This window comes from Bradyrhizobium sp. G127 (genome assembly GCF_021502575.1).
Lineage (GTDB): Bacteria > Pseudomonadota > Alphaproteobacteria > Rhizobiales > Xanthobacteraceae > Afipia.
Genome location: NZ_JAKFGN010000002.1, coordinates 1 through 56587, shown reverse-complemented (window position 1 = coordinate 56587; position 56587 = coordinate 1). Strand labels below are relative to the sequence as shown.

Here is a 56587-nt window from a genome sequence, read left to right as displayed (position 1 = left end):
CCACCGCAATAGCCGCGTTCCCTGTTCCGGCTGTGATAGTATTCACTTTCCGGATGACGCATATCGCATGCAGCACCTGAGCCCTTGAGGGATCAGCCGTCCGGAAGCCGCATGACCCACTCGCATTCCCACTCGCACGACCATGCTCCGGATCATCAGCACGGTGACCATGAGCACGGTGACCGCGCTGATTCCCATGGACCGGGCGGGCACGTTCATACGCCGGCGAACTTCGGCCCGGCCTTTGCGGTCGGTATCGCGCTCAATATGGGATTCGTCATCATCGAGGCGATCTACGGCTACACCAGCAACTCCACGGCCCTGATCGCCGATGCCGGACACAACCTGTCCGACGTGCTGGGACTGGTGGTGGCGTGGATTGCCGTCATCCTGTCGAAGCGTCCGGCCTCGCCGCGCTACACTTACGGCCTGCGCGGCTCATCGATCCTGGCGGCGCTGTTCAATGCGGTGTTCCTGCTGATCGCCGTCGGCGCCATCGGCTGGGAAGCGATCCTGCGATTGCTGAATCCAGAGCCGGTCGCCGAGACGACTGTAATGGTCGTCGCCGCCATCGGCATCGCCGTCAACGGATTTACCGCGTGGCTGTTCGCATCTGGCAGCAAGGACGATCTCAACATCCGCGGCGCCTACCTGCACATGGCGGCCGACGCCGCGGTGTCGGCCGGTGTCGTCATCGCAGCACTCGTCATCATGTTCACAGGCTGGCTGTGGCTCGATCCGGCCACCAGTCTCGTGATCGTGGCCGTCATCGTCTGGGGCACATGGGGACTGCTGCGCGACAGCACCGCCATGTCGCTGGATGCGGTGCCGGCAAATATCGATCCGGTTGCGGTCCGCCAGTATCTCGAAACCCAGCCGGGCGTCACCCAGGTTTGTGACCTGCACATTTGGCCGATGAGCACGACGGAAGCAGCGCTGACCTGTCATCTGGTGATGCCCGCCGGCCATCCGGGCGATGCATTCCTGCTTCAGGCCACGCATCACCTGGATGAGAAGTTCAACATCCATCATACCACCATCCAGATCGTAACCAGCCCGGTATCGGGATGTGAACTGGCGAAGAGACACGCGGTTTGACCGGCCTTGAAAAGGGCGCACGGAAAATCTACTGATACGATATGACCAACGGTGCGAACATCAGTGCTGTGATCGGCGCGGGAACGGGCGGCCGCCGCCTGTCGCTCGTGCTGGCGCTGATGCTCGGCCTGCTGGCATCGCTGATCCATTGCGCCAACTGTGAACCGGCCCTTGCCGGGTCGAACGCTACGGTCGTAGCGATGGACTTCGACGGGACAACGCCGCCCGACGCGCCGGATCACAAGATGCCGATGCATTGCGGGCATTGCCTGAGCCACGTCACCGGACAAACGACCTTTGTGGTGCAGATTCCAGCGGACGTGAGCCATCACGCGCCTCCCCTCGGCCGTGAGCAGACGCTGGCGTCTCTCGCCGGCCTGCCGCTTTTCAAACCACCCCGCGCCTGAGCTGACACGGCCTTAACGGCCCGTCGGCACGTCCAGAGCCATGAGGCTGCGCGACGCGCCTGCCTGCATCCATTTTAAATCGCAGACACCGGGATTCACAGGCCCGGCAATGGTACGAGCCTGAGCGCTCGCGGGATTTCAACGATGACCGAACTTCGACTGCTTGTTGCGGCGGGCGCTCTCGGCGTGATCGCGGCACATTTCCTCACCCTGACCTTCGCGCATGACGCGCCTGCGCCGCAGAAACAGGGCGCGCATCCGGATGAAGCCGTTGTTAAGCTCAACGAGCGCCAGATTGCAGCGGGCAATTTCGCGATTCAGGACGTTCGCGGCGGCCTCATCAGCAAACACATCGTCGTGCCGGGTACGATCGTGCCGAGCGGCGAACGCATCGCCAAGGTTTCCGTCAGGTTGCTCGGCACCGTCGCCGAACTACGCAAGCGGCTGGGCGACGACGTCCGCGAAGGCGACGTTCTCGCGATCATCGAAAGCCGGGAAGTCGCCGACGCCAAGAGCCAGTATCTCGCCGCCAAGGTCGCCCTCGACCTTCAGGACACGTTGTTCAGCCGGTCGAAAAGCCTGTTCGAGTCCAAGGTGAGCAGCGAGAACGATTACCTGCGTGCGAAAACCGCGTTCGAAGACGTGCGGATCAAGTTCGACGTCGCGCGCCAGAAACTTTTCGCGCTTGGCCTGACCGGCGACCAGATCGCCGTGCTCCCGCAGCAACCAGTCGAAAGCCTGCGGTTGCAGGAACTGCGCGCGCCCATGAGCGGGCGCATCGCGGAGCGCCGCGTCGATCTCGGATCGCTGGTCGGACGCGAGGGGCAGGAAAGCGAACTGTTCGTGATCGTCGATTCCAGCGTGGTGTGGGCCGAACTGTCACTACAGGCCGCGGACCTCGCCGCCGTCAGCCAGGGCCAGCAGATCACTGTCTCAACCGGCGCCGGTTCTGCTCCCTTGCCCGCGATCATCATGTTCGTGAGTCCCTTGCTCGACAAGGACACCCGCTCGGCGCGTGTGGTGGCCTCGGTCGACAATCCGTCGCACATCCTGCGGCCCGGAACATTCGTCACCGCGGAAATTCCATTCGGGCAAATTCAGGCCGGCGTGGTGGTGCCGAAAACCGCCGTGCAGAGCATCGATGGTCAAAGCGTGGTTTTCATGCGCACGTCGGACGGCTTCACGCTACGCATCATCGTCACCGGCCGCGAGGACAGCAACTCATTTGAAGTGACGTCCGGGCTTTCCGCGGGCGAACCGATCGCGACTGCCAACACGTTCGTTCTGAAGGCCGATCTCGGCAAGTACGCTGCCGAGCATCAGCATTAAGGCCGCCAGATATGATCAGCCACGTTCTCGATCTCTCCATCCGGCATCGCTGGACCGTTGTTCTGCTCAGCCTCGGTGTCGCCGCGCTGGGCCTGTGGTCGCTGCTGCGATTGCCGATCGACGCCGTGCCCGACATCACCAACAAGCAGGTGCAGATCAATACCACGGCCCCGGCACTCTCCCCGGTGGAGATCGAAAAGCAGGTGACGTTTCGCATCGAGACGGCGCTGGCGGGCATCGCGGGACTGGAAAGCACCCGCTCATTGTCCCGCAACGGCTTTTCGCAGGTGACGGCAGTCTTCGCTGAAAAGACCGACATCTATTTCGCGCGGCAGCAGATCAACGAACGGCTGATCGAGTTACGGTCCAGCCTGCCGCCCGGCGCCGATCCAAAGATGGGGCCGGTGTCGACCGGCCTCGGTGAAATCTACATGTGGACGGTCTCGCTGCGGCCGCAAGGCGAAAGCAGTAACAGCAAGTCCGGCTGGCAGAACGACGGCACGTTCGTGACGGCAGAAGGTGAACGGCTCAGGACGGACATCGAGCGCGGCGCATATCTGCGCACCGTGCAGGACTGGATCATCCGGCCTCAGATCCGGAGCGTCCCGGGCGTGGCAGGCGTCGATGCCATCGGCGGATACGTCAAGCAGTATCAGGTGAAGCCCGATCCGGCGAAGCTGATCTCGCTCGGGCTGTCGTTTGGCGATGTCGTAACCGCCATCGAGGCCAACAACATCAGCCGGGGCGCCAGCACCATTGACCGCAATGGCGAGGGGATCGCCGTGCGCGCCGGCGGGCGGCTGGAGAACCTCGCCGACATCGGCGACGTCACCATCATTACACGCGGCGCGGTGCCGGTGCGCGTTCGCGATATTGCGGACGTTGCGATCGGCGGCGAAATCCGGACCGGCAGCGCCAGCCGCAACGGACGCGAAGTCGTGGTCGGAACGGCGCTGATGCTGATCGGCAGCAACAGCCGCTCCGTCGCCGTCGCGGTCGACGCCAGAATGCAGGACATCCGCCGCAACCTCCCGGTGGGCGTTCAGGTTGATACCGTTCTCAACCGCACGCAACTGGTGGACGCGACCATCGCGACCGTCGCCAAAAATCTCGGCGAAGGCGCCCTGCTCGTCATCGCCGTGCTGTTCCTGCTGCTCGGCAACTTCCGCGCGGCGCTGATTACCGCGCTGGTGATCCCGCTCGCCATGCTGATGACGGCGGCGGGGATGTTGCAGGGCCGGATCAGCGCCAACCTGATGAGTCTTGGCGCACTGGACTTCGGCCTCATCGTCGACGGCGCGGTCATCATCACAGAGAACACACTTCGCCATCTCGCCGAGCGGCAGACGGCAACCGACCGCACGCTGTCGCTGTCCGAACGCCTTGAAACCGTGAAGGCGGCGGCCAGGGAGATGATCGGCCCCAGCGTCTACGGCCAGGCGATCATCATTCTGGTCTATGTGCCGCTGCTGACTTTCAGCGGTGTCGAGGGGAAAATGTTCGAGCCGATGGCCCTGACGGTCATTCTCGCGCTCGCCGCGGCCTTCGTGCTGTCACTGACATTCGTGCCCGCGTTGATCGCCATCGCCGTGACCGGCCGGGTCAAGGAAGCCGACAACGGCACGGTGCATCGCCTCAAAACATCGTATGCTCCTCTTCTCCGGCGCACCATCGAGCGTCCGATGGGCGCCATTGCCGCTGGCGTCGTCCTGTTTCTCGGAGCGTTACTGCTGTTCTTCCGGCTGGGTCAGGAGTTCATCCCGACGCTGGATGAAAAGAACCTGGCCATGCACGCGCTGCGCATTCCCAGCACCAGCCTCGCGCAATCGCAGGCGATGCAGTTCGACGTCGAGAAAGCCATCAGCCGGTTTCCGCAGGTGGCTTATGTTTTCTCGAAAACCGGAACCGCCGAGATTGCCGCCGATCCGATGCCGCCCAACGCATCGGACACCTTCATTATCTTCAAGCCGCAGGATGAATGGCCCGATCCCAAGCTGGGCAAGGCCGCGTTGCTGGACCAGATCGCGGACGCGGTGCGCGAATTGCCCGGCAATGCTTATGAGTTCACACAGCCGATCCAGATGCGCTTCAACGAACTGCTGGCCGGTGTGCGCGGCGATCTGGCGGTGAAGGTGTTCGGCGACGACTTTGCGCCGCTGCTGCGCAGTGCGGAGCAGATCGCCGGCACTTTGCGAAAGACAAAGGGTGCGACCGACGTCAGGATCGAGCAGGCCGGCGGCCTGTCGGTGCTGGATATCAGCGTCAACAAGGCGGAGATCGCGCGCCGCGGCCTGAGCCTCGCCTCGGTTCAGGACGTGATCGGCACCGCCATCGGTGGACGGAGCGCAGGCGCGATCTTCGAAGGCGACCGCAGCTACGAGATCGTCGTTCGGCTGCCGGAAACCATCCGCGGCGATCTCAACGCCCTCAAGAACCTGCCGGTCTTGCTGCCGCAGGCCGGACCGACGCCGGCGACCGTGCCACTCGGACAACTGGCGACATTCCGGATCAGCGAAGGTCCCAACCAGATCAGCCGCGAGAACGGCAAGCGGCGCGTCGTCGTCACGGCCAATGTTCGGGACCGCGACATTGCCGCCGTGGTGAACGAAGCCCGCGCGCAGATCGACGCCCGCGTGACGCTGCCGGCCGGTTACTGGATGACATGGGGCGGCCAGTTCGAAAATTTGCAAGCCGCCCGGCAACGCCTATCGATTGTCGTGCCAGCGTGCTTCCTGATGATCTTCCTGCTGCTGACGAGCGCCCTCGGCACCGCCCGCGATGCGCTGATCGTGTTTAGCGCCATTCCGCTTGCCCTCACCGGCGGCGTCGCTGCGCTGTGGCTGCGGGGAATGCCGTTCTCGGTGTCCGCCGCGGTTGGGTTCATCGCGCTCTCGGGAATCGCCGTGCTCAATGGGCTGGTGATGCTGACCTCTATCAAGCAGCTCATGGCAAAGGGACAGAAGAAAGCGGAAGCCATTTTTAACGGCGCCCTCACCCGGCTGCGCCCCGTCGCCATGACGGCGCTGGTCGCGTCGCTTGGCTTTGTCCCGATGGCGCTGGCGACGGGCACCGGTGCGGAAGTGCAGCGTCCGATTGCAACCGTCGTGATCGGCGGCCTCATCAGCGCGACGCTGCTGACGCTTTTTGTACTGCCGGCGCTCTACGCGTGGTTCGGACGCAAGCCGGTGGAGGAAGATGCAGCATACGCGATGGATTCGGACTCAGCGCGGCATTCACCCGGGATCGAACCGTCATGCGGCTGATTGTCTTTCTGGGCACCTAAGCTGCGCCGAGATACGCTGCTTTGACTTTCGGGTCCGACAGCAAGGTCGCACCCGCGCCCTCGAAGGCTACCTTGCCGGTTTCCAGCACATAGCCGCGATCGGCGATTTCAAGAGCCGCGCTCGCGTTCTGCTCAACCAGCAGAACTGTCACGCCGTCCTGCCTGAGACTGACAATGGCAGCGAGAATCTGGTCAACCAGCGTCGGCGACAGGCCGAGCGATGGTTCGTCCAGCAGCAATAATTTCGGTTTACCCATCAGCGCGCGTCCGATCGCCAGCATCTGCTGCTGGCCGCCGGACAATCCGCCCGCGAGAAGATGCCGCTTCTCCGCAAGGACCGGAAACATCGCGAACACATGGTCGCGGTCGGCTTCGATTCCCTTATCACGGCGCATGTAAGCCCCGAGACGAAGATTGTCCTCAACCGTCAAGGGGCCGAAAATCTGACGGCCTTCCGGCGATTGGGTCATGCCGCGCTCGACGCGCTTGTGCGGTTTGAGGCGGTCGATGCGTTCGCCGAGAAAGCGGACCTCACCGGCGGTGATCGGCTGTACGCCGGACAGCGCACGCAACAGCGTGGTCTTGCCCGCACCGTTCGAGCCGATCAATGCCACCACTTCGCCAGCGCGCACGGTGAGGTTGACACCGTGCAGCACCTCGATGCGGCCATAGGAACTGCGAAGGTTCGCGACTTCAAGCACGCGCCGCCTCCCTGGCTCCGTGTTTGCCGAGATAGGCTTCCAGCACAGCCGGATTGTCGCGCACCGCGCGAGGCTCGCCTTCGGCGATCGGCTTGCCGCGATTGAGAACCAGAATGTGATCCGAGATCTTCATCACCAGCTTCATGTCGTGCTCGACCAGAACGACCGCGATACCACGGGCGGCTACGCGCCGGATCAGCTCATCGATTTCCTCGGTCTCGACCGGATTGCAGCCCGCCGCCGGTTCATCGAGAAGCAGCACACGCGGCTCGGCAGCCAATGCGCGGGCGATCTCGAGGCGCTTGCACGCGCCATAGGAGAGCGAACCCGCCGCGACATCCGCGCTGCCGCGCAAGCCAACATCGTCGAGAAACGCCAGCGCGGCCTCGCGCGTCTCGCTGTTCTGCCGCGTCACCGACGGCAGCCGGAACAGGTCCGCCAACAGATTGCAGCGCTCGCGCAGATGGCGGCCGACCATCACGTTCTCGGCCGCCGTCATGCGCTGGAATATCTGGAGGTTCTGGAAGGTGCGCGAAAGGCCGCGCGCCGCGAGTTTGTCCGGCGTGAGACCGGTGACGTCCTCGCCCGACAGCTCAACATTGCCCTGGCTCGATTCGTACACGCCGGACACGATGTTGAAAAGAGTGGTCTTGCCCGCCCCGTTGGGGCCGATGATAGATAGAATCTTGCCGGGGTCGACCTCAAAGCTCACGCCGTCGATCGCCTTGACGCCGCCAAACGAAATGCCGATGTCCTTCGCCGCGAGGATCGTCATGCCTGCGTCCTCTTCGCCAGCAGCCGCGACAACGTCGGAACAATGCCGTCGCGCATGAAAATCATCGAGACGATGATGATGAAGCCGAGCAGCAGGTGCTCGTATTCCTGAAACACCGTGAGAATCTGCGGCAGGGTGATGAGCACCGCCGCGCCGACGATGCTGCCGACAACCGAGCCAAGACCGCCGAGCACTACCATCGTCACCATTTCGACCGAGTGAAGAAACCCGGCCTGGTCGGGATTGATGAAGCCGTTCATCAAGGCGAGAGCAGAGCCTGCGATCGATGCATAAGCCGCCGCGATCACAAAGGCCTGGAGCTTGAACCGGGCCACATCGATGCCTGCGACGCGCGCCGCCACTTCACTGTCGTGCAGCGCGCGGAAGGCGCGTCCGGTCGGCGTATCGTTCAGGTTCAGCGCGAGCCATGTGCCCAGCACAAGAAGCCCACCCGTGATCCAGTACCATGTGTCCGATCCGCTGACGCGCCAACCGAACAGCACCAGCTTCGCCACCGGCATGCCATCCGGACCGCCGGTCCAGCGGCTTTCCGTGGTGATGACCAGCGCCACAAGGACGCCGAAGCCGAGCGTGGCGATGGCGAGGTAATGGCCTTTCAGTTTCAGGATCGGGCGGCCAACAAGATAGGCCAGCACACACGAGAGGGCGCAGCCGATGATGATCGCTGCCCACGGCGGGACACCGAAATGCGCAGGACCAATGGCGACGGCATAGGCTCCGATCCCGAAGAAACCTGCATGGCCGAGGCTGACCTGCCCGGCCTGCCCCATTAGCACGTTGAGGCCGATCGCTGCGAAAGCCGACACCCAGACCAGCGACGCGACGCGGAAGTAGTAGCTCGACGGAAAGATCAGCGGCAGCACGGCAACAACCGCCGCGAGCGCAATCAATATCAGATAGCGATGACCGATCCTCTGCAGCACCGCTCAGACCCTTTCCACGGTCCGGCGTCCGAACAGACCCTGCGGCATGGCAAACAATACCAGCAGGATAACGATGAAGGCAAAGGCATCCTTGTAGGTCGAACTGATGTAGCCGACCCCGAATGCCTCGAGCAGGCCGAGCAGCAGACCGCCCGCGACAGCGCCGATCGGATTACCCATGCCACCCAGCATCGCCGCGGCAAATCCTTTCAGCGCAAGCATCGTGCCGACATCGTAGCTGGTGAGCGTGATCGGCGTGATCAGGATGCCGGCTACCGCGCCGATGGCGGCCGAGCCGCCGAATGCCAGCGCCATGACTGTCGCCGTGTTAATGCCGACCAGCCGCGCCGCCAGCCTGTTCGCGGCAGTCGCGAGCACGGCCTTTCCGAGAACGGTCCGCTCCAGAAACACATAGAGCAGGATGACAATCGCCGCAGTGCCGCCGAGCACCCAGAAACTTTGCGGTTGGACGGTCGCGCCCAGCAGGTTGACCGGCGTATCGCCGGAGATGCTGGGCAGCTTGTGAAACTGCTTGTCGAAGATGATCTGCGCCGCGCCCCGCAGCAAGATCGACGCACCGATGGTGATGATGATCAGCGTGACCGGCGACGCATCGCGCGCAGGCTCGATCGCGAGCCAGTACAGTAACAGGCCCACAACAACTGCAACGCAGACCGCCAGAACCGCAGCAAGCGGCAATGGAATTCCGGCGGCGGAGAGAAACACCGTCACCATGCCGCCGAGCATCACGAACTCGCCCTGCGCGAAATTAACGACATCCGATGCGTTGTAGACCAACGTAAAGCCCAGCGCGACCAGCGCGTAGACCGCGCCGACCGTTAGTCCGGAAATCAGAAACTGGACAAACTCGGGCATTCCGGCTCCGCAGGCGAAAGGCTGTCAGTCGCTTAAGGCAATTTTGAACAGGTCGGGCAGAGAAACAGCGCTCCCGGACGGATCGATCCGAACTGTCCGGGAGCGCCAATCGTGTCACGCAACGCGGGGTGCGCCTATGCGCCGGGCTTGATCAGGGACCAGTCGCCGCCCTTGATTTCCAGCATGCGGAAGGCGGAGAGATCGAGACCCAGGTGATCGGTCGGCGACATGGTCACGATGCCGCCCGTGCCGACAAAGCCTTTGGTCTTCTCGATCTCGTCGCGAATCTTCTTCGGATCGGTCGAGTTGGCGCGCTTCATGGCCTCGACGAGAATGAACAGGCCATCATAGGCGTGGCCGCCAAAGGTCGAGACCGGCTGCTTGGTGCCGTCCTCATAGGTCTTCTTGTAATCGACCACGACCTTCTTCTGCGGATCACCGTCCGGCAGCTTGTCGCCGACCAGCAAGGCCGCCGCGGGCAAGCGCACGCCTTCTGCAGCAGGACCGGCAAGCTCGATGAAGCTCTTCGAGGCCACGCCGTGGCTCTGGTAGAGTGGCGTCGCGGTCATGCCGAGCTGCGCATAGTTGCGGGTGACGATCGCAGGTCCCTGCCCGAAGCCGGGATTGACCACGGCCTGAACGCCGGGAGTGCCCTTGATCTTGGTGAGCTGGCCGGTCATATCGCTGTCGCGCGGACCGTAGCTCTCCTCGGTGACGATCTTGATGCCGTAGTTCGGCGCAGCCTTGACGCATTGCGCCTTCATCGAAGCGCCGAAGCCGTCGGTGCCCGAGATCAGCGCAATATCGGTGAGCTTGCGCTGCTTCAAGTTTTCGAAAATCTTCTCGCAGGCCATCTTGTCGGTATGCGGCGTCTTGAAGACGTATTTGCGGACCGGATCGATCACCTCAACGGCGCCCGCGAAGGATATGAAAGGCACCTGCGCTTCCTCGAACACCGGAATCATCGCCATGGTGGTGCCAGTCGTCGAACCGCCCGCCATCGCCACGACTTTGTCGTCCTCAATCAGACGGGTCGCGAAGGTACGTGCCTTGTTGGCGTCTCCGCCGTCGTCATAGATAATGAGTTCGACCTTCTTGCCGCCGATGCCGCCGGCCGCATTGATCTTATCGACATACATCCGCAATGTCTTGTCCTCGGGCTCGCCGAGAAACGAAGCCGGACCGGTCACTGAGAGCACGGAACCAATCTTTACGGTCTGCTGTGCAAACGCAGGACTGGCAAACGCCAAACCGGCAACGCCGGCCAATAGAAGTCTGATTGCTGAAGTCGGCTTCATGGAATCCTCCCTGATGATGGGCGCTCGTTTTTTCGGAGAGCTTGCCCGGCACATCTTGTTCGTCACACCGGCAAATTGTCCCAGACAAATTGTCCTGTGCGATCTGATGCGCTTCGGCTCCATCAATATAATTGACCGGACGGTTGGTCAATAGTAACCTGCCCTCAACGGCTGAGACACAACAGCCGATCCGGGAGGACCGTGTGGACGCAGGCCAAAGAACCGATAGCGGTGATCCGCGTGCGCTGGCCGAAGCCTGCGCGCAGACCATGTGGACGGACGATCGCGCCAGCAAAGGGCTCGGCATGAGTCTGCAGCGCATTGCGCCCGGCGAAGCCGTTCTCTCCATGACAGTCCGCAAGGACATGACCAACGGCCACGGCATCTGCCACGGCGGTTTCATCTTCACGCTCGCGGATTCTACCTTTGCATTTGCTTGCAACACCTACGACCAGCGCACCGTCGCCCAGCAATGCGCGGTGACCTTTCTTCAGCCCGTATCCGAAGGCGAAATCCTCACAGCGCACGCCATTGAACGGACCCGCGCCGGCCGCGGCGGAATTTACGATGTCACCGTTCGGGACAGCGCCAACACGGTCGTCGCGGAATTTCGGGGACATTCCCGAACGATTTCCGGCCGGCTGCTCACGCCGGACAATCATCAACACGATAACAAATAAGACCGGGAGACCACGTTGCTTCAGATTCCGCTGCGCAAGCTCGATCGGCTGACGCCCGAACCGACGGAGCTCGATCGTTACGAGATGGCGTCTCGCGACGAGATTCGTGCGCTCCAGCGCGAGCGTCTCGCGTGGTCGTTGCGGCACGCCTATGACAACGTGCCGCACTACCGCGCGAAGTTCGACGCCGCGGGCGTTCATCCGGATCAATTCAGGGACCTGCCCGATCTGGCGAAGTTTCCCTTCACTATTAAAACCGACCTGCGGGACAACTATCCATTCGGCATGTTCGCGGTGCCGCAATCCGAGATCTCGCGCATCCACGCCTCATCGGGCACCACCGGCAAGCCGACCGTGGTCGGCTACACCAAACGCGACATCGACACATGGAGCGACGTGGTCGCGCGCTCGATCCGCGCTGCAGGCGGTCGCCCTGGCATGAAAGTTCATATCGCCTATGGATACGGGCTGTTCACCGGCGGCCTCGGCGCGCACTACGGCGCGGAACGCCTCGGCTGCACGGTGATTCCGATTTCCGGCGGCATGACGGAGCGGCAGGTTCAGCTCATCAACGACTTCAAGCCCGAAGTCATCATGGTGACGCCTTCCTACATGCTGGCGATCCTCGACGAGTTCAAAAAGCAGGGACTCGATCCGCGCAAATCCTCACTTCGCATCGGCATCTTCGGCGCCGAGCCGTGGACCAACGCCATGCGCGAGGAAATCGAGGACGCGTTCGATCTCCATGCCGTCGATATCTACGGCCTGTCGGAAGTAATGGGTCCGGGCGTCGCCAATGAATGCGTGGAAACCAAGGATGGCCTCCACATCTGGGAAGACCACTTCTATCCCGAAGTCATCAATCCGGTGACCGGCGAAGTGCTGCCGGACGGCGAGAAAGGCGAACTGGTCTTCACCTCGCTGACCAAGGAAGCCATGCCGGTGATCCGCTACCGGACCCGCGACCTGACACGGCTGCTGCCGGGCACGGCGCGCTCGATGCGCCGCATGGAAAAGGTCACTGGACGTTCCGACGACATGATGATCGTGCGCGGCGTCAACGTATTCCCGACCCAGATCGAGGAAAAGCTGCTCACGATCCCGGCTCTCTCGGTCCACTACCAGATTATCCTTACGCGTGAAGGCCGCATGGACGAAATGGAGATCCAGGTGGAGGCGCGTCCGGAAGCCAGCTTCCCGGACCGGCAAAAAGCGACCGGTCAATTGATTCAATCGGTGAAAGATACCATCGGCATCAACGCGCGCGTCACGGTGCTTGATCCGGCGACCATCGAACGCTCCGTCGGCAAGGCCAAGCGCATTGTCGATCGGCGACCCAAAGCATGATCCGGAAAAGTGGAGACCGATTTTTCGAATGATCATGCCGCTTAGAGACTAAGGAATAACGCGTCCCATGGCACGCAGCCGCGCCAACGATTACGACGATAAGCGACAGGCGATACTCGATCGCTCGGCGGAGCTTTTCTCGGCGCACGGTTACGACCGCGCCTCGATGAACAAGATTGCCGAAGCCTGTGGTGTGTCGAAGGCGAACCTGTATCATTATTACAAGGACAAAGAGGGCCTGCTGTTCGACGTCATCCGCTTTCATCTCAAGGAATTGCAGGAAGTCGTCGAAGCTGCCGATCATGCGAATCTGGCGCCGGAACCGCGCTTGCGGGGCCTGATCGCGGCGCTGCTGGAAGCGTATCGGGATGCCGACTCCCAGCACAACGTCCAGATCAGCAGTATGCGCTTTCTGCCACAGGAGCGTCAGGCGGAACTGAAGCGGATGGAGCGCGATCTGGTCACCGTGTTTTCCGCGGCCGTCGCAGGCGTCGCGCCGCACCTCAAGGGCACGAAGATGCTGACGCCGGTGACGATGTCGCTGTTCGGCATGGTCAACTGGCATTACCTCTGGTTCAAGAGCAGCGGCTCCGTCAGTCGCGACGAATACGCCGACATTGTCACCCGACTGATCTCGGATGGCGCGCGCAGCCTGCTCAAGCCGTCTCCCAAGCCATCGAAACGCACTGCTGCCGCCGAATAGATTCGGCGTTGTTCACATCGGTGCCTAGTGCACCCAACATCGAAGTGATCGCATGAAACTCGAGAGCTACGTCAACGGACAATGGGTTGCATCGGGTCGCGACCTGATCGAGGTGCGCAGCGCCGTCAGTGGCAATGTGGTGGCCGAAGCGTCCAGCGGCGGGCTCGACATGGACGACGCCCTCACTTACGCCCGCGAGATTGGTGGCTCGAATCTGCGCAAGCTGACATTCCATCAGCGCGCCGACCTTTTGAAGAAGCTCGCTCAGTACCTCACCGAGCGGAAGGATCAGCTTTACAAGCTGTCGTTCCAGACCGGCGCCACGCGCACCGACAACCTGATCGATGTGGATGGCGGCATCGGAACGCTGTTCGTCTATGCCGGCAAGGGCCGCCGTGAACTCCCGAATACGACGTTCCTGATGGATGGCGGCGTTGAATCCTTAAGTAAGACCGGCACCTTCGCCGGCCAGCACATCGTCACATCGCTGCATGGTGTTGCGGTCCATATCAACGCCTTCAACTTTCCCTGCTGGGGCCTGCTCGAAAAGCTCGCGCCCGCCCTCCTCGCCGGCGTTCCTGTGGTAACGAAACCCGCCACGGTCACGTCCTACGTCGCCCACGCGCTCGCGCGCATGATCGCAGGATCCGGGATTCTTCCGGAAGGCGCGTTCCAGTTCATTGTCGGCTCGACGGGGGACTTGTTTGATCACCTCACCTGTCAGGACGTTGTTTCTTTCACCGGCTCCGCGAGCACCTCGGAAAAGCTGCAACGTCATCCGGTGATCGCGAAGGAAGCGGTGCGCTTCATCGCCGAGCGAGATTCGCTGAACGCCGCGATCCTGGCGCCCGATGCCGCGCCGGGCACGCCGGAGTTCGATCTGTTCGTTAAGGAAGTTGCCAAGGAGATGACCGTCAAGGCGGGGCAGAAATGTACCGCGATCCGCCGCGCGCTGGCCCCCTCCTCAAGCGTCGACGCGGTGATCGAGGCCCTGCGCGAGCGGCTGGCGAAAGTAGTGATCGGCAATCCCGAACTGGAAACGGTGCGGATGGGCCCAGTGGTCGGCCTCGACCAGCGCCGCGACGTTCTCGCCCACGTCAAGACGCTGCGGACGGAAGCGCAGCTTGTCGCCGGCGATCCCGACAATTTCGATGTTCAGGGCGCGGACGTGTTGCGCGGCGCATTCATTCCGCCGCTGCTGCTGCATTGCGCCGACCCGCAGAGCGCAAACAGCATTCATTCGGTCGAGGCGTTCGGCCCGGTCTGCACCGTGATGGGTTATGGCGACCTGGACGAGGCGATTGCGCTGACCAATCGAGGCGGCGGCAGCCTTGTGGCATCGGTCTATACCCACGATCCGAAGGTGGCCTCCGATCTCGTGTTCGGCGTCGGCAGCTTTCACGGGCGGCTCGTGATGATCGACCGCGATTGCGCCAAGGAACAGACCGGCCACGGCTCGCCGATGCCGCAAATGGTTCACGGTGGTCCGGGCCGTGCCGGCGGCGGCGAAGAACTCGGCGGTGTGCGCAGCGTCCATCACTATATGCAACGCACCGCGCTGCAGGGCTCCCCAGCCATGCTGACGGGCATCACCGGAAGCTGGATGAAGAGCGCGCCCATCGTGGAGAAAGACAGGCACCCGTTCCGCTATCATTTCGAGGATCTGGATGTCGGGCAGACGTTCTTTTCCAAGGAACGCACCATCACGCTCGAGGATATCGAGCATTTCGCCCATTTCACCGGCGATACGTTCTACGCGCACATGGACGAGGAAGCGACCAAGGGGCATCCATTCTTCCCCGGCCGCGTCGCGCACGGCTACCTGTTGCTGTCGTTCGCAGCAGGCCTGTTCGTCGACCCCGATCCGGGTCCGGTGCTGGCCAACTACGGACTCGATTCACTCCGTTTCATCAAACCGATCCAGCCCGGCGAGACCATCAAGGTCAGGCTGACCGCCAAGGATAAGTCGCCACGCAACAAGCAGTATGGCGAAGTCCGCTGGGACGTGGAAATTCTGACCGACAAGGACGAGTCGGCCGCGACCTATGAACTTCTCACCATGAACGCGGTGAGGCCTGCGGCTTGATCACACCAACAAAACAATAGGGAGAGACCGATGATCCTCGTGACAGTAATGTATCCGGCCGGCGAGGCGTTCGATGCCGATTACTACCTGAAGACGCATATGCCACTGGTGAGGGATCGCTGGAGCCCGTTGGGGCTGAAGAACGCGCAGGCTATAAAAGGCGTCGCGAAGGCCGACGGCAGTGCGCCGGATTATCAGATGGCTGCGTTGCTGACGTTCGGCTCGATGGACGATTTCAAGGCCGCCGGAAAGGCGCACGGCAAGGAAATCTTCGCGGACATTCCGAATTTCACCAAGGCGCAGGCCGTGGTGCAGATCAACGACGTTCTCCTGTAGGCGCAGGAAAATCCGATGTCGTCGACGGATCAATCGCGAGTTGATCCCGCAAGCGTACCGCGCCCGGTTTCGCGCGAGGACGTTGCGATCGCGCGCAACTTCTCGCTGAAGGACCTACCGGACACGTTCTACGACGATCCCTACCCGACCTATCGCGCGCTGCAATCCGCCGATCCGATTCATCGCATGCCGGACGGATCGCTGTTCCTGACACGGCATCGTGATCTTGAGTCGATCTTTAAGGACACGGCGCGTTTCAGTTCCGACAAGAAGGTCGAGTTCGCGCCGAAATACGGCGCAGACTCGCTGCTGTTTCAGCACCACACCACCAGCCTCGTTTTCAACGATCCGCCGCTGCACACCCGCGTGCGACGGCTGATCGCCGGAGCGCTCAATCCTCGCGCCATTGCTGAAATGGAGCCGAGCCTGATCGCGCTTGTCGATTGCTTGCTCGACGACATGCAAGCACGCGGCAAGGCCGACCTGATCGAGGATTTTGCCTCCGCCATTCCCGTCGAGGTGATCGGCAACCTGCTTGCGATCCCGCATCGGGACCGCGCTCCGCTGCGCGGCTGGTCGCTCGCGATCCTCGGCGCGCTGGAGCCGTTTCTCTCGGAAGATGTTCAGGGGCGCGGCGAACGCGCGGTGGGCGAATTTCTCACCTACCTCCGCGATCTTGTCGCCGATCGCCGCGCGCGGCCCGGCGACGCCGAACACGACGTTCTGACCCGCCTGATTCAGGGCGAGGCCAATGGCGAGCGCTTGAGCGAAGTCGAGCTGTTGCAGAACTGCATCTTCATCCTGAACGCGGGTCACGAGACCACGACGAACCTGATCGGTAACGGGCTGGAATTGCTGTTGCGTTTCCCGGACGAACGCCGCCGCCTGATTGAGGATCCAGCGCTCATTAAATCGGCCATCGAAGAATTCCTGCGATTCGAGAGTTCAAACCAGCTTGGTAATCGCCGCGCCATCGAGGATGCCGAGATTGATGGCGTTGCGATTCCGCAGGGTTCGCTGATTACGCTTTGCATCGGCGCGGCGAACCGCGATCCTGATATCTTCGCGGAACCGGAACGCCTCGACATCTCGCGCTCACCGAACCGACACCTCGCCTTCGCGTCAGGCGCGCATGCCTGCGTGGGTCTCACCCTCGCACGCCTTGAAGGCCGCATCGCCATCGGCCGGCTTCTTGCCCGCTTCCCGAACTTCGCCGCCACCGGGCCTGCCCACAGGGCGCGGCGCGTGCGCTTTCACGGTTTCACGTCCCTTCCCGTGACGCTGATCTGAATTCTTGCAGGATACAACATGCCGACATTCGACAAGCCCGCCGCCGAAACCCTGCTCGCATCCGTGTTCGCGAAATGGGTGCAGGATCTTGATCTCTCGATCGAGAGCATCGGAGGCGACGGCGCGGTGCTACGCATGCGCTTCTCGGACAAGTTGTGCCGGGACAACGGCGTGGTCTGCGGTCAGGCGCTGATGAGCCTCGCCGATACGGCGATGGTGTTCGCGATCTGCTCCGCCGCGGGCGAATATTTCCCGATGACCACGGTGGACCAGACGATCCACTTCATGCGCCCCGCCATGCGCGCGGACCTCTTGGCGGACGCCCGCGTCGTGCGGATGGGAAAGACGATGGCCTACGGCAGCATTTCCATCCGCACAGAGAGCGACGAACGGCCCGTCGCGATGGCGCAGACGGCCTACGCGCTGCTCCGCGAGAGCAAGTAGCTAGACCTGATCGTAGTCGACCACAACGCGCGACGAAACCGGATGCGCCTGGCAGGTGAGCACGAACCCGGCTTCCAGTTCCCATGGCTCCAGCGAATAGTTGACGTCCATCTCCGTCTCGCCTTCGACGATCTTCGCGCGGCAGGTGCTGCACATGCCGCCCTTGCAGGCATAAGGCAGGTCTACGCCGGCGCGCAGCGCGGCATCGAGAATGGCCTCGCCCTCAGCAACCGGCACGTCCTTGCGTTTGCCATCGACGATCAGCGACGCGATTGCCTTCGGCGGCGCCTCCGGCGCAATCTGAACCTTGGGACGCGGCTTGCCGCCGAGACCTGACACGAAACGCTCAACATGAATATGGTCCGCGGGAATGCCGAGATCGAGACAGGTCGCTTCGATCTCCTCACTCATCGCCGAAGGACCGCACACAAACACATGATCGACCGCGGCGGCAGGCACCATCGCGCGCAAAAGCAGATCGACCTTTGCACGGTCGAGCCGTCCGTACAGGATCGGCAGATCCTGCTCCTCCTGCGACAGCACATGAAACACCGAGAGCCGACCGATGAACCGGTCCTTCAGCTCTTCGAGCGCTTCGCGGAACAGAATGCCGCTGGTCGAGCGGTTGCCGTAGAAAAGGAAGAAACGGCTGTTGGGCTCGCGCGCGAGAATGCCGCGAATAATGGAGATGATCGGCGTAATGCCGGAGCCTGCCGCGAAGCCGACATGAACCCGCGCCTCGCTTGGCGCATGGGCCACGCCGAAGCGACCAGTCGGCGTCATCACATCCAGTTCGTCGCCGGACTTCAGCGCTTCAAGCGCCCAGCTTGAAAACACGCCGCCTTCGACTTTTTTGACGGCAATGCGCAACTCACGATCGTCGGGGCTCGAGCAAATCGAATAGGAGCGGCGCACCTCCTCGCCGTCCATCACGGTGCGCAGCGTCAGATACTGCCCCGGCGCGAAGGTGTAATCTCCGGCCAGTTCACCCGGAACGGCGAAGGTTATGGAGATGGCGTCGGGAGTTTCGCGACGCAGATCGTCGATGGCTAGGCGATGGAATTTCGGAACCTGTGACATCTGTTGAATCTCTAATGACACTTGAAATAGTCGAACGGCTCGCGGCACGCCTTGCAGCGCCACAACGCCTTGCAGGATGTCGAGCCAAATTCAGACAGCACTTCGGTATTCACCGAACCGCATTGCGGGCACGCCACCTGCTGCTCGCCGAACAGGGCGCGCCGGCCTCCCCCTTGCTGGGGCGGCGCGATACCGTAGTCCTTCAGCTTCTGACGGCCCTGCTCGCTCATCCAGTCCGTCGTCCACGCGGGAGAGAGGATGGTGCGGATTTTCGGATTGCGGATGCCTTCGCGCGCCAGCGCAAGTTCGATTTCCAGCGCGATCATGTTCATCGCCGGGCAACCGGAATAGGTCGGTGTGATCGCCACCTCCACCGCGCCATCGGTGACGGTCACCTCGCGCAGCACGCCGAGATCTTCGATGGTCAGAACCGGGATTTCCGGATCGGCCACCTGCGCCGCCGCATTCCAGGCGGTCTGGCGTAAATCCTGGACATTGTGGCTGCTGGTCACCATGTTGCGTTCGGGAAGGTTCGCTGCATCGATTGCAGTTCGCTGAGCAGATGGCCCAGATGTTCGGTGTGATTGCCGGAGCGACCGCCCTTCTGCATCCAGTCATTCGACGGCAGATTCAGCATTGCTTCGTTCAGCACATGCGAGACTGTTTCCATCCAGCGTCCGCGCAAGCTTTCCGGGTCGATCGCCACACCGGACGCAATCAGCGCTACGTCACTTTCGTCAGAATGAAACAGTTCGCCGGTGAAGGCCCATAGATCGTCAACCGCAACCTGCGCTCGGCGATGGCTTTCCTCGGTGCCGTCGCCGAGCCGGATCATCCATTCCGACGAATGGCGGAGATGATAGGCGCTCTCCTTCTCCGACTTCGCCGCAATCGCCGCCAGCGTCGCATCCTTAGACGCCATCATGGCGCGCCAATAGGGATCGGCGAACGCCGAATAAAAGAACTGCCGCGCGATAGTGCGAGCAAAATCGCCGTTTGGCTGCTCCACCAGCAGCAGATTGCGATACTGCCGCTCGTCGCGCAGATAGGCCAGCTTGTCCTCGTCGTGGCCGGCATTCTCGACCTCCGCCGCGTAGCTGTAGAGTTCGCGCGCCTGTCCGATCAGGTCGAGGCCGATGTTGGCGAGCGCCATCTCCTCTTCCATCATCGGCGCATGGCCGCACCATTCCGACACGCGGTGTCCGAGGATCAGCGCGTCGTCGGCACGCCTCAGTGTGTAAAGCACCAGCGGGCTTTCGGTGACTTTGATAGAAGGCGATGCCATATTCAATACTCGCGATGTCATTCCGGGATGCACCTCTTGGCGCAGGCCCCGAATCCCTGGGTTGCAACGTCATGGATTCCGGGTTCGCTCGTTTCACTCGCGCCCCGGAATGACGAATGAATGCCAATCACATATGCCCGACTTCTTCCGGCACTTCATAGAATGTCGGGTGGCGATAGATCTTCGACATCGCCGGCTCGAACATCATGCCCTTATCGGACGGATCGGATGCGACAATCGCATTCGACGGCACAACCCAGATCGACAGCCCCTCGCCGCGCCGCGTGTAGAGATCGCGCGCGGACTGCAGCGCCAGTGTCGCGTCAGGCGCATGCAGCGAGCCCACATGCTTGTGCGCGAGGCCGTTGCGGCTGCGAATGAAGACTTCCCAAAGCTGAATGGTCGGCGTGGTCATGGCGTCTATTCTCCCTAGGCCGCCGCCGCGGTGCGGCGCGATTTTTTCTTTTCGGCGTAGGCGAGCGCGGCGTCCCGCACCCATGCGCCCTCCTCGTGAGCCTTGCGGCGCGCGGCCATACGGTCGCGATTGCATGGACCATTGCCGGCGAGAACCTGCTTGAACTCGTTCCAGTCGATCGCGCCGTATTCCCAGTGGCCCGTCGCCTCATTCTTTTTGAGGTCGGCATCCGGCAGCGTGAGGCCGAGGAAATGCGCCTGCGGCACAGTGGCATCGACGAACTTCTGGCGCAGGTCGTCGTTGGAAAAGCGCTTGATCTTCCATTGCGTCGACTGGTCACCATGCTGGCTGGCGTTGTCCGGCGGACCGAACATCATCAGGCACGGCCACCACCAGCGATTCAGCGCGTCCTGCGCCATCGCCTTCTGCTCCTCGGTGCCACGCGCCAGCGTCAGCATGATCTCGTAGCCCTGCCGCTGATGAAACGACTCCTCCTTGCAGACGCGGATCATGGCGCGCGCATAAGGACCGTAGGAACAGCGGCACAGCGGAATCTGGTTCATGATGGCCGCGCCATCGACCAGCCAGCCGATGGCGCCGATGTCGGCCCAGGTCAGGGTCGGATAATTGAAGATCGAGGAATACTTCGCCTTGCCCGCGAGCAACGCGTCGACAAGCTCCTCACGCGAAGAGCCGAGCGTCTCGGCGGCTGCATAGAGATAAAGCCCGTGGCCGCACTCGTCCTGCACCTTGGCGAGCAACGCCGCCTTGCGGCGCAGTGAGGGCGCCCGCGTGATCCAATTGCCCTCTGGCAGCATGCCGACAATCTCGGAATGGGCGTGTTGGGAAATCTGACGGGTCAGCGTCTTGCGATAAGCCGCCGGCATCCAGTCGTTCGGCTCGATCCGCTCCTCGGCATCGATACGGGCTTGAAACTGCGCCGCGCGTTCGGCGTCCTCAATAAGACCAATCTCGGCCTCGGATGTGTTGAGCGCTTGCGTATACATCGCCGATTCCTCTCCGGGAGACACCGGCAATATATAACATAAAATCGCTCTAACAAGTTATTTTTGTAACATATTGCGCTGCACGTCCGAGAACCTCCTATCGAGTTCCGGACCCGGCGGCGGCAGCGGACCCGTGACACTTTCCCCGCAGGCGTCCAGCCAGGATTCGGACGCAGGCAGAAGGGCTTGATAAAGCCGGGCGCAGAGCCGGCGGGCGTCGGCGGCTGGCCATGCCGGCGGCAGCAGAGCCGCTGGGAGCAGCGGATCACGCAGGATCGCGCGTCGGTAGTGGTGGATCAGAAGAACCCGCGCGAGCATCGCATCCGCGGTCGAGATCTTGTCGGCACCGCCGATCCAGCTTTCCAGCGGTGCGAAGGTTTTGATGAACTCGCGATATGACTCGGCGGTCCGCTCCAGCGACCAGCTCGCCTCCACCAGCCGCCGGCCCATGACACCTTCGGCGGAGACTTCCAGTCTGATGGCTCCTTCTGCAATCGCCGGCAGCGGCGCGGCCGACGGCGCCACCCAGACGCCCGGCATCGGACTGCCGAAGCCGGCTTCGGCCAACGCTGTCCGCGACGCCTCGCGATCCGCACCGTTTCCGATCAGCAGAAGCTCGAAGCGCCCTGCCCAGTCAGACACGTGGGGATTGTAGACATGCGCGACTGCAGCCTCGAAACGTTCGCGTCCATTCTTGGCGAGTTTGTAGAAACTCTTGCGGCCGACCTTGTCGCGGTCGAGCCAGCCATCGGCGGCAAGCCGCGACACGGCGGTGCGAACCACCCCGCCGTCGGTGCCGAGCATATCGAGAAATTTCAGGAGCGTACCGAGCCAGACCGAGCCGCCACGCGGCAGGATGGCGTCGCCATAGAAGGTGATGATGAGCGATCCGGTGCGCGACGGTTCACGCTTGAATCGGCTGACGATGCGGGAAAGTGGATGAGGACTCATGGGCAGGCAGCATAGAGCATTCCATCGTGGCGACGAGTGCCATCCCGATCACCGCGCACGTCGAGCGCCCCCCAATCTGCATCGCGGCCGAACTTAAATTCAACGTCTTTCACATGGCTGCCAAAGTTCGACATGACGTTCTTTAAGTCTTACTTTAGGAATTCAGCCAGGAATACGGAGCTCCTACAAATCTGATATTGTTTCATTATCTTCAATAAACAGCGTCACGCTCTGATCGCGCCTGTGATCAGCGTCACCGACACTATTGCGAGCCAGACGGACGCGATCCTCTGAATGATCAGCAGCCGGCGGCCGTCACCCCCGCCCTTCTGCGCCAGCTTTCCTGCCGTGCCCCATACCAGCGCCACGGCCACTACCATGAGGCAGAACAGCCCGAGTCGCGCTGTGAACTGCGGATCAGCCAGTGCGGGGAGCAGAACAAGACCAAAGATCAGCGCCTTCGGATTCAGCATCGTGGTCAGATAGACTTTCCCAGCCGTCACTTCAGTGGAAGCGCCGATCCCGCCATGCCGCCCCCACAGGTTGATGGCAAGGAACATCACCCAGAGCGCTGCGGCGATCTTCAGAACAACAGCCGCTACAGGCCATTGCCCCAGCACTCCCGACCCGAGATAAATCAGCGGCAAGATCGTGGTCAGATAGCCGCACAGTTCTGCAGGCAACAAACGTATCACGCCCCGCAGTCCTCGCCGCGCGCCAGCAAGGCCCATGAGTGTATTCGTGGGGCCGGGCGCGAGAAGAAGCGCGAGAACAGTCGAGATAAATGCGGTGAGGGTCATCGGTGTGAAACTTGCTCGCGGAGTCGACATTGAACCGGTCGACAACTACCCCCGCACATCACCTGCGACTTTGATCTAGATTATGGTCGCTCAAGGTAATTCACAGTCGCGCTGACCATGCAGGCGCGGGAACCGGGTCTGTCATGAGACAACCGCAGACATGACGCCGTCCCTCCGACGGTAGGTCAGCGGAAATTCGCAGTTTTTCGGAGTGGTGGTGGCGCTCCCTAGCGGAATCGAACCGCTCTCTCCACCGTGAAAGGGTGGCGTCCTAACCGATAGACGAAGGGAGCCAACAGCCGAGAAACGGACGCCGCACCAAGGTGCGCATTCACCGTCTTTCCGCCATGGATAGATCAGCTTATTCGCCCAAAATCAATGCCTTAGCGTTGTTTGGAGCGACGGCGACCGAAATCCAAGTCGTGATTTGGCCGAACGCGTCGGAACGTATAATGGCGTTTCGCGGCAGCGGCAAGCCTGACGGTCGGGTTGCTTGAGGGGGCCCTCACCCGGCATGCACACTGTCCTGAGCGCGTCCCGCCCTGGCTGCAACGGGCGCAGGTCCATCAAACAAGGAGATTGGCTCATGACTCGCAGACTGATCGATATTTCCGTGCCGTTGCAGAACGATGTTCCAGCCGATCCGCCAGGCAATCATCCCGCCATCATCTACATCGATCACCAGAAGGACCTGCCCCGCATCCTTCAGTTCTTCCCCGGATTGCAGAAAGAAGATCTACCGGACGGCCAGGGTTGGGCTGTCGAGCAGGTCAATCTCTCGACACACAACGGCACGCATCTCGATGCGCCCTATCACTTCCATCCCACCATGAATCGCGGTGAGCGCTCATGGACCATCGACGAGGTCCCACTCGAGTGGTGCTTTCAGCCGGGCGTGAAGCTCGACTTCCGGCATTTTCCGGACGGCTATGTCGCGACAGCGGCGGACGTCGAGAGCGAGTTGAAGCGCATTGGACACACGCTCAAACCACTGGAGATTGTTGTCGTCAATACCAGCGCCGGCGCCAAGTACGGCCGGCCGGATTACGTTTTCTCCGGCTGTGGAATGGGTTACGAGGCGACGATGTATCTGCTGGAGCGCGGTGTGCGCCTGACCGGCACCGACGGCTGGAGCTGGGACGCGCCCTTCGTCTACACCGCGAAGAAATATGCCGAGACGAAAGATGCCAGCCTGATCTGGGAAGGCCACAAGGCCGGCCGCCACATCGGCTATTGTCATCTCGAAAAACTGCATGATTTGGATCAATTGCCGTCGACGGGCTTCATGATCTCGTGTTTTCCAGTCAAGATCGAACGCGCGTCGGCGGGCTGGACTCGTGCAGTCGCAATTCTGGATTCAGAATAGAGTTGTGTAAGCTCCCTTAACAATTGGTCCAGCGCGGGACTAAGCTGAGCTTGCCCCCCCATGACGCCCGAACAGCAACAAGGAAACCATCAATGACGATGCCCCCCGAAGTCGAGCGGCTTCAATCGCAGGTGAAAGAGGCCGTGAAGGCAAACTGGAAGGCCTTCCTCATCGAGGGCATTGTACTTGTGATACTGGGAATGGCCGCGATCGCCATCCCGCTGCTTGCCAGCATCGCGATCACGATCTTCCTCGGCTGGCTATTCCTGATCAGCGGCGCTGTCGGGCTCTATATGACGTTCACTACGCGAGACATGCCTGGCTTCTGGTGGTCGTTGCTCTCCGCGGTGCTGGCGGTTGGTGCCGGTTTCATCCTGCTGGTGCAACCCGTCGCGGGGACGCTGACGCTAACGCTCGTGGTTAGCGCCTATTTCATCGCCGAAGGCATCACCACCATCATGTATGCGCTCGCCCACCGCCGCGAACTGTCGGGGCGATGGGGATGGCTGCTGGTGTCAGGTCTTGTCGATCTGGTGGTGGCGGGACTGATCATCGCCGGGCTTCCCGGCTCGGCCGCATGGGCGATTGGCCTGCTGGTCGGCATCAATCTTGTGTTCGGCGGCACATCCCTGATCGGGATGGCGCTCGCAGCGCGCGACTCCTGAAATATCGAAGGCCGCCGCGAACCGGCGGCCTTCTTTCCGAATTCCTAGCAGCCTCGGCAGATGCTCTTGATCTTGCGATCGAGCGCCTTGTCTTCGGCTGACTCGGTATAGTTCTTTTCCTGCGCGGATGGCACCTGGTCCGCGCGCGGTTGCCGGTGTCCGATCGGCGCCTGCGGGATACCACGCGCTTCCGGAACACCCGACGTCGTCGTCCCGCTTTTACTCTGCGCCAGAGCTGCCGGCGCGCTCAACAACAATGCGATCAAGGCGATTGGGATGGCGTTTTTCATGTCACATCTCCACCATGCGATTCCTCAGCATGACCGCACTCTACCGGGAACGAACTGGATTTTCTATCGTCCCGCAATTGCGCCGGCCTTGCGCAGCACAATCCTGCGTCGTGCGCAGATCGGCCATCGACCCAAGCAGCCAGATACCGGCGGCCACCAACACCACGAAAAAGCCAAGCATCACGGCGTTCTCGACGGCGCGATTGCCTTCGTTCTCAGGCGGTTTGGGTCCGGTCATCGCCGTCAAACTAATCCGCAGGCGGGTAGAGGTGAACGTCACCACAGTAATCGACAATACGATATTGCTGCTCCGCATCTTCACGTCTTCGCGACAAATAATGCGGCCCGACCGGCGCCTTGCCATGGCCGCCCGGAATGTCGAGCACATAGTCCGGCTGGCACAAGCCTGACACACGTCCGCGCAACTGCCACATTAGCTTCTGCCCCTCCTCCAGGGTCGTCCGCAGATGCGCAGTGCCCGGCGCGAGATCGCCGTGGTGCAGGTAATAGGGCTTGATCCGGCATTCCACAAAGCTGCGCATCAACGCCTCCAGCGTCGCCGGATTGTCGTTGACCCCGCGCAACAGCACCGACTGGCTCACCATTGGAATCCCCGCGTCCGCCATCCGTGCGCACGCGGCGCGCGCCTCGGCCGTCAGTTCGCGCGGATGGTTCGCATGCAACGCCACCCATGTCGACGCGCCGCTTACTTTCATCGCTGCAACGGTTTCATCCGTCACCCTTGAAGGATCGGCGACCGGCACGCGGGTGTGAATGCGGATGATCTTCACATGATCGATTTCCGCGAGATCGCCCATGATCTCTTTCAGCCGGCGCGCGGACAGCATCAAGGGATCACCGCCGGTCAGGATCACTTCCCATATCTCCGTATGGCTGCGGATGTAATCCAGCGCTTCCGCGTAGGCTTCACTGGAAAGCGCGGTCTCCTTGCCCGGCCCCACCATCTCGCGGCGAAAACAGAAGCGGCAGTAAACCGCGCAAACATGGACCAACTTGAACAACACGCGATCCGGATAACGATGCACGATTCCGCTCACCGGCGAGTGGGCATGATCGCCGATGGGATCGGCGTTCTCGCCGGGTTGCGTTACCAGTTCTTCGGCGGACGGGATGTACTGCCGCGCAATCGGATCGTGAGGGTCAGATGCGTCAATGATTGCGGCGACATCCGGCGTCACGGCGACCGCATAGCGCGCCGCGACTTGTTCGAGCACGGCCAGGCTACTCGGCGGGACCAGCCCACGGCTGGCCAGTTCGGCCGGCGTCCGCATTGTTGTGACGACCCGCGGGTTCATTGCTCCTCCCCCGGCGGTGTCCACACCACCTGGTCAATGCGACTCGCGCCGCACGCCAGCATCACAAGGCGGTCGAACCCCAGCGCCACGCCGCAGGCGTCCGGCATCTGCGTCATTGCCGCCAGAAACTCCTCATCGAGCGGATAACGTTCGCCGTAGCGCCGTTCCTTCTCTGCCATCGCATGCGTGAAACGCAGCCGCTGTTCGTCCGCATCGATCAGTTCGCCGAAACCGTTGGCAAGCTCGACGCCGCAGGCATAGACCTCGAAACGTTCCGCGACCCGTGGGTCCGATGGTTTGGCGCGCGCCAGCGCGGACTCCGGCGCGGGGTACTCATAGAGGATCGTCAAACGGCCCTGCCCGAGGTTCGGTTCGACATGCTCGACCAGCACCTTGCTGAAAATATCGGACCACGTGTCGTCACCGGTGACACGAACACTGCTTGCTGCAGCCGCTGCGAGAGCTGCGCGGTCCGCCTGTCCGTCCGGAATGGTGGCCAGCAGATCGATCGCAGCGAAGCGGGTGAACGCATCGGCGACAGTCAGCAGATCAGGCTCCGCAAATGGATCGGCGACCTTCCCGCGAAATGCGAATGTGCCGATCCCCGTGGTCTGGGCAGCGTATGCAATAACCACCACAGTATCCGCCATGACCGCTTCATAGCCCTCATTGGCGCGGTACCATTCCAGCATTGTGAATTCCGGCAGGTGAAGCGGGCCGCGCTCGCGATCCCGGAACACACGCGCAAACTCTACAATCTGGGTCTCACCCGCGGCCAGCAGCTTTTTGCAGGCGAATTCCGGCGAGGTCCGTAGAAAGTATTTCAATTTGTCGCCGGAGGCCGAAGTCAGATCGGCCGATGGGGCGTGAAGATGCGTCTCATTGCCGGGCGATTTCTGAAGGATTCCGGTCTCAACCTCGACGAATCCCTCGTCCTCGAACCAGTCCCGCAAGGCTCGTGAAATTGCGCTCCGGGCCTGCAAAAACGGCTTGCGGTCGAGATGGCGGTCGGGCATCCACCAGGACGACTGTTTCTGCCCCGCGTTCACGACGGAAATGCCCGATTCGGCCGCAAAATGCTGGCTTTGGGGCGGCAAATCAGTATGTTGCAGCCCGAAACCGCGTTGCCGGACCCCAACGTGCCGAACCGGCGCCGCCACCGGCCATGAAAATTAGGAAACCTATCTGTGAAAGTCATCGCCAGTTCAATCCGCAAGGGCAACATCATTGAGCAGGACGGCAAGCTATATGTCGTTCTGACTGCGGAGAACATCCATCCCGGTAAGGGAACCCCGGTCAGCCAGATCGAAATGCGCCGGATCAGCGACGGCACCAAGGTGTCCGAGCGCTACAAGACCACTGATCAGGTCGAGCGCGCCTTCGTGGAAGATCGCGATTATAACTACCTTTACGAAGACGGCGACGGCTTCCATTTCATGAACAACGAAAACTATGATCAGTTGCTGGTCCCGAAGGACGTGGTCGGCTCGCAGGCCCCCTACCTTCAGGAAAACATGACAGTGAAACTGTCGATCTTTGAGGGCAATGCGGTTGCGATCGTGCTGCCCCAGCGCACCACGCTCGAAGTGGTCGATACCGAGCCGGTGACAAAGGGACAGACCGCCTCGTCGTCCTACAAGCCGGCTGTGCTGTCGAACGGTGTCCGCACCAACGTGCCGCCGCACATCGGCGTGGGCACGCGCATCGTCGTCATGACGGAAGACGGTTCCTACGTCGAGCGCGCCAAAGACTGAGCGCGGGCCTCGCGAGGATGCATTGACTCCGGCGCGGACAGTAAATGACGAGAGAACGGCATCGGCGAAATTCCGGTGCCGTATTTTCGTTCTTGCTACCCTGTCGCTCGGCGCGTGCACGTTGTCTGCGCGGGCTGACGAATTTCGGACGCCTGCGATTTCCGTCGTCAGGGCAGACTGGGCGGCGGCAGCCACCCAGCTGAAAACCGAGATCGATTCGCAGCCGCTCGCGGTGGATCAGTTCACCTTTTCCTCCGGGCGGCGGCCGCGTCAGATCAATCCGCATCGCATCGTGGCGATGGCGCAACTCAACGCTGTGACCTCGCCGATCTTTCCCGGGATCCAGCTCAGCCCGGTGCCGGTGCTGCTGCCGTTCGACAGCGCGCTCTATTTGTCCGACCGCCAGAGCGGCGCGATCAATCTGCTGATCCCCCGCTATCAGGCCGGCTTCCGCGCCGCCAGCATGTTCGAAGCCGGACCCTCTGGCTACGATGCGGTTTTCCTGCTCGATCGCGGCGCAGACGACGACGTGCCGGCGCGGATATACTCGAAGCCGGTCGAGGTCCAGATCACCGCGTCGCTGCTGCTGTACGACATCAACGATCCGCTCGCCGGAAAAGGCGAGCCGGTCAAAGGCCTGGCCACGCAATTCCCCAATCTGCGCCGCGTGATCCGCGAAGGCTACGTCCGATACGCCTTTACGCGTTTCGGCGTGCCTTACGTGGTCTCCATCCAGTGTCTCGACAGCGTCGCGCGCAGCAGGCGCCTGTCCTGCCGCGAGGCGTCTCCGGTCGCCGAGCGATTCCTCCGGGCGCTGCGGGTCGCAGGCGGCACGCCACGGGGTCCGCGCTACGATATCACCCCGGACGTCTCCGAGCGGCCCATCGAATACTCGCCGGATTTCACCTATCGGCCGCCCGGCGACATCATCGCCAACAGCGGCTATCGCGGACAAAGCGGCCACAGCGACACGACCGTCTACGCGCAGATCCGCTTTCCGATCGAAAAGGCTCCCGCCTTCGCCAATTCGCAATCCTTCATGAACTGGGGCGACTGCAATCTCACCGGACGCGTCTCCTTCCGTCCAGCGAAAGGCGATGAGTATCGCTGCAGGCGTAACGATAAGACGCTGGTGTTCGACGAGTCCGCCAGCGAGAACTACAGTTATCCTTGGCAGGACAATTTCTGCGAAACGCGCGACTTCGGTGTCGGCCAGTGCGCCAATGGCATGGGCCATCAGGGTCAGGACATCCGGCCCTCGTCGTGTTCCCTGCGCAACGACGGCGCCGACCGCTGCATTCCGGACATTTTTCCGACGGTCGCCGTGCGCGACGGCGTGGTGATCCGCGGGCCAACCCAGCAGGCTGTACATCTTCTGGTGAATACCCGCAATGAGCACATCCGTTTTCGTTACATGCACATGAACCCGGCGCGTCTCGACACCGACGGTATGGTTCACGGGCGTCGGGTATCTGAAGGCGAACGCATCGGCGTCGTATCCAATTACCAGGATCGCGTCGGCGGCACGACGGCTCACCTGCACTTCGACGTCCAGGTGTTCACGCGCGACGGCTGGCTCTGGGTCAATCCCTACGTCACGCTGATCTCGTCTTATGAACGTCTGATCGGCGGGCGGGGGCGCGAATACATACCGCCATCGCAAGAAGCGCCGACAATTGCGCACGCCATGCCAGCCGGGACCATCGCATCCGACACCGCCAAAGAAGGCGACGGCAAATAAACTCACGGTTCCGCGGCAGATTGGCCTTTGGCTGAACCGGCCACACCGCGCTACAGTGAGGGGATGACGCAAACAGATTCTTCAAACGCCAAATTTCTCACGCGACGAACGCTGCTGGGTTCCGCACTCGGTGCGAGCGCGCTGGCGATCAGCCCGCGTTGTGCCCTCGCCTCTCCGCCCGGCTTCGACCAATGGCGCGAAGGCTTTCGCGCCCGCGCGCTGGCGCGCGGTATTTCGGAAGGCACCTACATCCGCGTGCTGAGCCGCATCGAGCCGGACATGAGCGTGTTCGAGAAGATGCGCAAGCAACCCGAATTCAATGAGCAGCTCTGGCAATATATCAACCGCCGCGTCTCGGACTGGCGGCTGGCCGCAGGCAAAGCCGCGCTGCAGAAAAACAATGCGCTGTTCACCCGCATCGAAAAAGATTTCGGCGTCGAACGCGGGACGCTGCTTGCGCTGTGGGGCGTCGAGACAGCTTACGGCGATCCGCTGGTGCAGCAGAATCATATGCGGCCGGTGTTTCCTTCTCTGGTGGCACTGGCGTGGAACGAGCCGCGCCGCAAGGCCTATTGGGAAACCGAACTCATCAACGCGCTGCGCATCGTCGACAAGCGCTGGAGCACGCCCGAGGAAATGCGCGGCTCGTGGGCCGGCGCAATGGGACATACCCAGTGGATGCCGGAAGTCTGGCTCAACGTCGGCTTCGATTACGATGGCGACGGCCGCGTTTCGCCGTTTGGCAAGCCGGACGACGCGCTCGGCTCCAGCGCGCGCTATCTCGTCAACCGCGGCAAGTATCGCCGTGGCGAGCATTGGGGCTACGAGGTGCGCAGCGCGACCGGCGGCAGCGGCAACAAGAGCTACGCGCAATGGGCTGCGGCTGGCGTCACCCGCGCCGATGGCCAGCCGTTTCCGCGTCCGAATGACATGGCGCAGCTCTGGACGCCGGTACAAGGCGGGCCGTCGTTTCTTCTCGGACCGAATTTCTACGCCGTCAAAAGCTACAATCCGTCAATGAACTATGCGCTCGCCATCGTGCATCTCGGCGACCGCATTCAGGGTGCGGGCCCATTCGTGCAGCCCTTCCCCGGATCGGAGCGTGCGCTGACCCTTGCCGAGGTGCAGGAGGTGCAGACCCGCCTGACCAAAGCCGGCTTCGACACCGGCGGCACCGATGGCCGCGTGGGCAACGACACCATGAAGGCGGTCCGGGATTTCCAGACCAAGGCCGGACTGCTCCCCGCCGACGGCTATGCCGGACTGAAGGTGCTGGCGCGGCTGCGGCAGGGATCGTGATTATCTAGAGCGTGATGACGCCAAATTCATTCACGATGCCGTCATCCTGAGGTGCCGAAGCGAAGCGGAGGCCTCGAAGGGCGACGGCATTCGCAGTCCCGTCATCCTTCGAGGCTCGCAAGTGCTCGCATCTCAGGATGACGATCTCCTTTTGCGTACTTATTTAAGTTAATTGCACTCTATCGAATAACACTCGGCCCCAAATCCGGCACCGCGACATCCGTGACCCGCATCTGCACGCGCTCGGAGCCTTGCCAGCGATCGACCGTGAGCGATCCTGCGACATGCAGTAGCTGACCGCGGTTTTCGACCAGCGCGTTGCCGAGCTTCTGGCCGATGGAGCGGAACGCGATGCCGTTCACGAATGATCCATCGCCCGACTTGAAACGCAGGCGCAAATGGGCCTGTCCGACCTCATCGGCGTAAACAAGCTGATGTGACGGCAGCGCGATCAGCGGTTCGGGATTGCCTGCGCCGAACGGCCCTGCGCGGTTGAGCGTGTTGACGAAATCCGTCGTCACCGCGCGCGCGGTCACCGCACCATCGATGAACAGCTCATTGGCATGCCGCGCTTCCGCAACGGTGGGCGCCAAAGCCGTCTCCACAAAAGCGCGGAATTCCGCAAGGCGCTCCTTCTTCAAGGTGACGCCTGCCGCCATCGCGTGGCCACCGCCTTTCAGCAATATCCCCTCGTTCACCGCCTCGCGCACCACCTTGCCGAGATCGACGCCCGGAATCGAACGACCCGATCCGGTGCCGATGCCGCCGGGTTCGAGCGCAATGGCAAAGGCAGGCCGCGAGAACTTTTCCTTGAGGCGTGACGCCACCAGACCGACGACGCCCGGATGCCAGCCCTCCGACGCGGTCACGATCACCGCACCCTTGTCGTCCAACCCGAGCGAGGCCAGCGCCTCGGCTTCCGCCTGCGCTTCCGCCATCTGCTCGATGACGCGGCGCTCAGTATTGAGGCGATCGAGTTCAGCGGCGATGCGCGCCGCCTCCGAAATGTCGCCTTCGAGCAACAGCCGCACGCCGAGATCAGCCCGCCCGATGCGGCCGCCCGCATTGATGCGCGGCCCGAGCATGAAGCCGAGATGCCATGCCTCCGGCGGTCCGCTAAGCCGCGCCACATCCATCAACGCGGTATGACCGACATGATCGCGGCGGCGCAACGCGATCAGCCCTTTGGCGACGAACGCGCGGTTGAGCCCGGTCAGCGCGGCAACGTCGGCGACGGTGCCGAGTGCCACATGGTGAAGCGCGTCCAGCAGGTTGGGTTCGGGCCGCTCAGCCGACCAGAAATTGCGGGCGCGCAGTTCCCGGTTCACCGCCACCAGCGTGACGAACACGAGGCCCACGGCGGCAAGATGCCCAAGGCCTGACAGATCGTCGGGACGGTTCGGATTGACCAGCGCGTCGACCACGGGCAGTTCGTCGCCGCATTGATGATGGTCAATCACGACCACATCCATGCCGAGTTTCTTGGCCTCCGCCAGCGGCTCGATACTGGTGGTGCCGCAATCGACCGTGACCAGCAGCGTCGCACCCTTGGCAGCCAAGCCGCGCACCGCTTCGACGTTGGGGCCATAGCCCTCGAAGATGCGGTCGGGAATATGGATGAATGGATCAAGGCCGCAATGGCGCAAATGCCAGGTCAGCAGCGCCGCCGAGGTCGCGCCATCCACATCGTAGTCGCCAAAGATCGCGATCTTCTCGCCGCGCACGGCTGCGTCCGCGATACGTTTCGCAGCCGCTTCCATCTCAGTGACAGTCAGCGGATCAGGCAGCAGCTTGCGGATGGTCGGATCAAGAAAATCATCGACGGCATCGATGTCGATGCCGCGCCCCGCGATGATCCGCGCGAGCATTTCCGGCACCTGATAGCGCTGTGCGATGGCGAGCGCCCGCGCCGCACCGCGCGGGTCGAGGCGGTCGCGCCAGACCCGGCCTGTCGCGGACCGCGTCACGCCGAGAAAGGCGGGCGGCGCCTCAACAGGCAATGCGGATGCAGGGAACGTCATGATGCCTTCCGCAGGTAAGCACGAAGCGCAAATGGTCAATGATTCGCGGATGTCATCCTTCGAGGCTCGCAAGCGCTCGCACCTCAGGATGACGACCAATTTCCCTCACCCTGAGGTGCCGAAGCCAAGCGGAGGCCTCGAAGGGCGACGGCCCTATGTTACGGTACTCGTTTAGCAACCCAGCTTATCAGCCAGATCGTTGAAATCCTTCACGACAAAATCCCAGTTACCTTCCGCTCTAAAATCGCGGTTCTGCAACGGACCATACTCCGTCGGGCGCGGCACAAAGGTGGTCTTTAATCCGAAGTTCTGGGCGGCGGCGAGATCGCTGTTGTGCGCGGCGACCAGCATCACCTCGCCCGGAGTCAGACCGAGAATTTTCGCCGCTCCGAGATAGGCTTCCCGGTCCGGTTTGTAGTGCTCGAATATCTCGGCGCTCAGCACGATATCCCACGGCAGGCCAGCGAACTTCGCCATGTTGGTGAGCAGCGCGACATTGCCGTTGGAGAGCGGCCCGATGATGAACTTCGTCTTCAACCGCGTCAGACCGGCAACGCTATCCGGCCACGGATGCAGGCTATGCCAGCCGCGCGTGAGATAATCGAAATCTGCTGATGTCAGTCCGGTGATGCCGAGCCTGGCCGCGAGCGGCTCGATCGATTGCCGCTGCAAATCATCGAGGATGACGAACCCACGCTCGGGATGTTTGCGCACCTCGTCCATCGACGGCATGTACGCGCCGCGCCAGGCATCGACCAGTCCGACCCAGTCACCATTGATGCCCTTCTCCTTGCCCAACGCGGTAAAATTGTCGATCAGGCTGGTGCGCCAGTCGACCACGGTGCCGAACACGTCGAACAGCAGCGCCTTGATCTCGGACATCGGTTACTCTCAGAAAATCTTGCGGTACTGCATGAAGCCGGAACGGTCGGCAACTTCATCGTAGAGAATCTGCGCGCGCGCATTCTCGAATTGCGTCAGCCAGTGCACCCTGCTCGCCCCGGCGGCCTTGGCCTTCTCATAGACAGCTTCGATCAGCTTGCGGCCGACACCGTGTCCCCGCGCATTCTCGTTCACGAACAGGTCTTGCAGGTAGCAATAGTCGCCGATCGTCCAGCAGGAGCGATGATAGAGGAAATGCACGATGCCGGTCAGATCGCCATCCACATAGGCGCCGAGCACGTACATCGGCTCCGCATCATCGTGAAACCGCTGCCACGTTATATCGGTGGTCGCGGTTGGAACGCTCGCCTTGTAGAACCTGAGATAGCCGGCCCACAGCGGTTCCCATGCCGCGCGCTCATCCTCGCGAACTGGCCGGATGACAACGCGATCGGTCATGGTGACGCCCTGCTCAATCGAGGTGGAACTTCTCGAACTGGCGATGCTCGCCCTTGATGATGCGGACCGTACCGGTGACAGAGCGCATGACGACGGTCTCGGTCTCGATGACGTTCTTGCGGAATTTGACTCCGGACAGCAGCGAGCCATCGGTGACGCCGGTCGCCGCGAACAAACAATCCCCGCGCGCCATGTCCTCGATGCCATAAACCATCGAGTAATCCTTGACACCCATCTTCGCCGCGCGCTCACGCTTCTCGTCGGTATCGAGAATAAGACGGCACTGCATCTGGCCGCCGATGCAGCGCAACGCCGCCGCAGCCAGCACGCCTTCCGGCGCGCCACCGATTCCCATGTAAATATCGACGCCGGTATTTTCCGGGTCGGCGGTGTGGATCACGCCCGCGACGTCGCCATCGGTGATGAGGCGCACGGCCGCGCCGGTCGAACGGATGGCGTTGATGATGTCGGCATGGCGCGGACGATCCAGCACCAGCGCAGTAATCGCGGAAGGATGTACGTCCTTAGCGCGGGCAAGCCGCTTGATATTTTCCGCCGGCGGGGCGTCGAGATCGACCACGTGCTTCGGATAACCGGGGCCGACCGCAATCTTCTGCATATAGACGTCCGGGGCATTCAGCAGCGTTCCGCCTTCCGCCATCGCCATGGTCGCGATCGCGCCCGGCATGTTCTTGGCGCAGAGCGTCGTGCCCTCCAGCGGATCGACCGCGATATCAACGTCCGGGCCGCCCACAGCGCCGACCTTCTCGCCGATGAACAACATCGGCGCTTCATCGCGCTCGCCCTCGCCGATCACGACCGTGCCCTGAATTGGAATTTTGTTCAGTTCGCGCCGCATGGCGTCCACGGCAGCCTGGTCGGCGGCCTTTTCGTTCCCGTGACCGCGCAGACGCGCGGCGGAAACGGCGGCACGCTCGGTCACGCGAACGATTTCAAGGGTGAGGATGCGTTCCAGCAACAGCTGCGGCGGAACGGAAATCGTAACGGACATCGGCTAACTCCCAAAACAACGTGCGTATCAATAGACCCGGTCGCCCGGATCCTGTCAGTTCTTTTCGATGCGGATAACCTGCGGACGGCCGGTTATCACCCGATCTTGCTGTACCGCCTGCAAGGCGCGGCGCACAGCGTCTTCGGTGGTGGCGTAAGTAATCAGGATGACCGGCACAGGAGCGGGTTTGCCGCGCTTGTCCAGCACATCCACAGCGCCGTCAGGATGACGCTGGACGATCGATTCAATGGAGATTTTCTGCTCCGCGAGCCGCGTCGCGATGGTCGCGGCTGTTCCTGCAAGGTCGCGGGCCATCAGGCGAATGTAATAGCCGCCCTCGTGGCGCTTCATCGGCGCCTTGGCGGTGGTCTTGAGTTTCGCAACCGGCCGACCGAACGGCAGCGCACGGATGCCACGCGCCACGTCCGCAATGTCGGCCAGCACGGCCGACGCGGTCGCTGCGCCGCCAGCGCCAGGGCCGACCAAGGTGATCGGGGGAATGCCTTCACCGTCGATGGTCACCGCATTGGTCACATCCATTACCTGCGCAATGGAGGACGACTTCGGCACCATGGTCGGATGCACGCGCTGCTCGATGCCGGAGTCGGTGCGCACCGCAACGCCAAGCAATTTCACGCGATAGCCGAGTTCTTCAGCCGCACGCAGGTCCTCGGGCGCGATCGAAGAGATGCCTTCAACGTAAACCGCGCTCTGGTTGACCTTGGTGCCAAACGCAAGGCTGGCGAGAATTGCGAGCTTTTGTGCAGTATCGTGCCCGTCCACGTCGAACGACGGATTGGCCTCGGCGTAGCCGAGCCGCTGCGCATCCTTGAGACATTCGGCAAAGGACAATCCCTCGCGCTCCATCCTTGTCAGGATGTAGTTGCAGGTGCCATTGAGAATGCCATAGACCCGGTTGATGCCTGTCCCGGTAAGCCCTTCGCGTAACGTCTTGATGACGGGAATGGCAGCACCGACCGCCGCTTCATAATTCAGCGCGCCGCCGTGCTTTTCGGCCAGCATCGCAAGCCGCGTGCCGTGCCTGGCGATCAGCGCTTTGTTCGCGGTGACCACCGACTTGCCGTTCCGGAGCGCGGCTTCGATGGCCGACAAGGCAGGCTCGCCGGAGCCGCCCATCAGTTCGACAAAGCAATCGATCTTCGGATCGTTGGCCAGCGCGAGAGGGTTGCGGGCCCATTCGATGCCCCGCAGGTCGAGGCCTCGTTTCTTGACTTTCGAGCGAGCGGAGACCGCCACCACACGGACCCCACGGCCGCAGCGCGCCGAAAGAGCCCTGCCCTGACTTTCGATCAAGCGGACCACCTCGGCACCCACGGTACCGAGGCCCGCAATACCCACCTTGAGGGGTGCGACCATGCTGCTGAAAACCTGCCGGAAAGCCTATCGCCGGTTGGCGAGAGGAACCACGTTGTGCAACGATTCAACGCCACTTTCAAGGAAGCGGCGGATGTTGCGGGCGGCCTGGCGAATTCGCTGCTCGTTTTCCACCATAGCGATGCGGACATAGCCTTCGCCATGCTCACCGAAGGCGACGCCGGGCGACACGACCACGCCGGATTTTTCAACCATCAGCGTGGCGAACGCCATGCTGCCGACGTCGCGGAACTTCTCGGGCAACGGCGCCCAGGCGAACATCGAAGCCGCCGGCGGCGGAATATCCCATCCGGCGCGGCCGAAGGACTCCACCAGCGCATCGCGGCGCTTGCGATAGGTATCGCGCACCTCCTTGATGCAATCCTGCGGACCGTTCAGTGCAGCGGTCGCGGCGACCTGCACCGGCGTGAACGCGCCATAGTCAAGATAGGACTTCACCCGCGTCAGCGCCGCGATGATGCGCTCATTGCCCACGGCAAAGCCCATGCGCCAGCCGGCCATGGAAAATGTCTTCGACATCGAGGTGAACTCCACCGTGACGTCGATCGCACCCGGCACTTGCAGCACCGACGGCGGCGGCACGCCGTCGAAATAGAGTTCTGCATAGGCCAGATCTGACAAGATGAAGATCTCATGCTTCTTCGCAAACGCAACAAGATCTTTGTAAAAATCGAGCGACGCGACATAGGCCGTCGGGTTCGACGGATAACACGCGATCATCGCGATCGGCTTGGGGATCGAGTGAATGATCGCCTTCTCGAGCGCGCTGAAAAGCTCAGGGGTCGGCTCGGCCGGAACCGAGCGGACCACGCCCCCCGCCATCAGGAAGCCGAAAGCGTGGATCGGATAGCTCGGGTTGGGCACCAGCACCACGTCGCCGGGGGCCGTGATCGCCTGCGCGACGTTGGCAAAACCTTCCTTGGAGCCAAGTGTGGCGACGATCTGGGTTTCCGGATTGAGCTTCACGCCGAAGCGGCGCTCATAATAGGCAGCCTGTGCCCGCCGCAACCCCACGATACCTTTGGACGCCGAATAGCGGTCGGTCCGCGGCTTGCCGAGGGTTTCCTTGAGTTTCTCAATGACATGCGGCGGGGTCGGCAAGTCCGGATTGCCCATGCCCAGATCGATGATGTCGGCCCCGGCGTTCCGCGCGGCCGCCTTGGCTCGATTGACTTGCTCGAACACGTAAGGCGGCAGACGGCGGATACGGTAAAACTCTTCCATGGGTCGGGCTCCGGGAGCCGGTAAACCGGCGATAACAGCAGGATCAGTAACGTGTTTTGCACCGAAGTGGAATTCGGTACGGTGACGGGAAGGCACGGAATTTCAGTATATTCAGCGGATTTGAGCGCAAAGCATGACGCCGGCGCGCGAATTCGCATTTTTCCGATTGAATCGTGGTCTTTTTAGCACCAACCGACAGTTGCGGCGAAGGCAAATTCTCAGTTGCTGCGGCGCTGGGCAGCCTGAGCCCCGGAGGCCTGCCGGTCGCGGGCAGCGAGCAAATCCTTCTCCAGCTTGGTCTGCTGCGCCTGATCAAGCACTGTTTCCTGGCGGGGTACCGGCAGGTCATGCACCGGCAGATACTCCCCAGGGGCGGCGGGTCGGGCGGGCGTGTTGGCCGGCAGGCCTACAAGCGGCAGATCAGCCACCGGGATCGAGCAACCTGCGAGCGCGAGGCCGAGCAGCATCGCGCCGGCCAAGGCCGACAAGCGCCCTCTCCCACATATGCGGCTCTGCGAAGAAATAATCATGTCCCCTTGGTTTCAATCGGCACGATTCCTGCTCGTTGAAAAGCGCGCAGGGAAGCCGAACTCAACATCGCCGGACGCATTAAACGACTGACGATGGTCGTCACAAAACAGAGACAATGTTCTTGAGGCCCGAATATGACCGAACCCTTAATTATGCCGCATCGCAACACATGCAAATCAGCGCACGCATCTGAACTATGCCATGATGATACTTAGAATTTACGCGCTGATGGTCAGCTAAGAAGAGAGTTCAGAACGAAGCGATGAGTGACACCTTGCTAGACACCAAGGCTGCAGAATCCGGGAATGCGAAAGGCTTCGATCCGGAAGCATTCTCCGCGAACCTCGCTCGCGCGATCGAATCCAGTGGCCGCGCACTTTCCGCTTATCTGAAGCCGCGGGAGAACGGCGAGGTCACGGATCAACCCCCTGCCCAACTCACGGAGGTTGTGAAGACACTGACGTCGGTCGCCGACTATTGGCTGTCGGACGAACAGCGCGCCGCCGAGGTGCAAACCAAAATCGGAAAATCGTATCTGGAGTTGCTGAGCAGCGCGACGCGCCGCCTGTCGGGCGAAGCCGCGGCACCGGCGGCGGAGCCGTCGCCGCGCGATAAACGCTTCCAAGACCCGGAGTGGAAGACCAATCAGTTCTTCGAGTTCGTGATGCAGGCCTACCTGCTGACGACGCAGTGGGCGAATGATCTCGTCAAGAACGCAAACGGCCTCGACCCGCACACCCGTAAGAAGGCCGAGTTCTACATCCAGCAGGTCACGAACGCGATTTCGCCATCCAATTTCATCCTGACCAATCCGGAAGTGCTGCGGCAGACGCTTGCGAGCAACGGGGACAACCTTGTACGTGGCATGAAGATGCTGGCGGAAGATATCGAGGCCGGACACGGCACGCTTAAAATCCGTCAGTCTGCCGCTGATCTCGAAATCGGCCGCGACCTCGCGCTGACGCCTGGCAAGGTGATCTATCAGAACGAGATCATGCAGCTCATCCAGTACACGCCGACGACGGAGAGCGTTCTTCGCACGCCGCTGCTGATCGTGCCGCCGTGGATCAACAAGTTCTACATCCTCGATCTCAACCGCCAGAAATCCTTCGTCCAGTGGTGCGTCAATCAGGGCCTCACGGTGTTCCTGATTTCGTGGGTCAATCCCGACAAAAAACTTGGCGGCAAGACCTTCGAGGACTACATGCGCGAAGGCCCACTGACGGCGATGGACGTCATCGAAAAAGCCACCGGCGAAATGCGCGTTCATACCATGGGTTACTGCGTCGGCGGAACGTTGCTGGCGACGACGCTGGCGTGGCTCGCCGAGAAGCGGCGCGTTCGCGTCACATCCGCGACCTTCCTCGCGGCGCAGGTGGACTTCACCCACGCCGGCGACCTTCTAGTGTTCGTCGATGAAAACCAGGTTTCCAGCCTCGAACGCGAAATGAAACAGGCTGGCGTGCTGGAAGGCAGCAAGATGGCGATGGCCTTCAACATGCTGCGCTCTAACGATCTGATCTGGTCCTACGTGGTCAGCAACTATCTGAAGGGCAAAGAGCCTGCGGCGTTCGACCTGCTGCACTGGAATTCGGACGCAACCCGGATGCCGGCCGCGAACCATTCCTTCTATCTGCGCAACTGCTATCTCGAAAACCGGCTGTCCACCGGCACCATGGCCATCGACAACACCCAACTCGACCTCTCCAAGGTGAAGGTGCCGATCTATAATCTTGCCACGCGGGAAGATCACATCGCCCCGGCGGAATCCGTGCTGTACGGCTCGCAATTCTTTGGCGGTCCGGTGAAATACGTTGTCGCGGGATCGGGCCACATCGCCGGCGTCGTCAATCCTCCGGAATCCGGAAAATACCAGTACTGGACCAATGATCGTATCCAGAACACCACCCTCACGGACTGGTTCAAGGATGCGGAGGAACACAAGGGATCGTGGTGGCCGGACTGGCGCGCGTGGCTGGAGACCATCGATGCCGAGCAGGTTCCGGCGCGCATTCCGGGTACCGGGCAACTGGAAGCCCTAGAGGATGCCCCCGGCAGCTACGTCCGCGTGCGCGCCTAGGCAGGAAAACCCTTCCCCCGATATTGGCCGAACTTGACCAACCGTCTATGAATGTCGTGGACGATGAAGCGTCGGATTCGATCCTTGGGACGGATCGACACCGCGGGGTGACCATTGCGGTGCGGCGCGCTTCAGGCGGCCTTGCGGAATTGGAAGGGAAACCTCGATGACACGTGAACTGTTCTGGCTGACGCTGACCGTTATTTTAACCGGCCTGCTCTGGATTCCCTACACGATCAACCGGTGCCAGATTCGCGGCCTTGGCGGCGCGATGGCGAACCCGTCACGTAACGACAAGCCGCAATCCGAATGGGCGAACCGCATGATGTTCGCCCATGACAACGCGGTCGAAAATCTGGTCATATTTGCGCCGCTGGTTCTGATCCTCAATGCGATCGATTATTCGACGAAATGGACCGTGCTGGCCTGCGCGGTTTATTTCTGGTGCCGACTTGGTCATCTGATCGTCTACACGTTCGGCGTTCCGGTTCTGCGGACCGTTCTTTTCACTGTCGGCTTCGTCGCGCAGGCAGTTCTCGCACTGGCGATTTTCAAGGTTTTCTGATCGCTTACGTCATCGGATAAACGAAAAGGGACGGCCTGCGCCGTCCCTTTTTATTGTCTGTCCGCTTTCGGCGTTTCTACGGAAACATCGGCGGCTGATCGATGCCGATCGTTTCTGGAAAGCCAAGCACCAGGTTCATGTTCTGCACGGCCTGGCCCGACGCGCCCTTGGTCAGGTTATCGAGCGTCGAGATGATGATGGCGCGGCCCGCGATGCGGTCGGCAACAACACCGATGAACGTCATGTTCGAGCCGCGCACATGCCGCGACTGCGGCGCCTTGCCGAACGGCAGGACGTGAACAAACGGCTCCTTCTCGTACTGCTTGACCAGAACCTCGTGCAGATCTTGCGCGATCTTGCCCCGCCGTCCCCGCACATAAATGGTCGAGAAGATACCGCGGTTCATCGGCACCAGATGCGGCGTGAACGAGACGACGACGTCCTTACCGGCGGCCTTGGTGAATTCCTGATCGAGTTCGGCCATGTGCCGGTGCTGGCCTACACCGTAGGCATGAAAGCCTTCGGAGACTTCCGAGAACAGCATTTCTTCCTTCGCCGAGCGCCCGGCTCCGGTCATGCCGGATTTGGCGTCGATGACGATTTCATCCGCCTCGATGGCCTTGGCCTTCAGCAACGGGATCAGGGGAAGTTGCGCGCAGGTTGTGTAGCAGCCCGGATTGGCGACCAGCCGCGCTTTCTTGATGTCGCGCCGGTAGACTTCCGCAAGCCCGTAGACGGCTTCCTTCTGCAATTCGAGCGCGTGATGTTCGTGCCCGTACCACTTGGCATAGGCTGCGGGATCTTCCAGCCGGAAATCCGCCGACAGATCGACGACCTTGATGTCGGGCGCCTTGGCGAGAAGGTCTTTCAACACCTTCTGGGTTGTGGCGTGCGGAAGCGCACAGAACACGAGATCCAAACCCGCATTTACCCAATCGACCTCGTCGATCGTCACCAGACGCGGCAAATCATAGGGCGTAAATTGCGGGAAGACATCCCCCATCATCTGCCCTGCGCGCCTGTCAGCCGTCAGCAACACGATCTCGACACGGGGATGACGCAACAACAGCCGGACAAGTTCGGCCCCGGTGTAACCGGAGGCGCCGAGGATGCCGATTTTCTTCTTCTCAGCCATGATCAAACCTTTACCCGTGCGAGTTCAAAAACAACGCTACCGGAGCAGGTCTTGCGGCAAGTTTTGGAGAGAAACAAGGTGCCGCGGACCCTATCCGGCGGCATTGACGACGATCAAACGCGTTCAGCCGCCCATACCGCGAAAGCGCGGCGGCGGCTAGAAAACAGGATGGTGAATGCGCCAGTCATGGGCGCGGATATAGGTCCGCGCCCATGACCCGTCAAGTCACATCCGATCATGTCACTGTCGATGAGATCCTAGATGACCGGTTTCCAGGGCGCCGGAATCCAGCGATAGCCGGAGCCATCCTTTTCGAGGTGAGCGAGACCGGGGAACGGATAGTGGAAGCCCTGCACGCTCAGTTTCTCGGCAGCGATCATGTCATAGACCTTACGCCGCGTGATCTCGGCCTGCGCCGGATCCTGATCGAACATCAGGTGCCAACCGGGATTGCGGGCAAACAGATCGGGATCGTTGGTCACGTCGGACTGGATGAAGACCTTGTCCGCGCCGGATGACAGCACATAAGACGTGTGCCCCGGGGTATGCCCGATGGATTCCACGGCCAGCATTCCCGGCGCGACCTCCTTGCCCCATTCATAGGGCGTGACCTTCTTGTTCAGTCCCGTTTCGAATACCCGGCGGTTGTTCTTGAACAGACCGACCATGCGGTCGCCCGATGCGCGGCTCATCTCGCCGTCATCCATCCAGTATTTCCACTCGACCGCGGGCACCAGAACTTCGGCATTAGGAAACGCAAGCTGGTTGTCGGCGGTCAATAGGCCGTTCACGTGATCGCCGTGAAAATGGGAGATCACCACCACGTCGATGGCCTTGGGATCGATCCCGGCGGCCGTCATGTTGGAGGCGAACTGGCCGACAGCGCCCTTGCTCGACGCAAAGGCTGCCGGACCGTTGCCGGTATCAACCACCACCAGCTTGCCGCCCGTGTTGATCACCAGCGGTCCGAAGTTGATGGTCATCTTGTCGCGCGGACGGAAAGCCTTCTCGAGCGCGGCATTGACCTCGTCCTTCTTGGCATTGAGAACGAAACTATCGCCCAGCGGGAAAGTCGTCGCACCATCCGAAATCACCGTCACTTCGGCATCGCCGACCTTATAGCGATAGAAGCTGGCGTTCTGCTTGCCGGCAATAGGAGCCGCGGCTTTCGCGGGAAGCCCCGGCATCAACGGAGCGGCCGCGAGAGCAGCAGCGCCAGCCAGCGCGTGACGTCGTGTCAGTGCCATGAAAATTCTCCCGGTACATGAGGTCTGTTGAACCTAGACCCAGATTGTTGCCGCTATTTGTTGGTGCTTTGTTGCAAGTCATTCTCAGCGTAGCGCGCATGAACAGCGCGCCACTTTAACACCGTGACGCGCTGCCTATTCCCGATCACGATGAGTTTGAAAGCCTGCCGTTACATCAGCAATTTGACGCCAAGGATTCCGGGCGCCATCAGGATACCGGCCCACAGGAACGCCGACGTAAAGTTCGCGAACTGAAAATGCCAGTACGGCATTTCGACAACGCCCGCGACAAGCGGCACGGTCGCGCGCAGCGGTCCTGAAAAGCGGCCGATGAAAATGCCGAGAACTCCCCATTTTTTCATGAACCGTTCCGCCCGCGGCAGCATGTCGGGAAAGCTCGACATCGGCCACATGTGGGCGATCCGATCGTGGAATCTGACGCCGATCCAGTACGACAGCCAGTCACCGCAGGCTGCTCCGAGCCCGCCCGCAATCCAGATCGGCCAGAAATTGATGCCGCTGACACCAATCAGCGCGCCAATCGAAACCAGCGCTCCCCAAGCTGGAATAATCAGCGACAGAAAAGCCAGCGATTCCGCGAAAGCCAGGGCAAAGACGACCGGCATCGCCCACATCTGATGATCGCGGACGAATTCCGCGATCCCGCGGGTCATATCTTCAAAAGTCATAGATATCCCAATCCCGGCTTATTTTATTGAGTCGCGCCGGCCCCCCGTTCCCGATACCACGGCCCATCGCCCTCGTGTCCGGGAACCTCCTGCGTCACATTTACCGCCCCAACCGTGGCATAGTAACAGCCAGCGATTCGTCCACCGATCACGATCGATCAAGATTTAAGACCTATGCGGAAGCCATTGAAAAATAAAGACAAAATATCCGACACCTCGCAGGGTGGCCGGGACCTTTTCGCCTCGTCGGACCGAAAGCCACGCGCAGCCGCGAAATCCGCGGCCCGTCCCTCGGGCGCGGAAGCGGGCTACACCGCGCGGGACATCGAGGTGCTGGAAGGGCTGGAGCCCGTGCGCCGACGCCCCGGCATGTATATCGGCGGCACCGACGAGAAGGCGCTGCATCACCTGTTCGCGGAAGTCATCGACAACTCGATGGATGAAGCACTTGCCGGACACGCCACTTTCATCGAGGTGCATCTCGGCGCAGATGGTTATCTGACCGTCGTCGATAACGGCCGCGGCATTCCGGTCGATCCGCATCCGAAATTTCCGAAGAAATCCGCCCTCGAAATCATCATGTGCACGCTGCACGCGGGCGGAAAATTCGACTCCAAGGTCTATGAGACCTCCGGCGGACTGCATGGCGTTGGCGTGTCGGTGGTGAACGCCCTCTCCTCGCTGCTGGTGGTCGAGGTCGCGCGCAATCAGCAGCTCTACAGAATGACGTTCGAGCGCGGCAAGCCGAAGGGCAAGCTCGAAGAACTCGGCAAGATCAACAATCGCCGCGGCACCAGTATCCGGTTCAAACCCGACAGCGAGATTTTCGGCGCCAAGGCGCAGTTCAAGCCGCAGCGTCTGTTCAAAATGGCGCGCTCGAAAGCCTATCTGTTCGGCGGCGTTGAAATCCGCTGGCGCTGCGATCCGGAACTACTCAAGGGCGTCGAAGACGTTCCACCCGATGCCACGTTCCATTTCCCCGGCGGTCTGAAGGACTACCTTGCGGCGGCTATTCATGCTGACACGCTGGTGCATCCGGATATCTTCTCCGGCAAGTCCGGCCGCAACGGCGCGCACGGCGCGTGCGAATGGGCAGTGGCGTGGACCGCCGATGCCGACGGGTTTCTTTCGTCCTACACCAATACGGTGCCGACGCCGGATGGCGGCACGCACGAAGCGGGCTTCCGAAGCGCGTTGCTGCGCGGTCTAAAGGACTATGAGGAGCGCATCGGCCAGGGCAAGAAAGCCACATCGATCACGTCCGAAGACGTCATGGTCGGCGCCGCCGCGATGCTTTCGGTATTCGTGCGCGAACCGGAGTTCCAGGGCCAGACGAAGGACCGGCTGGCGACCGCAGAGGCCCAGAGGATTGTCGAACAGGCCATCAAGGACCCGTTCGATCACTGGCTGACCGGCAATCCGGTTCAGGCGAACAAGCTGCTGGAATTCGTCGTCGAACGCGCCGATGAACGGCTGCGCCGCCGCGCCGAAAAAGAAACCTCCCGCAAGACCGCCGTGAAGAAGCTGAGGCTGCCCGGCAAACTCGCAGATTGCACCAACAGCGCGACCGAAGGCTCCGAGCTCTTCATTGTCGAAGGCGATTCCGCAGGCGGCAGCGCCAAACAAGCTCGGGACCGCAAGACACAGGCGATCCTTCCCCTGCGCGGAAAGATTCTCAACGTCGCATCGGCCACCAAGGAAAAGCTGACCGCCAACGCACAGCTCTCCGATCTCATTCAGGCCATCGGTGCCGGCACCGGCGCGCAATACCGGGAAGAAGATTTGCGCTACTCGCGCATCATCATCATGACCGACGCGGACGTGGACGGCGCGCATATTGCCTCGCTGCTCATCACGTTCTTTTACCGGCAAATGCCGCGCCTGATCGACGAGGGTCACCTCTATCTCGCGGTGCCGCCGCTGTATCGTCTCACCCACGGCGCAAAGACGTTCTACGCCCGCGACGAGAAGCACCGCGACGAACTGCTCAAGAAGGAATTCCACGCCAACGCCAAGGTCGAGATCGGCCGCTTCAAAGGCCTCGGCGAGATGATGCCGGCGCAGTTGAAGGAAACCACGATGGATCCCACCAAGCGCACCATGCTGCGCGTGGTGCTGCTGGCGGACGACCGCGAGGGCACGGCTGACTCCGTCGAGCGTTTGATGGGCACCAAGGCCGAAGCCCGTTTTGCCTTCATCTCCGACAAGGCGGAATTCGCCAACGAGGACCTACTGGACGTGTGAGCTTACGTTCCAGCCTGATCAAGACACGTGATCAGCGGTCGGACCCGGTACCGCGGTATCCTTATCGCCGGAAGTTCTTGATCTCCGACAGGCTGCCGTCCTGATAGGTCAGTTCGACTGAAACGGATCGCGTCGTCGCCGGGATTTTCATGTAGGACGCCGCGTTTTCCGGGATCGCCGACGGGTCTTTCGGATTGCATGGCGGAATCTTGACCACCTGGTTCGGTACCGTGGTGTCGATGCCGACGCGCATTTCCCGGATCGCACAGCGGTAGGACAATATCTGCGAGTAATAGACCAGCGGCCCGCTGTAGCCGCCGAACGCCAGCCAGCTATTCGAGGTCATGTCCAGCAGCTTGCGATGGCTGGCGATCAGCGCCGCCTCGGGATCGAACTTGATCGGAAATGGCCCCTGCATCTGGCCGGTCGGATCAACGTAACGGACCTGAATAGTCGCGGCCGGCGCATCGTTCGGCAATTCGATTGACGGATTCGGCATCCGCCGCCTGGTGCGCGGATCGAGCGCATCGGTGAAGCCGGTTTCCTTGAACTCGCCGCTCTCACCGAGCCGCCAGGAAATCGCCAGCGCTGGATCGGCGATCGAGAACGCAATCGACCATCCGCCGTTATGGCGCATGAAGCTCGCAATGGGCGCGTTGCCGGAATCGTTGATGATCGGCGGTGGCGGCGCGATTGTCAGCGCCACGACCTGGGGTTCGACCGCGATGGCGCGCTCGCCGTCCTTAGCAGGCTTCAAGACTAGGTCGCCCACGATCTGATCGTAGTAGGCCGGCGTCTGCATCCGGCTGGCCGCAGATGTCATCTGGCGCACATCCGACTGGGTGCGCTTGGCAATCTGCACTAGATTGAGGCCGGGCTGGGCCAGTTCGCGCACGAAGCTGCGGGTGAACACCGAATTGGGATTGGGGTCATTATCGTTGAGGCGATCCAGCGCCGTCTGCTTGGCGCCAGCGGAAAAGATCACGAACACGCCTTCCGGCGGGGAGATCGGCGCAAGGCCTCCGCTGCCGCCCAGCGCGCGCGTCCCGGTCGCCTCAAACGGATTGTTGCGGCAGGCGTCGAACACAAGAATGGATGTCCGTGCGCCACGCTCTTGAAGCCGGGAGATCACACGCTCGGCCGCGAATGCGCCATCCCGGATCAACTCCTCCTGGCCTTGCGTGACCGCGGCGATGTCCGTCGGCAGCAGATAGTTCTGGCCGTTGATTTCAAATCCGTGCCCCGCAAAAAAGAAAAACGCCGTGTCGCCCGGCTCCACGATCTTGTCGAACGCCAGCATGGTCTCGCTGAACGCCGCACGGGTCTGGTTTTCGGCAAACAGCACCTTGAAGCCGAGCTGCTTCAGTGCATCGGTCATGGTGCGTGCGTCGTTCACTGCTTTCTGCAAGCGGGGCACGTTACGGTAGTCGTTGTTGCCGATCACCAGCGCCACACGCTTTTCCGCGTGCGCGGGCGCAGCTAGCGCCGTCGTCAGCGCGGCAAGGCCGAGGAATAGCAATGTCCTGATCCGAAGCGTGATCATCGTCATGTCCCCCGGGGTCGCCAGCGAGCAAAGGCCCGGTTCCCGGCGATCAGTATGTCATAGTCGTCCGGGACATGAAGGCGGTTCACCACGGCCTCGCCGACAGGCCAAAAGCCCTTCAACTTATTGTCGTATTAAGGTTTTTCCTGCGTTTATGCCTCAAATTCATTGACTTTCGCGGGATCGGGCCTATGTTCCGCTGCAACGCGGCCAGAATCGAAACGCGATCTCCTGGCCAGCAGCCGTCGGCAATTTCTCCTCCCCGTGCCCTTAAAGCGTGCCGTTCCGGGGTGAGCGCGACAGCAATTTCCAGAGTCAGAACGGCGATTTCGACTCGAGGCTCAATGTCCTTTTCCAATCTCGGCCTGTCCGACAAGGTTCTCGCCGCCGTTGCGGCCACCGGCTACACCACCCCTACCCCCATCCAGGAACAAGCGATCCCTCACGTTCTCGCCCGGCGCGACGTGCTCGGCATCGCCCAGACCGGCACCGGCAAGACCGCGGCTTTCGTGCTTCCCATGCTGACGCTGCTGGAAAAGGGTCGGGCACGAGCGCGCATGCCGCGCACCCTCATCCTTGAACCAACGCGCGAACTAGCAGCCCAGGTGAAGGAAAACTTCGACAAATACGGCTCCGGCCAGAAGCTCAATGTCGCCCTGCTGATCGGCGGCGTCTCGTTCGGCGACCAGGACACCAAGCTGATGCGCGGTGTCGACGTCCTGATCGCCACCCCGGGACGGCTGCTCGATCACACCGAGCGCGGCGGATTGCTTCTCACTGGCGTCGAACTGCTGGTGATCGACGAAGCCGACCGCATGCTCGACATGGGCTTCATTCCCGACATCGAACGTATCTGCAAACTCGTTCCGTTTACCCGCCAAACGCTGTTCTTCACGGCGACGATGCCGCCGGAAATCCGCCGCATCACCGAGACCTTCCTGCACAATCCGGTCAAGGTCGAAGTCTCGAAGCCGGCCTCCACCGCCGTCACCGTGACCCAATCGCAAGTGGCCGTCGGCCGCGAGCCGCACGAGAAGCGCGAAATGCTCCGGCAGTTGCTGCGGGATGCCAAGGATCTCAAGAACGCGATCATCTTCTGCAACCGCAAGCGTGACGTCGCGGTCGTCTATAAATCGCTGCAAAAACACGGTTTCAGCGTTGGCGCTCTGCATGGCGACATGGACCAATCGGCGCGAACCGCCTCCCTGGATCAATTCCGCAAGGGCGAACTCCCGCTGCTGGTCGCTTCCGACGTCGCAGCCCGCGGCCTCGACATTCCCGAGGTCAGCCACGTCTTCAATTTCGACGTTCCCCATCATCCGGATGACTACGTTCACCGCATCGGCCGCACCGGCCGTGCCGGACGCCTTGGGACCGCGATTTCAATCGTCAGCCCCGCGGATCAAAAGTCGGTCGTCGCCATTGAGAAGCTGATCGGCCAACCTATCGCCCGCGCCGAGGTCACTCCCGTCGCCGGCAATGAAGAAACGCCGCTTCCCACGCGCCAGCCGCACGCCGAACGATCGCCGGAAGAGCGCAAGCCCCGCCGCGATGCACAACGTGCGCGCGGTGGTCGCAACAAGCCGCGGAAACCCGAAGCTGCCGAGAAGCCGGTGGCACCGCAAGCGCCCTCGATCGGCCGCGCCATGCCGCCCGTCCGCGAACAGCACACCGAGCCCGGCGATCACTCGCACCTTCCGGCATTCCTGCTCCGGCCGGTTCGCGCCCGCGGTTGATCTCCAATTGTGCGGCCCGTTCCCTGTTTACGGGTCGTTCATTCTCGTCCCTTAACGTGCCCCAAATTATTTTAGCTATTTCGCTGAAATGGCAGGCAGAAGCCTGCTTGAAGGGCACGGAACGTGATCGGCCTGCTGGAAGAATATGAACGCACCATGGCGTTCGCCGAAGTCGCATTGGGTCAGATTCGATCTTTGCGGCAAACCGCCGTCCCGCGGAATTACGAGATATGGTACATCTACGCGACGGGCTACAACTCCGCCCTCAACAAGATCATCAATGAGACGCTGGCGCGCAACGGCAAGCTGGCCGAAAGCGATCTCGAACAGATCTACGAGACCTATCTTTCCCAGAACCGGACCACGGAGCGCATCGACACGGTCGGTACGCGCGTGATCAACGAAATCGACGACGTGATGAGTCTCATCACGGACGCGCTGGGCATGACTTCCACATTCGGGCGGAGTCTCGAAGGAGCGACCCAGAGACTCTCCAGCGCCAGAGACCGCGATCAGGTTAAGGCCGTGGTCGAGGCGCTGGTGGCCTCGACGCGGGAGATGCAGGAAACCAACAAGGCGCTGGAAGCGCGCCTCGCCACATCCAAGCAGCAGATTAGCAGTCTTCAGCACAGTCTCGATGCCATTCGCAACGAGAGCCTGACCGACCCCCTCACCTCGCTTGGCAACCGCAAGTTCTTCGATCGTGCCATCGATGGAGCGATCGCGCATGCAGCCGAAAGCAGCGAGCCGTTGACCCTGCTGATGCTCGACATCGATCATTTCAAATCGTTCAACGACAACTACGGTCATCTCACCGGCGATCAGGTGCTTCGCCTTGTTGCACTCTCGCTGAAGCAGACGATCAAGGGCCAGGACATCACCGCGCGCTACGGCGGCGAGGAATTCGCCGTGGTGCTGCCGAACACGGCGCTGCGCCAAGCGCTGACGGTGGCAGACAATATCCGCCGGGCCGTGATGTCGAAGCAGTTGAAGAAGAAATCGACCGGCGAAATTCTCGGCCGTGTCACCATTTCCGTCGGGGTTTCAATGCTGCAACCCGGCGACGATCGCGACAGGCTGATCGAGCGCGCCGACGCGTGCCTCTATGCCGCAAAACGCAACGGCCGCAACCGCGTCATTTGCGAGGCCGATCCGGAGTTCTCACCGGTCGACCGCATTCAGGTCGCCTGACGCGTTGTCCGGCTCTTTTTCCGAATTGTCTTCTTGCTGCCGCTGGCTTTTGACGCCCGCCTTTTCGGTGTGATCGTCTTTGGCTTGGCAGCTTTGGCTTTGGCCGTTCCGGATTTGACCTTGTTGGATATGCCCCTGACCGAGGCAGCTTTCTGCCCCTTGGATTGAGGCCTATCCGCCTTCATCTTCGGCTTCTTTTTCGCCGCTGCGCGCTTCGCCGCTTCCACGGCCTCGCGTGCCCAGACCGCCAATTCTTCGGGATCATCGTAGAGCCGTTCCGGCAGGTGCCGGTAGGACTTCACGACGATCGTCTTGTTGCGGGTTTCGTACTGAAACGGCTGCGCGTCTTCGGCGTCGTAGCGAGAAACCGTCAGATCATCGACCCTGAAGATGATGGCGGCGCGCAGCGCCATGGCGAAGTTCACGCCGTCTGCGACGATGCCGTAGCCACTGAACATCCGCCGCAGCACGACGGGACCGAAGTCGGAGAAAAGTTCGATGAGATAGTCGCGGTCCATACGCGTATTCCGCAAAAGTGGGCGCCGGCTTTGCGATCAGAATACGCGAAACTAAAAAGCTGGACTGAACCGGTCAGCCGTCGATCTTGGCGGGCGTCAGTTGCACAGATTCGCCACAACCGCACGCGCTAACCTGGTTGGGATTGTTGAAGATGAACTGCGCCTGCATCTTGTCGGCCTTGTAGTCCATCTCGGTGCCAAGCAGGAACAGCACGGCCTTCGGATCGACCAGAACCTTCACGCCCTTGTCTTCGACCACTTCGTCGGTGGGGCGCACTTCATGCGCGTACTCGACGGTGTAGGACTGACCGGCGCAGCCGCCGTTCTTGATCCCGACGCGAAGCCCGACGATTTCGGAATCTGCGCGCGACGACAATTCCTTGACGCGCGAAGCCGCAGCCTCCGTCAGCCGCATGACCTGCGGACGAGGACGAACTTTCGGCTTGGATGGCGTAGATGCATTTGGCGTCATGTTGGTCATTTGGTCACTTCCCGTAGCAGTTCAAGGCTGCCCTGAGTGTCAGATGAGATGCCGAATCGATTTCTACAAGTTCACCACATATTGAGGACGAGGCGCGCCTCGTCGGACATCCGGTCCGGGGTCCATGTCGGCTCCCACACGACGGCAACGCTGACAGGGCCCACGCCTGGCACGCTCGCCACGGCATTCTCCACCATAGTCGGCAGTTCCCCGGCGGCCGGGCAATTCGGCGTGGTCAACGTCATCTGCACGTCCACCGAACGGTCGTCCTTGATGTCGACCTTGTAGATCAGGCCGAGCTCATAGATGTCAGCCGGAATTTCCGGATCGAAAACCGTCTTGAGAGCTGCGACGATGTCCGTGCCGAGCCGCTCGGTTTCCTCGGGAGGAAGGGCCGACTGAGTATCGAATTTCAGGGCGACCGGTTCAGTCGCCTGGATGGTGTCGTTCATGAGAATAGCTCCCGCGCCTTGATGAGCGCCTGCGCCAGCTGGTCGACTTCAGCCCGCGTATTATACATGCCGAATGAGGCGCGGCACGTCGCCGTCACGTTGAATCGTTCCAGAAGCGGCATCACGCAATGGGTGCCTGCCCGGACCGCGATGCCGCCCCGGTCGATTACGGTCGCGATATCATGCGGGTGCGCGCCCTTCATTTCGAAAGAGATCACCGGCCCCTTGCCCTTCGCCGTGCCGATGATCCGCAGCGAATTGATCTCGCGCAGCCGCTCGGTGGCGTAGCTCAGCAAATCGTTCTCGTGCTTGGCGATACGATCCTTGCCGATGGAATTGACGTAATCGATCGCGGCGCCCAGCCCGATCGACTCGACGATGGCCGGAGTTCCCGCCTCGAACTTGTGCGGCGGATCGCCGTAGGTCACCCAGTCCTGCGCGACCTCGCGAATCATCTCGCCGCCACCGTTATAGGGACGCATCGCCATCAGATGATCGTACTTAGCGTAGAGCACGCCGATGCCGGTTGGCCCGTATACCTTGTGGCCGGTGAAGACATAGAAATCGCAGTCGATGTCCTGCACATCGACGTTCAGATGCACCGCGCCCTGGCTGCCGTCGACCAGCACGGGAATGCCGCGCGCATGCGCGATCTTCACCACATCCTTGACCGGGACGATGGTGCCAAGAGCGTTGGACATCTGCGTGATGGCGACCAGTTTGGTCTTCGCGGTCAGCAATTTCTCGAATTCGTCGATCAGGAAATTGCCTTCATCATCGACCGGAGCCCACTTGATGACAACGCCATGCCGTTCGCGCAGGAAGTGCCACGGCACGATGTTCGAGTGGTGCTCCATGATCGAGAGCACGATTTCGTCGCCCGCTTTCAGGTTCGGCTCGCCCCAGGACGACGCAACAAGGTTGATCGCCTCCGTGGCGTTGCGGGTGAAGATGATCTCCTCATTGCGCATCGCATTGATGAAATGCGCAACCTTGGTACGGCCGCCCTCATAGGAATCCGTCGCCGCATTGGCGAGATAATGCAGCCCGCGATGCACATTGGCGTATTCAGACTTATAGGCCTCCGTCATGCGGTCGAGCACGGCGGTCGGCTTCTGCGCTGAGGCCGCGTTGTCGAGATAGACCAGAGGCTTGCCATAGACTTTTAGCGCCAGCGCCGGAAAGTCCTGACGGACACGCTCCACATCGTATGAACCATTGGCGACTGCAGGATGCATGGTCAGCCTCGCGTCGCCAGCCATCGCTCGGCCGCCGCAACCGCAAACTCGCGTAGGTTGTCGTCAACGATGGATTCAATAGCCTCGCCGACGAAAGCCGCGATCAGAAGTGCCTGAGCTTCCTTTTCGGGTAGACCGCGCGCGCGCAGATAGAACAACAGACTCTCGTCGAGCGCGCCAGTGGTGGCGCCGTGACCGCAGGTCACGTCGTCCGCGAAGATCTCGAGTTCCGGCTTGTTGTCAGCTTCAGCCTCGTCGGACAGCAGCAACGCACGCGTCATCATCTTGCCGTCGGTCTTCTGCGCATCGGGGCGCACAATGATGCGGCCCTGGAATACCGAATGAGCCCGATCATCGAGCACTGCGCGGAACACTTCGCGGCTGGAGCAATTCGGCACCGCGTGATCGACCACCAGCGTGGTGTCGCCGTGACGGCGGGCACCGAGCAGGTTGACGCCATTGGTGGTGAGTTCGCTGTCCTCGCCCGCAAACGCGATGAAGCCCTGATAACGGCTGACGCTGCCGCCGTTGGTCAGGTTGAACGTGTTGAGCTTAGCCTTGGCGCCGATCGTGAAAACGCCGGTCGTGATGTTGGCAGCGTCGAGCGCATCCTCCATCAGGCGGACGTGCTGAAGCTCCGCGCCATCGCCGATCCAGATCACCACAGAATCGTGGGTCTGGTAGGCCTTCGTTCCATCAGCGGCAACGAAGCTCTCTACGAGATTGACGCGCGCGTCCTTCTCGATTTTCACCAGAGAGCGCGTAACGAGCGACGTTCCGGTGCTCGTGGCCACATGAACGATGTGAAGCGGCTTTGCGAGCGTCACGCCTTCCGCGATATCGATCACAACACCGTCCGTCGCGAGCGCTGCATTCAGCGAAATCATTGCGTCAGATGCGATGCTTGTTTGCAACAGATCGCCGCGCGCCTTGTTGCTGCTGTCTTCAAGGATCTCGCGCAGGGTACGGATGCCGACGCCGGCCTGAAACGAACCAATGTCTGAAAGCTGCGGTGCGAACGTGCCGTCGACCAGAACGAGTTTTTGCGTATTCTCAATACCCAGCAGCTTCACAGCCTTGGCCGCGCGGGCGAGTGCGGCCTGATCCGGCGCGGGCGCAAGCGGTGCAACCTCACGCAACAGGGCGCGCAGGTCGGTATATTTCCACTCCTCGATGCGCCGGTACGGCAGACCAAGACGCGCGAAATCATCGAACGCCTTCTGCCGCAGTTCAGCGACCGGCCCCGTGCCCGGCAGACGGCCGCGCGCAGCAGCAAACAGCTCGTTGAACGGCTGCCCCGTCGTCGATTTGGCCAATGCAACGTTCATCACGATGCTCACTCACGCTGCCTTGTCTTCGAACTGGGCATAGCCGGACTTCTCCAGCTCCAGCGCCAGATCCTTGCCGCCGCTCTTCACAACGCGTCCCTTCGACATGACATGGACGAAGTCGGGCACAATGTAGTTCAGCAAGCGCTGGTAATGCGTGATAACGACCATCGCGCGCTCCTTCGAGCGCAGCGCGTTGACGCCGTCAGCCGCGACGCGCAATGCGTCGATGTCGAGGCCGGAATCCATTTCGTCGAGAATGCACAGGCTCGGCTGGAACAGCGCCATCTGCAGTACTTCGTTGCGCTTCTTCTCGCCGCCGGAGAAGCCGACATTGACGCCGCGCTTAAGCATATCCATCGGGATGTTCAGCGAGCCGGCGACTTCGCGCACCTTCTTGAGAAAATCCGGCACCAGCAACTCGGCTTCGCCCCGCGCCTTGCGCTGGGAATTCAGCGCCGTGCGCAGGAAGTTCATGGTGGTGACCCCGGGAATTTCCACGGGATACTGGAACGCCAGGAACACGCCCTTGGCGGCGCGCTTGTCCGCCGACATTTCCAGCAGGTCTTCACCTCTGAACAGAATTTCGCCTGCGGTCACGTCATAACCGGGCTTGCCAGCAATCACGTGACTCAGAGTCGACTTGCCGGAGCCGTTTGGCCCCATGATGGCGTGAACTTCACCCGGATTCACGGTGAGATCGAGACCATGCAGGATCTCGTTATCTTCCACCTGAACCTTAAGGCCTTTGACTTCGAGCAACGCGGTCATCCGACACTTCCTTCCAGCGAGATCGAGATCAGCTTCTGGGCCTCGACCGCAAACTCCATCGGTAATTGTTGCAGCACGTCCTTGACGAAACCGTTGACGACCAGCGCCACCGCTTCCTCCTGCGACAGGCCGCGCTGCACGCAGTAGAACAGCATGTCCTCGGAGATCTTCGACGTGGTCGCCTCGTGCTCGAACAGCGCCGAGGAATTCTTGGCCTCGATATACGGCACGGTATGCGCGCCGCACTTGTCGCCGATCAGCAGCGAGTCACACGCGGTG

Annotated in this window: 56 protein-coding genes and 1 tRNA gene (1 of these 57 cut by a window edge); 22 read left to right on the top strand and 35 right to left on the bottom strand. The window is 61.6% G+C overall.

All coding sequences use genetic code 11. The features are described from left to right. The 5 genes from LVY71_RS12185 to LVY71_RS12165 form a co-directional block, all read left to right on the top strand. On the top strand, positions 1-12 hold the 3' end of the coding sequence (locus LVY71_RS12185) for an SGNH/GDSL hydrolase family protein (RefSeq protein ID WP_235100156.1). Its footprint begins 864 nt before the window's first position; the window shows 12 of its 876 coding nt (coding positions 865-876); its start codon lies off the left edge, out of view; its stop codon occupies positions 10-12. 99 nt (positions 13-111) lie between these two features. Further along, the gene (locus LVY71_RS12180) at positions 112-1098 is read left to right on the top strand and encodes a cation diffusion facilitator family transporter (protein ID WP_235100155.1); all 987 of its coding nucleotides are present in this window, start codon (positions 112-114) and stop codon (positions 1096-1098) included. A gap of 41 nt (positions 1099-1139) precedes the next feature. Then, positions 1140-1505, top strand: a complete 366-nt coding sequence (locus LVY71_RS12175) for a ferrichrome ABC transporter substrate-binding protein (protein ID WP_235100154.1) — start codon at positions 1140-1142, stop codon at positions 1503-1505. A 144-nt stretch (positions 1506-1649) separates the two neighbouring features. Further along, positions 1650-2834 carry an efflux RND transporter periplasmic adaptor subunit gene (locus tag LVY71_RS12170; RefSeq protein WP_235100153.1) on the top strand — a complete coding sequence of 395 codons (1185 nt, stop codon included), beginning with the start codon at positions 1650-1652 and terminating at the stop codon, positions 2832-2834. 11 nt (positions 2835-2845) lie between these two features. Next, entirely contained in the window at positions 2846-6097 is a 3252-nt protein-coding gene (locus tag LVY71_RS12165; protein ID WP_235100152.1) for an efflux RND transporter permease subunit, read from the top strand. 16 nt (positions 6098-6113) lie between these two features. On the opposite strand, the gene LVY71_RS12160 is transcribed toward LVY71_RS12165, so the two are convergent. The 5 genes from LVY71_RS12160 to LVY71_RS12140 form a co-directional block, all read right to left on the bottom strand. After that, entirely contained in the window at positions 6114-6818 is a 705-nt protein-coding gene (locus LVY71_RS12160; protein ID WP_235100151.1) for an ABC transporter ATP-binding protein, read from the bottom strand. Further along, a complete protein-coding gene (locus LVY71_RS12155) occupies positions 6811-7593 on the bottom strand; it encodes an ABC transporter ATP-binding protein (RefSeq protein ID WP_235100150.1) in 783 nt (260 codons plus the stop codon). The genes LVY71_RS12160 and LVY71_RS12155 overlap by 8 nt, the downstream gene beginning before the upstream one ends. Then, positions 7590-8537, bottom strand: a complete 948-nt coding sequence (locus tag LVY71_RS12150; RefSeq protein ID WP_235100149.1) for a branched-chain amino acid ABC transporter permease — start codon at positions 8535-8537, stop codon at positions 7590-7592. The genes LVY71_RS12155 and LVY71_RS12150 overlap by 4 nt, the downstream gene beginning before the upstream one ends. A gap of 3 nt (positions 8538-8540) precedes the next feature. After that, entirely contained in the window at positions 8541-9413 is an 873-nt protein-coding gene (locus tag LVY71_RS12145) for a branched-chain amino acid ABC transporter permease (protein ID WP_235100148.1), read from the bottom strand. Between the two features lie 134 nt (positions 9414-9547). Further along, complete coding sequence (locus tag LVY71_RS12140) at positions 9548-10711, bottom strand: ABC transporter substrate-binding protein (protein ID WP_235100147.1); 1164 nt, start codon at positions 10709-10711, stop codon at positions 9548-9550. A gap of 269 nt (positions 10712-10980) precedes the next feature. Here LVY71_RS12140 and paaI point away from each other — a divergent pair, with 269 nt between their 5' ends. The 7 genes from paaI to LVY71_RS12105 all read left to right on the top strand — a co-directional run bounded on the left by paaI (position 10981) and on the right by LVY71_RS12105 (position 17597). After that, positions 10981-11391 (top strand): hydroxyphenylacetyl-CoA thioesterase PaaI, encoded by a 411-nt coding sequence (gene paaI / locus LVY71_RS12135; protein ID WP_235101477.1) that lies wholly within the window; start codon positions 10981-10983, stop codon positions 11389-11391. 15 nt (positions 11392-11406) lie between these two features. Next, positions 11407-12738: a phenylacetate--CoA ligase PaaK gene (gene paaK / locus LVY71_RS12130; RefSeq protein WP_235100146.1), complete on the top strand. Its 1332-nt coding sequence runs from the start codon at positions 11407-11409 to the stop codon at positions 12736-12738. Positions 12739-12805: 67 nt separating this feature from the next. Further along, entirely contained in the window at positions 12806-13441 is a 636-nt protein-coding gene (locus LVY71_RS12125; protein ID WP_235100145.1) for a TetR/AcrR family transcriptional regulator, read from the top strand. 52 nt (positions 13442-13493) lie between these two features. Then, on the top strand, positions 13494-15527 hold the full coding sequence (gene paaZ, locus LVY71_RS12120; RefSeq protein WP_235100144.1) for a phenylacetic acid degradation bifunctional protein PaaZ: 2034 nt from the start codon (positions 13494-13496) through the stop codon (positions 15525-15527). 30 nt (positions 15528-15557) lie between these two features. Next, positions 15558-15863 (top strand): EthD family reductase, encoded by a 306-nt coding sequence (locus LVY71_RS12115; protein ID WP_235100143.1) that lies wholly within the window; start codon positions 15558-15560, stop codon positions 15861-15863. Positions 15864-15878: 15 nt separating this feature from the next. Beyond that, positions 15879-17153, top strand: coding sequence for a cytochrome P450 (locus LVY71_RS12110; protein ID WP_235100142.1), 1275 nt, complete (start codon positions 15879-15881; stop codon positions 17151-17153). Between the two features lie 18 nt (positions 17154-17171). After that, on the top strand, positions 17172-17597 hold the full coding sequence (locus tag LVY71_RS12105; RefSeq protein WP_235100141.1) for a PaaI family thioesterase: 426 nt from the start codon (positions 17172-17174) through the stop codon (positions 17595-17597). Here LVY71_RS12105 and paaE read toward each other — a convergent pair whose 3' ends face one another. The 8 genes from paaE to LVY71_RS12065 form a co-directional block, all read right to left on the bottom strand. Then, positions 17598-18677: a 1,2-phenylacetyl-CoA epoxidase subunit PaaE gene (paaE, locus tag LVY71_RS12100; RefSeq protein ID WP_235100140.1), complete on the bottom strand. Its 1080-nt coding sequence runs from the start codon at positions 18675-18677 to the stop codon at positions 17598-17600. A gap of 11 nt (positions 18678-18688) precedes the next feature. Next, complete coding sequence (gene paaD, locus LVY71_RS12095; protein ID WP_235100139.1) at positions 18689-19192, bottom strand: 1,2-phenylacetyl-CoA epoxidase subunit PaaD; 504 nt, start codon at positions 19190-19192, stop codon at positions 18689-18691. After that, entirely contained in the window at positions 19186-19962 is a 777-nt protein-coding gene (gene paaC, locus LVY71_RS12090) for a 1,2-phenylacetyl-CoA epoxidase subunit PaaC (RefSeq protein ID WP_235100138.1), read from the bottom strand. Before paaC ends, paaD begins: the two co-directional genes overlap by 7 nt. A 127-nt stretch (positions 19963-20089) precedes the next feature. Continuing rightward, entirely contained in the window at positions 20090-20377 is a 288-nt protein-coding gene (gene paaB / locus LVY71_RS12085; RefSeq protein WP_235100137.1) for a 1,2-phenylacetyl-CoA epoxidase subunit PaaB, read from the bottom strand. 14 nt (positions 20378-20391) lie between these two features. Further along, on the bottom strand, positions 20392-21384 hold the full coding sequence (gene paaA / locus LVY71_RS12080) for a 1,2-phenylacetyl-CoA epoxidase subunit PaaA (RefSeq protein WP_235100136.1): 993 nt from the start codon (positions 21382-21384) through the stop codon (positions 20392-20394). Between the two features lie 57 nt (positions 21385-21441). Beyond that, positions 21442-22335 carry a phenylacetic acid degradation operon negative regulatory protein PaaX gene (gene paaX / locus LVY71_RS12075; RefSeq protein ID WP_235100135.1) on the bottom strand — a complete coding sequence of 298 codons (894 nt, stop codon included), beginning with the start codon at positions 22333-22335 and terminating at the stop codon, positions 21442-21444. A gap of 224 nt (positions 22336-22559) precedes the next feature. Further along, entirely contained in the window at positions 22560-23135 is a 576-nt protein-coding gene (locus tag LVY71_RS12070) for a LysE family translocator (RefSeq protein WP_235100134.1), read from the bottom strand. A gap of 218 nt (positions 23136-23353) precedes the next feature. Continuing rightward, positions 23354-23428 (bottom strand) — tRNA-Glu (locus tag LVY71_RS12065). 293 nt (positions 23429-23721) lie between these two features. Between LVY71_RS12065 and LVY71_RS12060 the strand changes: the two genes are divergently transcribed. Together LVY71_RS12060 and LVY71_RS12055 are read left to right on the top strand one after the other, a co-directional pair. Beyond that, a complete protein-coding gene (locus LVY71_RS12060; RefSeq protein WP_235100133.1) occupies positions 23722-24501 on the top strand; it encodes a cyclase family protein in 780 nt (259 codons plus the stop codon). Positions 24502-24593: 92 nt separating this feature from the next. Beyond that, complete coding sequence (locus LVY71_RS12055; RefSeq protein ID WP_235100132.1) at positions 24594-25166, top strand: HdeD family acid-resistance protein; 573 nt, start codon at positions 24594-24596, stop codon at positions 25164-25166. 44 nt (positions 25167-25210) lie between these two features. On the opposite strand, the gene LVY71_RS12050 is transcribed toward LVY71_RS12055, so the two are convergent. The 4 genes from LVY71_RS12050 to epmA are packed head-to-tail and all read right to left on the bottom strand — an operon-like array spanning position 25211 to position 27788. Further along, complete coding sequence (locus LVY71_RS12050; protein WP_235100131.1) at positions 25211-25456, bottom strand: hypothetical protein; 246 nt, start codon at positions 25454-25456, stop codon at positions 25211-25213. A 40-nt stretch (positions 25457-25496) separates the two neighbouring features. After that, positions 25497-25694: a hypothetical protein gene (locus tag LVY71_RS12045; protein WP_235100130.1), complete on the bottom strand. Its 198-nt coding sequence runs from the start codon at positions 25692-25694 to the stop codon at positions 25497-25499. Positions 25695-25704: 10 nt separating this feature from the next. Next, positions 25705-26772, bottom strand: coding sequence for a lysine-2,3-aminomutase-like protein (locus LVY71_RS12040; protein WP_235100129.1), 1068 nt, complete (start codon positions 26770-26772; stop codon positions 25705-25707). Beyond that, a complete protein-coding gene (epmA, locus tag LVY71_RS12035; protein ID WP_235101476.1) occupies positions 26769-27788 on the bottom strand; it encodes an EF-P lysine aminoacylase EpmA in 1020 nt (339 codons plus the stop codon). Before epmA ends, LVY71_RS12040 begins: the two co-directional genes overlap by 4 nt. Positions 27789-27959: 171 nt before the next feature. Between epmA and efp the strand changes: the two genes are divergently transcribed. From efp to LVY71_RS12020, 3 genes are all read left to right on the top strand, one after another. After that, entirely contained in the window at positions 27960-28526 is a 567-nt protein-coding gene (gene efp, locus LVY71_RS12030; protein ID WP_235100128.1) for an elongation factor P, read from the top strand. A gap of 82 nt (positions 28527-28608) precedes the next feature. Further along, positions 28609-30267 (top strand): M23 family metallopeptidase, encoded by a 1659-nt coding sequence (locus tag LVY71_RS12025; RefSeq protein WP_502797597.1) that lies wholly within the window; start codon positions 28609-28611, stop codon positions 30265-30267. 63 nt (positions 30268-30330) lie between these two features. Continuing rightward, a complete protein-coding gene (locus LVY71_RS12020) occupies positions 30331-31566 on the top strand; it encodes a lytic murein transglycosylase (protein WP_235100126.1) in 1236 nt (411 codons plus the stop codon). A gap of 179 nt (positions 31567-31745) precedes the next feature. Here the strand turns inward: LVY71_RS12020 and recJ are convergent, their stop codons facing one another. From recJ to LVY71_RS11985, 7 genes are all read right to left on the bottom strand, one after another. Then, entirely contained in the window at positions 31746-33587 is a 1842-nt protein-coding gene (gene recJ / locus LVY71_RS12015) for a single-stranded-DNA-specific exonuclease RecJ (protein ID WP_235100125.1), read from the bottom strand. Positions 33588-33758: 171 nt separating this feature from the next. Next, positions 33759-34469 (bottom strand): haloacid dehalogenase type II, encoded by a 711-nt coding sequence (locus LVY71_RS12010; RefSeq protein ID WP_235100124.1) that lies wholly within the window; start codon positions 34467-34469, stop codon positions 33759-33761. Positions 34470-34478: 9 nt separating this feature from the next. Then, complete coding sequence (locus tag LVY71_RS12005) at positions 34479-34928, bottom strand: GNAT family N-acetyltransferase (protein ID WP_235100123.1); 450 nt, start codon at positions 34926-34928, stop codon at positions 34479-34481. Positions 34929-34941: 13 nt separating this feature from the next. After that, positions 34942-35940, bottom strand: coding sequence for a class II fructose-bisphosphatase (glpX, locus tag LVY71_RS12000; protein ID WP_235100122.1), 999 nt, complete (start codon positions 35938-35940; stop codon positions 34942-34944). A gap of 54 nt (positions 35941-35994) precedes the next feature. Then, entirely contained in the window at positions 35995-37317 is a 1323-nt protein-coding gene (locus LVY71_RS11995; RefSeq protein WP_235100121.1) for a homoserine dehydrogenase, read from the bottom strand. 24 nt (positions 37318-37341) lie between these two features. After that, positions 37342-38559 (bottom strand): LL-diaminopimelate aminotransferase, encoded by a 1218-nt coding sequence (locus LVY71_RS11990; RefSeq protein ID WP_235100120.1) that lies wholly within the window; start codon positions 38557-38559, stop codon positions 37342-37344. Between the two features lie 218 nt (positions 38560-38777). After that, the gene (locus tag LVY71_RS11985; protein WP_235100119.1) at positions 38778-39089 is read right to left on the bottom strand and encodes a hypothetical protein; all 312 of its coding nucleotides are present in this window, start codon (positions 39087-39089) and stop codon (positions 38778-38780) included. Positions 39090-39352: 263 nt separating this feature from the next. On the opposite strand from LVY71_RS11985, the gene LVY71_RS11980 reads away from it, so the two are divergent. Further along, positions 39353-41170 carry a PHA/PHB synthase family protein gene (locus LVY71_RS11980; protein ID WP_235100118.1) on the top strand — a complete coding sequence of 606 codons (1818 nt, stop codon included), beginning with the start codon at positions 39353-39355 and terminating at the stop codon, positions 41168-41170. A 166-nt stretch (positions 41171-41336) separates the two neighbouring features. Continuing rightward, positions 41337-41735: an MAPEG family protein gene (locus LVY71_RS11975; protein WP_235100117.1), complete on the top strand. Its 399-nt coding sequence runs from the start codon at positions 41337-41339 to the stop codon at positions 41733-41735. Between the two features lie 76 nt (positions 41736-41811). Here the strand turns inward: LVY71_RS11975 and argC are convergent, their stop codons facing one another. From argC to LVY71_RS11960, 3 genes are all read right to left on the bottom strand, one after another. Then, positions 41812-42870: an N-acetyl-gamma-glutamyl-phosphate reductase gene (gene argC, locus LVY71_RS11970; protein WP_235100116.1), complete on the bottom strand. Its 1059-nt coding sequence runs from the start codon at positions 42868-42870 to the stop codon at positions 41812-41814. Positions 42871-43127: 257 nt separating this feature from the next. After that, on the bottom strand, positions 43128-44117 hold the full coding sequence (locus LVY71_RS11965) for an MBL fold metallo-hydrolase (RefSeq protein ID WP_235100115.1): 990 nt from the start codon (positions 44115-44117) through the stop codon (positions 43128-43130). Positions 44118-44287: 170 nt separating this feature from the next. Beyond that, complete coding sequence (locus LVY71_RS11960; RefSeq protein ID WP_235100114.1) at positions 44288-44806, bottom strand: DedA family protein; 519 nt, start codon at positions 44804-44806, stop codon at positions 44288-44290. Between the two features lie 174 nt (positions 44807-44980). Between LVY71_RS11960 and parE the strand changes: the two genes are divergently transcribed. Beyond that, positions 44981-47050, top strand: a complete 2070-nt coding sequence (gene parE / locus LVY71_RS11955; protein WP_235100113.1) for a DNA topoisomerase IV subunit B — start codon at positions 44981-44983, stop codon at positions 47048-47050. Positions 47051-47111: 61 nt separating this feature from the next. Here the strand turns inward: parE and LVY71_RS11950 are convergent, their stop codons facing one another. After that, positions 47112-48593 (bottom strand): caspase family protein, encoded by a 1482-nt coding sequence (locus tag LVY71_RS11950; protein WP_235100112.1) that lies wholly within the window; start codon positions 48591-48593, stop codon positions 47112-47114. Positions 48594-48937: 344 nt separating this feature from the next. Between LVY71_RS11950 and LVY71_RS11945 the strand changes: the two genes are divergently transcribed. Continuing rightward, positions 48938-50329 carry a DEAD/DEAH box helicase gene (locus LVY71_RS11945; RefSeq protein ID WP_235100111.1) on the top strand — a complete coding sequence of 464 codons (1392 nt, stop codon included), beginning with the start codon at positions 48938-48940 and terminating at the stop codon, positions 50327-50329. Positions 50330-50452: 123 nt separating this feature from the next. Next, positions 50453-51520, top strand: a complete 1068-nt coding sequence (locus LVY71_RS11940; protein WP_235100110.1) for a GGDEF domain-containing protein — start codon at positions 50453-50455, stop codon at positions 51518-51520. On the opposite strand, the gene LVY71_RS11935 is transcribed toward LVY71_RS11940, so the two are convergent. The 7 genes from LVY71_RS11935 to LVY71_RS11905 form a co-directional block, all read right to left on the bottom strand. Beyond that, on the bottom strand, positions 51508-52038 hold the full coding sequence (locus tag LVY71_RS11935) for a TfoX/Sxy family protein (protein ID WP_235100109.1): 531 nt from the start codon (positions 52036-52038) through the stop codon (positions 51508-51510). The genes LVY71_RS11940 and LVY71_RS11935 overlap by 13 nt on opposite strands. Positions 52039-52111: 73 nt before the next feature. Further along, complete coding sequence (locus LVY71_RS11930; protein ID WP_235100108.1) at positions 52112-52519, bottom strand: HesB/IscA family protein; 408 nt, start codon at positions 52517-52519, stop codon at positions 52112-52114. Between the two features lie 71 nt (positions 52520-52590). After that, on the bottom strand, positions 52591-52971 hold the full coding sequence (locus LVY71_RS11925; RefSeq protein ID WP_235100107.1) for an SUF system Fe-S cluster assembly protein: 381 nt from the start codon (positions 52969-52971) through the stop codon (positions 52591-52593). After that, a complete protein-coding gene (locus LVY71_RS11920) occupies positions 52968-54209 on the bottom strand; it encodes a cysteine desulfurase (protein ID WP_235100106.1) in 1242 nt (413 codons plus the stop codon). Before LVY71_RS11920 ends, LVY71_RS11925 begins: the two co-directional genes overlap by 4 nt. Before the next feature lie 2 nt (positions 54210-54211). Next, positions 54212-55537, bottom strand: a complete 1326-nt coding sequence (gene sufD / locus LVY71_RS11915; protein ID WP_235100105.1) for a Fe-S cluster assembly protein SufD — start codon at positions 55535-55537, stop codon at positions 54212-54214. Positions 55538-55549: 12 nt separating this feature from the next. Beyond that, positions 55550-56308, bottom strand: coding sequence for a Fe-S cluster assembly ATPase SufC (gene sufC, locus LVY71_RS11910; protein ID WP_235100104.1), 759 nt, complete (start codon positions 56306-56308; stop codon positions 55550-55552). Then, positions 56305-56587, bottom strand: a 283-nt coding sequence (locus tag LVY71_RS11905; RefSeq protein ID WP_235100103.1) for a SufD family Fe-S cluster assembly protein, incomplete at its 5' end; no start/stop codon positions are given. The genes sufC and LVY71_RS11905, both read right to left, overlap by 4 nt.

Bases quoted from the DNA above. Each gene is read 5' to 3' on its own strand.
- LVY71_RS12110 (WP_235100142.1), top strand. From the start codon at position 15,879: ATGTCGTCGACGGATCAATCGCGAGTTGATCCCGCAAGCGTACCGCGC.
- LVY71_RS11990 (WP_235100120.1), bottom strand. From the start codon at position 38,559: ATGGAAGAGTTTTACCGTATCCGCCGTCTGCCGCCTTACGTGTTCGAG.
- LVY71_RS12170 (WP_235100153.1), top strand. From the start codon at position 1,650: ATGACCGAACTTCGACTGCTTGTTGCGGCGGGCGCTCTCGGCGTGATC.
- LVY71_RS12115 (WP_235100143.1), top strand. From the start codon at position 15,558: ATGATCCTCGTGACAGTAATGTATCCGGCCGGCGAGGCGTTCGATGCC.
- LVY71_RS12010 (WP_235100124.1), bottom strand. From the start codon at position 34,469: ATGTCCGAGATCAAGGCGCTGCTGTTCGACGTGTTCGGCACCGTGGTC.
- LVY71_RS12045 (WP_235100130.1), bottom strand. From the start codon at position 25,694: ATGACCGGACCCAAACCGCCTGAGAACGAAGGCAATCGCGCCGTCGAG.
- LVY71_RS12165 (WP_235100152.1), top strand. From the start codon at position 2,846: ATGATCAGCCACGTTCTCGATCTCTCCATCCGGCATCGCTGGACCGTT.
- LVY71_RS11950 (WP_235100112.1), bottom strand. From the start codon at position 48,593: ATGATCACGCTTCGGATCAGGACATTGCTATTCCTCGGCCTTGCCGCG.
- sufC (WP_235100104.1), bottom strand. From the start codon at position 56,308: ATGACCGCGTTGCTCGAAGTCAAAGGCCTTAAGGTTCAGGTGGAAGAT.
- parE (WP_235100113.1), top strand. From the start codon at position 44,981: ATGCGGAAGCCATTGAAAAATAAAGACAAAATATCCGACACCTCGCAG.
- LVY71_RS11975 (WP_235100117.1), top strand. From the start codon at position 41,337: ATGACACGTGAACTGTTCTGGCTGACGCTGACCGTTATTTTAACCGGC.
- LVY71_RS11980 (WP_235100118.1), top strand. From the start codon at position 39,353: ATGAGTGACACCTTGCTAGACACCAAGGCTGCAGAATCCGGGAATGCG.
- LVY71_RS11930 (WP_235100108.1), bottom strand. From the start codon at position 52,519: ATGACCAACATGACGCCAAATGCATCTACGCCATCCAAGCCGAAAGTT.
- LVY71_RS12140 (WP_235100147.1), bottom strand. From the start codon at position 10,711: ATGAAGCCGACTTCAGCAATCAGACTTCTATTGGCCGGCGTTGCCGGT.
- LVY71_RS12040 (WP_235100129.1), bottom strand. From the start codon at position 26,772: ATGAACCCGCGGGTCGTCACAACAATGCGGACGCCGGCCGAACTGGCC.
- LVY71_RS12180 (WP_235100155.1), top strand. From the start codon at position 112: ATGACCCACTCGCATTCCCACTCGCACGACCATGCTCCGGATCATCAG.
- LVY71_RS12155 (WP_235100150.1), bottom strand. From the start codon at position 7,593: ATGACGATCCTCGCGGCGAAGGACATCGGCATTTCGTTTGGCGGCGTC.
- LVY71_RS12050 (WP_235100131.1), bottom strand. From the start codon at position 25,456: ATGAAAAACGCCATCCCAATCGCCTTGATCGCATTGTTGTTGAGCGCG.
- LVY71_RS11985 (WP_235100119.1), bottom strand. From the start codon at position 39,089: ATGATTATTTCTTCGCAGAGCCGCATATGTGGGAGAGGGCGCTTGTCG.
- argC (WP_235100116.1), bottom strand. From the start codon at position 42,870: ATGGCTGAGAAGAAGAAAATCGGCATCCTCGGCGCCTCCGGTTACACC.
- epmA (WP_235101476.1), bottom strand. From the start codon at position 27,788: ATGCCCGACCGCCATCTCGACCGCAAGCCGTTTTTGCAGGCCCGGAGC.
- glpX (WP_235100122.1), bottom strand. From the start codon at position 35,940: ATGTCCGTTACGATTTCCGTTCCGCCGCAGCTGTTGCTGGAACGCATC.
- LVY71_RS11965 (WP_235100115.1), bottom strand. From the start codon at position 44,117: ATGGCACTGACACGACGTCACGCGCTGGCTGGCGCTGCTGCTCTCGCG.
- LVY71_RS11960 (WP_235100114.1), bottom strand. From the start codon at position 44,806: ATGACTTTTGAAGATATGACCCGCGGGATCGCGGAATTCGTCCGCGAT.
- LVY71_RS11935 (WP_235100109.1), bottom strand. From the start codon at position 52,038: ATGGACCGCGACTATCTCATCGAACTTTTCTCCGACTTCGGTCCCGTC.
- recJ (WP_235100125.1), bottom strand. From the start codon at position 33,587: ATGACGTTCCCTGCATCCGCATTGCCTGTTGAGGCGCCGCCCGCCTTT.
- paaI (WP_235101477.1), top strand. From the start codon at position 10,981: ATGTGGACGGACGATCGCGCCAGCAAAGGGCTCGGCATGAGTCTGCAG.
- paaD (WP_235100139.1), bottom strand. From the start codon at position 19,192: ATGGTGACCAGCAGCCACAATGTCCAGGATTTACGCCAGACCGCCTGG.
- paaZ (WP_235100144.1), top strand. From the start codon at position 13,494: ATGAAACTCGAGAGCTACGTCAACGGACAATGGGTTGCATCGGGTCGC.
- LVY71_RS12145 (WP_235100148.1), bottom strand. From the start codon at position 9,413: ATGCCCGAGTTTGTCCAGTTTCTGATTTCCGGACTAACGGTCGGCGCG.
- LVY71_RS12125 (WP_235100145.1), top strand. From the start codon at position 12,806: ATGGCACGCAGCCGCGCCAACGATTACGACGATAAGCGACAGGCGATA.
- LVY71_RS12005 (WP_235100123.1), bottom strand. From the start codon at position 34,928: ATGACCGATCGCGTTGTCATCCGGCCAGTTCGCGAGGATGAGCGCGCG.
- paaE (WP_235100140.1), bottom strand. From the start codon at position 18,677: ATGTCACAGGTTCCGAAATTCCATCGCCTAGCCATCGACGATCTGCGT.
- LVY71_RS12070 (WP_235100134.1), bottom strand. From the start codon at position 23,135: ATGACCCTCACCGCATTTATCTCGACTGTTCTCGCGCTTCTTCTCGCG.
- LVY71_RS11945 (WP_235100111.1), top strand. From the start codon at position 48,938: ATGTCCTTTTCCAATCTCGGCCTGTCCGACAAGGTTCTCGCCGCCGTT.
- LVY71_RS12060 (WP_235100133.1), top strand. From the start codon at position 23,722: ATGACTCGCAGACTGATCGATATTTCCGTGCCGTTGCAGAACGATGTT.
- LVY71_RS12175 (WP_235100154.1), top strand. From the start codon at position 1,140: ATGACCAACGGTGCGAACATCAGTGCTGTGATCGGCGCGGGAACGGGC.
- paaC (WP_235100138.1), bottom strand. From the start codon at position 19,962: ATGGCATCGCCTTCTATCAAAGTCACCGAAAGCCCGCTGGTGCTTTAC.
- paaA (WP_235100136.1), bottom strand. From the start codon at position 21,384: ATGTATACGCAAGCGCTCAACACATCCGAGGCCGAGATTGGTCTTATT.
- paaX (WP_235100135.1), bottom strand. From the start codon at position 22,335: ATGAGTCCTCATCCACTTTCCCGCATCGTCAGCCGATTCAAGCGTGAA.
- LVY71_RS12055 (WP_235100132.1), top strand. From the start codon at position 24,594: ATGACGATGCCCCCCGAAGTCGAGCGGCTTCAATCGCAGGTGAAAGAG.
- LVY71_RS11925 (WP_235100107.1), bottom strand. From the start codon at position 52,971: ATGAACGACACCATCCAGGCGACTGAACCGGTCGCCCTGAAATTCGAT.
- paaB (WP_235100137.1), bottom strand. From the start codon at position 20,377: ATGACCACGCCGACCATTCAGCTTTGGGAAGTCTTCATTCGCAGCCGC.
- LVY71_RS12020 (WP_235100126.1), top strand. From the start codon at position 30,331: ATGACGCAAACAGATTCTTCAAACGCCAAATTTCTCACGCGACGAACG.
- LVY71_RS11920 (WP_235100106.1), bottom strand. From the start codon at position 54,209: ATGCATCCTGCAGTCGCCAATGGTTCATACGATGTGGAGCGTGTCCGT.
- LVY71_RS12105 (WP_235100141.1), top strand. From the start codon at position 17,172: ATGCCGACATTCGACAAGCCCGCCGCCGAAACCCTGCTCGCATCCGTG.
- sufD (WP_235100105.1), bottom strand. From the start codon at position 55,537: ATGAACGTTGCATTGGCCAAATCGACGACGGGGCAGCCGTTCAACGAG.
- LVY71_RS11995 (WP_235100121.1), bottom strand. From the start codon at position 37,317: ATGGTCGCACCCCTCAAGGTGGGTATTGCGGGCCTCGGTACCGTGGGT.